The 57,671-nt window shown below is 52.8% G+C and carries 54 protein-coding genes and 3 tRNA genes (2 of these 57 only partly in view); 23 read left to right on the top strand and 34 right to left on the bottom strand.

What is annotated here, in order from left to right; translation table 11 throughout:
• Positions 1-539, bottom strand: partial view of an ABC transporter ATP-binding protein gene (locus F4555_RS10910; protein ID WP_004013298.1) — the 5' portion only. Its footprint begins 448 nt before the window's first position; 539 of the gene's 987 nt are visible here — the first part of the coding sequence; its start codon is at positions 537-539; the stop codon falls past the left edge of the window.
• Positions 540-696: 157 nt separating this feature from the next.
• Between F4555_RS10910 and F4555_RS10905 the strand changes: the two genes are divergently transcribed.
• On the top strand, positions 697-1,545 hold the full coding sequence (locus F4555_RS10905; RefSeq protein ID WP_115325624.1) for an undecaprenyl-diphosphate phosphatase: 849 nt from the start codon (positions 697-699) through the stop codon (positions 1,543-1,545).
• Positions 1,546-1,592: 47 nt separating this feature from the next.
• Positions 1,593-2,222: a MarC family protein gene (locus F4555_RS10900; RefSeq protein ID WP_004013300.1), complete on the top strand. Its 630-nt coding sequence runs from the start codon at positions 1,593-1,595 to the stop codon at positions 2,220-2,222.
• 233 nt (positions 2,223-2,455) lie between these two features.
• On the opposite strand, the gene F4555_RS10895 is transcribed toward F4555_RS10900, so the two are convergent.
• Positions 2,456-2,725 carry a hypothetical protein gene (locus F4555_RS10895; protein WP_004013301.1) on the bottom strand — a complete coding sequence of 90 codons (270 nt, stop codon included), beginning with the start codon at positions 2,723-2,725 and terminating at the stop codon, positions 2,456-2,458.
• A gap of 368 nt (positions 2,726-3,093) precedes the next feature.
• Between F4555_RS10895 and trpX the strand changes: the two genes are divergently transcribed.
• The 3 genes from trpX to F4555_RS10880 are packed head-to-tail and all read left to right on the top strand — an operon-like array spanning position 3,094 to position 5,993.
• Entirely contained in the window at positions 3,094-4,146 is a 1,053-nt protein-coding gene (trpX, locus tag F4555_RS10890) for a tryptophan ABC transporter substrate-binding protein (protein ID WP_004015866.1), read from the top strand.
• A gap of 52 nt (positions 4,147-4,198) precedes the next feature.
• Positions 4,199-5,119 carry an ABC transporter permease gene (locus F4555_RS10885; RefSeq protein ID WP_004013889.1) on the top strand — a complete coding sequence of 307 codons (921 nt, stop codon included), beginning with the start codon at positions 4,199-4,201 and terminating at the stop codon, positions 5,117-5,119.
• Between the two features lie 28 nt (positions 5,120-5,147).
• Positions 5,148-5,993, top strand: a complete 846-nt coding sequence (locus tag F4555_RS10880; RefSeq protein ID WP_115325625.1) for an ABC transporter ATP-binding protein — start codon at positions 5,148-5,150, stop codon at positions 5,991-5,993.
• A 74-nt stretch (positions 5,994-6,067) separates the two neighbouring features.
• Here F4555_RS10880 and F4555_RS10875 read toward each other — a convergent pair whose 3' ends face one another.
• Entirely contained in the window at positions 6,068-6,664 is a 597-nt protein-coding gene (locus F4555_RS10875) for an RcpC/CpaB family pilus assembly protein (protein ID WP_004015867.1), read from the bottom strand.
• 135 nt (positions 6,665-6,799) lie between these two features.
• On the bottom strand, positions 6,800-7,465 hold the full coding sequence (locus F4555_RS10870) for a 5-formyltetrahydrofolate cyclo-ligase (protein ID WP_004013306.1): 666 nt from the start codon (positions 7,463-7,465) through the stop codon (positions 6,800-6,802).
• A gap of 69 nt (positions 7,466-7,534) precedes the next feature.
• Here F4555_RS10870 and F4555_RS10865 point away from each other — a divergent pair, with 69 nt between their 5' ends.
• The 5 genes from F4555_RS10865 (at position 7,535) to F4555_RS10845 (ending at position 11,738) form a co-directional block, all read left to right on the top strand.
• A complete protein-coding gene (locus tag F4555_RS10865; RefSeq protein WP_115325627.1) occupies positions 7,535-8,458 on the top strand; it encodes a UTP--glucose-1-phosphate uridylyltransferase in 924 nt (307 codons plus the stop codon).
• Positions 8,458-9,648, top strand: a complete 1,191-nt coding sequence (locus F4555_RS10860; protein WP_115325628.1) for a molybdopterin molybdotransferase MoeA — start codon at positions 8,458-8,460, stop codon at positions 9,646-9,648. The genes F4555_RS10865 and F4555_RS10860 overlap by 1 nt, the downstream gene beginning before the upstream one ends.
• Before the next feature lie 5 nt (positions 9,649-9,653).
• Complete coding sequence (locus tag F4555_RS10855) at positions 9,654-10,343, top strand: GNAT family N-acetyltransferase (RefSeq protein ID WP_004013309.1); 690 nt, start codon at positions 9,654-9,656, stop codon at positions 10,341-10,343.
• 105 nt (positions 10,344-10,448) lie between these two features.
• Positions 10,449-11,525, top strand: a complete 1,077-nt coding sequence (locus F4555_RS10850; protein ID WP_255312832.1) for a hypothetical protein — start codon at positions 10,449-10,451, stop codon at positions 11,523-11,525.
• 140 nt (positions 11,526-11,665) lie between these two features.
• Positions 11,666-11,738 (top strand) — tRNA-Ala (locus F4555_RS10845).
• 80 nt (positions 11,739-11,818) lie between these two features.
• Here the strand turns inward: F4555_RS10845 and F4555_RS10840 are convergent.
• The 5 genes from F4555_RS10840 to F4555_RS10820 form a co-directional block, all read right to left on the bottom strand.
• Positions 11,819-12,019 carry a hypothetical protein gene (locus F4555_RS10840; RefSeq protein WP_115325629.1) on the bottom strand — a complete coding sequence of 67 codons (201 nt, stop codon included), beginning with the start codon at positions 12,017-12,019 and terminating at the stop codon, positions 11,819-11,821.
• 8 nt (positions 12,020-12,027) lie between these two features.
• Complete coding sequence (locus F4555_RS10835; RefSeq protein WP_115325631.1) at positions 12,028-16,218, bottom strand: PDDEXK-like endonuclease domain-containing protein; 4,191 nt, start codon at positions 16,216-16,218, stop codon at positions 12,028-12,030.
• 132 nt (positions 16,219-16,350) lie between these two features.
• Positions 16,351-16,426: transfer RNA gene (locus tag F4555_RS10830), tRNA-Arg, on the bottom strand.
• A 115-nt stretch (positions 16,427-16,541) separates the two neighbouring features.
• Positions 16,542-17,378 (bottom strand): C40 family peptidase, encoded by an 837-nt coding sequence (locus F4555_RS10825; protein ID WP_036383662.1) that lies wholly within the window; start codon positions 17,376-17,378, stop codon positions 16,542-16,544.
• A gap of 145 nt (positions 17,379-17,523) precedes the next feature.
• Positions 17,524-18,237 carry a metal-dependent transcriptional regulator gene (locus tag F4555_RS10820; protein WP_004013313.1) on the bottom strand — a complete coding sequence of 238 codons (714 nt, stop codon included), beginning with the start codon at positions 18,235-18,237 and terminating at the stop codon, positions 17,524-17,526.
• A 111-nt stretch (positions 18,238-18,348) separates the two neighbouring features.
• Here F4555_RS10820 and serC point away from each other — a divergent pair, with 111 nt between their 5' ends.
• On the top strand, positions 18,349-19,476 hold the full coding sequence (gene serC, locus F4555_RS10815; protein ID WP_115325633.1) for a phosphoserine transaminase: 1,128 nt from the start codon (positions 18,349-18,351) through the stop codon (positions 19,474-19,476).
• 69 nt (positions 19,477-19,545) lie between these two features.
• Here serC and F4555_RS10810 read toward each other — a convergent pair whose 3' ends face one another.
• Genes F4555_RS10810 through F4555_RS10800 form a run of 3 tightly spaced genes read right to left on the bottom strand, consistent with a single transcriptional unit; the run spans position 19,546 to position 22,234 of the window.
• Entirely contained in the window at positions 19,546-20,994 is a 1,449-nt protein-coding gene (locus F4555_RS10810) for an NCS2 family permease (RefSeq protein WP_115325635.1), read from the bottom strand.
• A gap of 45 nt (positions 20,995-21,039) precedes the next feature.
• The gene (locus F4555_RS10805; protein ID WP_004013318.1) at positions 21,040-21,813 is read right to left on the bottom strand and encodes a DUF3027 domain-containing protein; all 774 of its coding nucleotides are present in this window, start codon (positions 21,811-21,813) and stop codon (positions 21,040-21,042) included.
• A 43-nt stretch (positions 21,814-21,856) separates the two neighbouring features.
• Positions 21,857-22,234, bottom strand: a complete 378-nt coding sequence (locus F4555_RS10800; RefSeq protein WP_004013319.1) for a cold-shock protein — start codon at positions 22,232-22,234, stop codon at positions 21,857-21,859.
• A gap of 225 nt (positions 22,235-22,459) precedes the next feature.
• Here F4555_RS10800 and F4555_RS10795 point away from each other — a divergent pair, with 225 nt between their 5' ends.
• Together F4555_RS10795 and F4555_RS10790 are read left to right on the top strand one after the other, a co-directional pair.
• Positions 22,460-24,481: a TPM domain-containing protein gene (locus F4555_RS10795; RefSeq protein WP_260400006.1), complete on the top strand. Its 2,022-nt coding sequence runs from the start codon at positions 22,460-22,462 to the stop codon at positions 24,479-24,481.
• Between the two features lie 125 nt (positions 24,482-24,606).
• Positions 24,607-25,182: an NYN domain-containing protein gene (locus F4555_RS10790; RefSeq protein ID WP_115325636.1), complete on the top strand. Its 576-nt coding sequence runs from the start codon at positions 24,607-24,609 to the stop codon at positions 25,180-25,182.
• Positions 25,183-25,186: 4 nt separating this feature from the next.
• Here F4555_RS10790 and F4555_RS10785 read toward each other — a convergent pair whose 3' ends face one another.
• Together F4555_RS10785 and F4555_RS10780 are read right to left on the bottom strand one after the other, a co-directional pair.
• Entirely contained in the window at positions 25,187-26,056 is an 870-nt protein-coding gene (locus tag F4555_RS10785; RefSeq protein WP_004013899.1) for a type 1 glutamine amidotransferase, read from the bottom strand.
• Positions 26,053-27,477, bottom strand: coding sequence for a DUF1727 domain-containing protein (locus F4555_RS10780; RefSeq protein ID WP_115325637.1), 1,425 nt, complete (start codon positions 27,475-27,477; stop codon positions 26,053-26,055). The genes F4555_RS10785 and F4555_RS10780 overlap by 4 nt, the downstream gene beginning before the upstream one ends.
• A gap of 163 nt (positions 27,478-27,640) precedes the next feature.
• Between F4555_RS10780 and F4555_RS10775 the strand changes: the two genes are divergently transcribed.
• Entirely contained in the window at positions 27,641-28,795 is a 1,155-nt protein-coding gene (locus F4555_RS10775; protein WP_004015873.1) for an NAD(P)H-dependent glycerol-3-phosphate dehydrogenase, read from the top strand.
• On the opposite strand, the gene gluQRS is transcribed toward F4555_RS10775, so the two are convergent.
• Positions 28,734-29,717, bottom strand: coding sequence for a tRNA glutamyl-Q(34) synthetase GluQRS (gene gluQRS / locus F4555_RS10770; RefSeq protein ID WP_115325638.1), 984 nt, complete (start codon positions 29,715-29,717; stop codon positions 28,734-28,736). The genes F4555_RS10775 and gluQRS overlap by 62 nt on opposite strands.
• Positions 29,717-31,273 carry a lysine--tRNA ligase gene (gene lysS, locus F4555_RS10765; protein WP_004013326.1) on the bottom strand — a complete coding sequence of 519 codons (1,557 nt, stop codon included), beginning with the start codon at positions 31,271-31,273 and terminating at the stop codon, positions 29,717-29,719. The genes gluQRS and lysS overlap by 1 nt, the downstream gene beginning before the upstream one ends.
• A 109-nt stretch (positions 31,274-31,382) precedes the next feature.
• On the opposite strand from lysS, the gene F4555_RS10760 reads away from it, so the two are divergent.
• Positions 31,383-31,646, top strand: coding sequence for a hypothetical protein (locus tag F4555_RS10760; protein WP_211579619.1), 264 nt, complete (start codon positions 31,383-31,385; stop codon positions 31,644-31,646).
• Between the two features lie 217 nt (positions 31,647-31,863).
• On the opposite strand, the gene panD is transcribed toward F4555_RS10760, so the two are convergent.
• The 5 genes from panD to F4555_RS10735 form a co-directional block, all read right to left on the bottom strand.
• Positions 31,864-32,214 carry an aspartate 1-decarboxylase gene (gene panD / locus F4555_RS10755; RefSeq protein ID WP_004013328.1) on the bottom strand — a complete coding sequence of 117 codons (351 nt, stop codon included), beginning with the start codon at positions 32,212-32,214 and terminating at the stop codon, positions 31,864-31,866.
• 87 nt (positions 32,215-32,301) lie between these two features.
• The gene (gene panC, locus F4555_RS10750) at positions 32,302-33,141 is read right to left on the bottom strand and encodes a pantoate--beta-alanine ligase (protein WP_004013903.1); all 840 of its coding nucleotides are present in this window, start codon (positions 33,139-33,141) and stop codon (positions 32,302-32,304) included.
• Complete coding sequence (locus tag F4555_RS10745; RefSeq protein WP_115325639.1) at positions 33,119-34,885, bottom strand: PH domain-containing protein; 1,767 nt, start codon at positions 34,883-34,885, stop codon at positions 33,119-33,121. Before F4555_RS10745 ends, panC begins: the two co-directional genes overlap by 23 nt.
• The gene (locus tag F4555_RS10740; RefSeq protein ID WP_115325640.1) at positions 34,882-35,376 is read right to left on the bottom strand and encodes a PH domain-containing protein; all 495 of its coding nucleotides are present in this window, start codon (positions 35,374-35,376) and stop codon (positions 34,882-34,884) included. Before F4555_RS10740 ends, F4555_RS10745 begins: the two co-directional genes overlap by 4 nt.
• A gap of 20 nt (positions 35,377-35,396) precedes the next feature.
• Positions 35,397-36,413, bottom strand: coding sequence for a Rossmann-like and DUF2520 domain-containing protein (locus tag F4555_RS10735; RefSeq protein WP_115325641.1), 1,017 nt, complete (start codon positions 36,411-36,413; stop codon positions 35,397-35,399).
• Between the two features lie 230 nt (positions 36,414-36,643).
• Here F4555_RS10735 and F4555_RS10730 point away from each other — a divergent pair, with 230 nt between their 5' ends.
• From F4555_RS10730 to F4555_RS10715, 4 genes are all read left to right on the top strand, one after another.
• A complete protein-coding gene (locus F4555_RS10730) occupies positions 36,644-37,369 on the top strand; it encodes a response regulator transcription factor (protein WP_004013333.1) in 726 nt (241 codons plus the stop codon).
• Positions 37,370-37,435: 66 nt separating this feature from the next.
• Entirely contained in the window at positions 37,436-39,055 is a 1,620-nt protein-coding gene (locus F4555_RS10725; protein ID WP_231282639.1) for a sensor histidine kinase, read from the top strand.
• 123 nt (positions 39,056-39,178) lie between these two features.
• Positions 39,179-40,228 carry an HD domain-containing protein gene (locus tag F4555_RS10720; protein ID WP_115325643.1) on the top strand — a complete coding sequence of 350 codons (1,050 nt, stop codon included), beginning with the start codon at positions 39,179-39,181 and terminating at the stop codon, positions 40,226-40,228.
• A 141-nt stretch (positions 40,229-40,369) separates the two neighbouring features.
• Positions 40,370-40,660 (top strand): WXG100 family type VII secretion target, encoded by a 291-nt coding sequence (locus tag F4555_RS10715; RefSeq protein ID WP_004013336.1) that lies wholly within the window; start codon positions 40,370-40,372, stop codon positions 40,658-40,660.
• Positions 40,661-40,770: 110 nt separating this feature from the next.
• On the opposite strand, the gene F4555_RS10710 is transcribed toward F4555_RS10715, so the two are convergent.
• The 6 genes from F4555_RS10710 to F4555_RS10685 form a co-directional block, all read right to left on the bottom strand.
• Complete coding sequence (locus F4555_RS10710; protein WP_004013337.1) at positions 40,771-41,271, bottom strand: hypothetical protein; 501 nt, start codon at positions 41,269-41,271, stop codon at positions 40,771-40,773.
• 390 nt (positions 41,272-41,661) lie between these two features.
• A complete protein-coding gene (gene groL / locus F4555_RS10705; protein ID WP_004013338.1) occupies positions 41,662-43,287 on the bottom strand; it encodes a chaperonin GroEL in 1,626 nt (541 codons plus the stop codon).
• A gap of 185 nt (positions 43,288-43,472) precedes the next feature.
• Positions 43,473-44,135 carry a LytR C-terminal domain-containing protein gene (locus F4555_RS10700; protein ID WP_115325645.1) on the bottom strand — a complete coding sequence of 221 codons (663 nt, stop codon included), beginning with the start codon at positions 44,133-44,135 and terminating at the stop codon, positions 43,473-43,475.
• A gap of 69 nt (positions 44,136-44,204) precedes the next feature.
• Positions 44,205-44,906, bottom strand: coding sequence for a uracil-DNA glycosylase (locus F4555_RS10695; protein ID WP_115325646.1), 702 nt, complete (start codon positions 44,904-44,906; stop codon positions 44,205-44,207).
• 42 nt (positions 44,907-44,948) lie between these two features.
• A tRNA-Thr gene (locus F4555_RS10690) sits at positions 44,949-45,021 on the bottom strand.
• A 110-nt stretch (positions 45,022-45,131) separates the two neighbouring features.
• Positions 45,132-46,706, bottom strand: a complete 1,575-nt coding sequence (locus tag F4555_RS10685; RefSeq protein WP_115326104.1) for a serine/threonine protein kinase — start codon at positions 46,704-46,706, stop codon at positions 45,132-45,134.
• A 189-nt stretch (positions 46,707-46,895) separates the two neighbouring features.
• On the opposite strand from F4555_RS10685, the gene F4555_RS10680 reads away from it, so the two are divergent.
• A complete protein-coding gene (locus F4555_RS10680; RefSeq protein WP_004013344.1) occupies positions 46,896-48,014 on the top strand; it encodes an ABC transporter ATP-binding protein in 1,119 nt (372 codons plus the stop codon).
• 126 nt (positions 48,015-48,140) lie between these two features.
• Positions 48,141-49,361 (top strand): DUF4032 domain-containing protein, encoded by a 1,221-nt coding sequence (locus tag F4555_RS10675; protein ID WP_004013910.1) that lies wholly within the window; start codon positions 48,141-48,143, stop codon positions 49,359-49,361.
• Positions 49,362-49,371: 10 nt separating this feature from the next.
• On the opposite strand, the gene F4555_RS10670 is transcribed toward F4555_RS10675, so the two are convergent.
• On the bottom strand, positions 49,372-50,238 hold the full coding sequence (locus F4555_RS10670) for an exodeoxyribonuclease III (RefSeq protein ID WP_115325648.1): 867 nt from the start codon (positions 50,236-50,238) through the stop codon (positions 49,372-49,374).
• Between the two features lie 27 nt (positions 50,239-50,265).
• A complete protein-coding gene (locus F4555_RS10665; RefSeq protein WP_004013347.1) occupies positions 50,266-51,204 on the bottom strand; it encodes an HAD-IIA family hydrolase in 939 nt (312 codons plus the stop codon).
• A gap of 65 nt (positions 51,205-51,269) precedes the next feature.
• Between F4555_RS10665 and F4555_RS10660 the strand changes: the two genes are divergently transcribed.
• Positions 51,270-52,139 carry an SDR family NAD(P)-dependent oxidoreductase gene (locus F4555_RS10660; RefSeq protein WP_004013348.1) on the top strand — a complete coding sequence of 290 codons (870 nt, stop codon included), beginning with the start codon at positions 51,270-51,272 and terminating at the stop codon, positions 52,137-52,139.
• A 136-nt stretch (positions 52,140-52,275) separates the two neighbouring features.
• Here F4555_RS10660 and fbaA read toward each other — a convergent pair whose 3' ends face one another.
• Both fbaA and pyrE read right to left on the bottom strand, forming a co-directional pair.
• Positions 52,276-53,301, bottom strand: coding sequence for a class II fructose-bisphosphate aldolase (fbaA, locus tag F4555_RS10655; protein ID WP_004013349.1), 1,026 nt, complete (start codon positions 53,299-53,301; stop codon positions 52,276-52,278).
• 138 nt (positions 53,302-53,439) lie between these two features.
• Positions 53,440-54,009 carry an orotate phosphoribosyltransferase gene (gene pyrE, locus F4555_RS10650; protein WP_004013351.1) on the bottom strand — a complete coding sequence of 190 codons (570 nt, stop codon included), beginning with the start codon at positions 54,007-54,009 and terminating at the stop codon, positions 53,440-53,442.
• A 22-nt stretch (positions 54,010-54,031) separates the two neighbouring features.
• On the opposite strand from pyrE, the gene F4555_RS10645 reads away from it, so the two are divergent.
• Positions 54,032-54,700: a TrmH family RNA methyltransferase gene (locus F4555_RS10645; protein WP_004013912.1), complete on the top strand. Its 669-nt coding sequence runs from the start codon at positions 54,032-54,034 to the stop codon at positions 54,698-54,700.
• Positions 54,701-54,713: 13 nt separating this feature from the next.
• Here the strand turns inward: F4555_RS10645 and F4555_RS10640 are convergent, their stop codons facing one another.
• The 3 genes from F4555_RS10640 to clpB all read right to left on the bottom strand — a co-directional run.
• Positions 54,714-55,679 (bottom strand): serine hydrolase domain-containing protein, encoded by a 966-nt coding sequence (locus tag F4555_RS10640; protein WP_004013913.1) that lies wholly within the window; start codon positions 55,677-55,679, stop codon positions 54,714-54,716.
• Between the two features lie 106 nt (positions 55,680-55,785).
• Positions 55,786-56,439 (bottom strand): TetR/AcrR family transcriptional regulator, encoded by a 654-nt coding sequence (locus tag F4555_RS10635; RefSeq protein WP_004013354.1) that lies wholly within the window; start codon positions 56,437-56,439, stop codon positions 55,786-55,788.
• A 145-nt stretch (positions 56,440-56,584) separates the two neighbouring features.
• Positions 56,585-57,671: the 3' portion of an ATP-dependent chaperone ClpB gene (gene clpB, locus F4555_RS10630; protein WP_004013355.1), read on the bottom strand. Its footprint extends 1,610 nt past the window's final position; only the last 1,087 of its 2,697 coding nucleotides appear in the window; the start codon falls outside the window, past its right edge; the stop codon is at positions 56,585-56,587.

The following is a 57,671-nucleotide window of genomic DNA, read 5'->3' as shown; positions in this document are numbered from 1 at the left end:
TCGCGCAACACGCCGCTCATGATGTCTACGGCCAAGGGATCTAGCCCGGAGAACGGCTCGTCCAGAATCAAAGCCTGGGGATTACTGGCCAACGCCGCCGCCAACTGTACTCGTTGCTGGTTGCCCAAGGACAGTTTTTCCAACACGTCCTTTTCGCGCTCGCGCACTCCCAAACAATCCATCCAGTAATGCGCAGCTTTAGCCGCCTGCGGTTTACTAAGCCCATGCAGGCGCGCAAAGTAAACCAACTGCTCGCCGACCTTCATCTTGGGATACAGGCCACGTTCCTCGGGCATATAGCCAATATGGGTTCGCGCCGTGTCGTCTACCGGGGCGTCGTTAAACAGCGCCTGACCTTTATCCGCTTTGGTAATCCCCATAATGATGCGCATGGTGGTGGTTTTGCCTGCCCCATTGGCACCCACAAAACCCATCAACACCCCAGGGCTTACTTTGAAACTCACAGATTTGAGTACCTCGCGTTCCCCAAATGTTTTATAGAGGTCAATAACTTCTAGGGAGTTTCCCTGTTCAGGCATATACTCCTCCTTCCGTCGAGCACAGATTTTTCCCTCAGTCTACCAGCGCCCCCCTGTTTGCCACGTGAAAACACTAGCGATGGTTTTTCGCGTGAATTCCTGGCATAGCAGACACCCAAAGTACATCCCAAAACCTGATGACGTGTAGGATAAACGCATGACGTGGTGGGAAGCGCTTTTACTCGGTGTGGTTGAGGGGATTACGGAGTTTTTGCCGATTTCTTCGACTGGACACCTCACGATGGCCGAATTTTTCCTCGGAAAAGACATAGCGGATGTTGGGGTGGTAGCTTTCACGGCGGTAATCCAAATCGGCGCGATTTTGGCGGCAGTAGTTTATTTTTGGAGCGACATTTGGCGCATCGCTAAGGCGTGGCTCTCTGGACTGGTCAGTAAAGAAAAGCGCCTCACCCCCGATTACCACTTTGGTTGGGCGATTATTCTGGGTTCTATTCCGATTGCGGTGGTGGGATTGGCACTCAAGGACTTCATCGAAACTGGGCTGCGCTCCATGTGGTTCGTGGCCGGCGGTTTGGTGCTCTGGTCGGTGGTGCTTTTTGGGGCAGATCGTTTTTCCGCCAAAAGTCACGTGGGCATGAGTCGCGATTCGGCCACGACCATCCCCCAGGCATTCATTATTGGCCTGGTGCAATGTTTTTCGCTGATTCCGGGAGTTTCCCGTTCTGGAGCCACGATTTCTGCCGGACTGTTCCTGGGTTTTGACCGGGTGAAAGCCACGCGTTTGTCTTTCTTCCTGGGGATTCCTGCCCTGGTAGCGGCCGGTGCCTTGGAAGGCATCTCTAATTTTGGAACGATTGGTAAAACTGTTGGCTGGGGTTCAACCGCGATTGGAATGATTGTTTCATTCGTGGTGGGTTACCTTTCGATTGCCTGGCTGCTGAAATTTGTCTCTAAACATTCTTTCAACGCCTTCATTATCTACCGCCTGGTGGTGGGCGGACTTATCGCCTGTTGCCTCCTAGCAGGTATAATCCCAGCCGTGTAGCCTTTATCAGTAATCACTGTGTCTACGATTCAAGAAAGGGATTTACTTTGACTGCGGCGTTGAGCCTGTTTATTTCTGCTTTTGCCACCCTGTTCGTCATTATTGATCCGCCGGGAAACCTGCCGGTGTTCATGTCGCTGACAGCGCATCTGGACGAAAAACAGCGTCGCCGCACCGCCTGGGAAGCCAATGCCTTGGCCTTTGTAATCCTGTTGGTTTTTGGGTTTTTTGGTTTCAAGCTTTTTGGGATTCTGGGGATTACCCCAGCGGCACTGCAAATCTCTGGGGGGCTGTTGCTGCTTTTGGTGGCTTTGCAGCTGCTCACGGGCGAGGAGTCAAAGCCGAATAACGAAAAAGGCGAGTTCAATATTGCGGCGGTGCCGCTGGGGACACCACTTTTGGCGGGTCCGGGCGCAATTGTGGCTTTGATGGTACAGATGGATTCTGCCCATCACGAACCGCTGTTGATGATAGGGGTGGCTGGTGCCGTGTTCCTGGTTTTGGTGTGTTCGTGGGTAGCGATGTTTTTTGCTACCCCGATTTTGCGGGTTTTGGGTGGTTCCGGCGTGGCGGTTTTGACGCGTCTTTCGGGCATGTTGCTCGCGGCGATTGCCACCCAGTTGATGATTACCGGGGTGGTTACGGTTTTGGGTAACGTGGTGGCCGCCCGTCCATGAGCTGCTTCCCGTGTCCCAGTTCAGTCGCCTTTTCGCTGTTTTGCTTCGGGTTCATGAGGTGCCAATTTCAGGTGCTCGCCCCGTCGGTTATCTTCGCTTTTTCGGATTTCATGAAGTGCCATTTTGGCGCGCCCGTATCTTAAATCTTGGGGGTCTGCCCTTGGCAGACCCCCAAGATTTAAATAAAGCTTTGCGCCGCTCTCGCGGCGCAAAGCTAAACAGACTAAATCGTCTTACGCGGCCTTGTGGTAAGTCAGGCACTCTCCGTCTTTTCCGCCAACCTTTACCGCTTCTGCCTGGCATTCCAGGTTTTCGTTAAAGGTGCAGTCAGCCTTTTGGCAAGCACCTACGGCACCAGCTACAGAACGTCCCCCAATTTGGGGTAGCGCGATGAACGTGGTGCATCCTTTGACTCCCATGTTCATAGCGATGGCTTGGCAGCCATCGTGATTATAGGAGCAGTCCAACAAAGCACAGTTGCTAACAACAGGTTGAGTAGTCATTTGAATATCCTTTCAAGTTGCGATTGCGGCTTACGTAATTAAGTTTGCGCACTTTAGTAAGCCTCGTAAAGACCACCACAAGATAATCGCGTAATCCCAGGTCAAGCCGGCTTTAATTTACTTTAGGATTAGCTAAACTTACTGTTTCAAAACCTTATAGAGGTGTTTTTAAAATAATCACCTTGCCTTATTGGTATTGGTTATACAACCCTTATTAATCACATAGACTTCCCACTCTTTCGCCCTAACCTCGCATTAATATCATTATATGGACGTTTTTATCTCGTATACTAAGCAAGAGCTGGTCGTGGGGGTTTTCCTTCGACTAGAGTGCTTTTCACAAGCAAAACCTAGAAAGGAAAACAACCATGAAAACTAAGAAAATCTCTCTGTTCGGAGCCATCCTCGTCGGATGCCTCCTGGTATTTGTCCTGTGCCTACCGCTGTTAAGTACCATGAAGCACTCCACGACCGCCCAGGCAGCGGGTACCACCAGCCCCGATACCAAGAATGCCTCGGGCAAAATCATCCAGATTGGCCTGCTACAACTCATGAGTCACCCCTCCTTGGACGATATTCGCCAAGGCATCTACGATGGCCTGGCCAACCGGGGATACAAGGACGGGGAAAACATCAAGATTGACTATCAAAACGGCCAGGGTGACCAAACCCTACTCAAGACCATTTCTGACCAGTTCGTAGCTGACAAAAAGGACTACCTGGTTGGAATCACCACCACAGGTGCCCAGGCCTTGGCTAACTCTGCTCAAAACTCCATCCCCCTGATTTTCTCGGCCGCCTCTGACCCCAAAGGCAGCGGCTTGGTCAAAGACAACGACAAACCAGGAGTGAATGTCACCGGGGTGGCCGATCACAATCCCGTCGAAGAACAGCTGAAATTCCTCAAACAAGTTCTACCCAACGCCAAACGCCTGGGAATAATTTATTCCTCTTCCTCCCAAAACATGGCGGAACTCCTGGGCGAGGTTCGCACCTTGGCTCCCAAATACGACTTGACTCTCAAAGAGGCCACCATCACCACCACCAATGAACTCGCCCAAGTAGCCGAACAGCTCGCCGAGGATGTAGATGTGGTCTTCGCCCCTAATGACAACACCATCGCTTCGGCAATGCCCACCCTCGCCTCGGCCTGCAATGCCCACAAGGTTCCGGTTATCCCCGCAGTAGATCGCATGGTTGCCGAAGGCGGACTGGCCACGGTGGGACTCAACCAGCGTCAGTTCGGTTTAGACACCGCCAATATTGTGGCCGACCTGATTGAAGGTAAAAAAGCCGCAGACTACCCCGTCGTGTTCACCAATAAGCTGGAAACCGTTATTAACTCTAAGGTAGCCACGGAACTGGGCATCAAGATTCCTCAAGACATTATGGCGAAAGCCAAGGATGCCTCTAAAGAATAGCTACGCCTAGACTGCGGCTAACACCTCATGAAACGAAACCGAAAGAAACAACATGGATATTATCTTGAGCGCATTATCCCAAGGCGCGATTTGGACCGTAATGGGAATGGGAGTTTATATCACCTTCCGTATCCTCAACGAACCCGACTTGACCACCGAAGCCTCCTTCACGCTGGGGGCTGCGGTGGGAGCGCCGCTGCTAATCCTGGGGGTAAACCCGCTGCTGGCTTTACTGGTAGTAATGCTGGTGGGGGCTGCGGCCGGCGCCATCACTGCCTTGATGATTACGAAAGCCAAAATCAACTCACTTTTGGCCGGAATTATCACCATGACCGGGCTGTATTCCATAAATCTGGGTTTCATGGGAAGAGCAAATCTCTCGGTGGCGGGACTGTCCTCGCTGAAAACCTGGCTGGGAAACTTGGGGCTGCCGCGCAACGTAGACACCTTGGTTTTAGGGCTCATTGTAATCGGAATCTTGGTGGGATTGTTGAGCTTCTTTTTCCGCACCGATATGGGGCAAGCCCTGATTGCGACTGGCGATAATCCCACAATGGCCAAGTCCCTGGGAATTTCTACCGCCGAGATGACGATGCTGGGATACATGCTGGGTAACGCCTTGATTGCCTTGAGCGGCTACTTGGTGGCTTCCGATAATGGCTATGCCGATATTTCGATGGGCATTGGTTCGATTGTGATAGGACTAGCAGCTATCATTATCGGCGAAGTCGTGATTCCCAATGTGTCCTTGCCGGTGCGACTGTTGACAATTTTCTTCGGTTCGGTGGTCTATCGGCTGTTGTTGGCGGTGGTGTTACGTTTCAACTTTGACCCCAATAACTTCAAGTTATTCTCGGCTGTGATTCTGGGACTGTGCCTGTCGATTCCGACTTTGCAAAGGTATTTTTTCCAGCGTCAGATTCGCCGTGGGTTGTCCCGGAAAACTGCGGCGTCACAAGGAACGGATTCATGAGGTGCCATTCGGAAAAAGGAGAGAAAATATGCAAACTGCACCAGATTCTGGATCGAAGATCCCGGCCAGAAATGGAACGAGCGGTACAAAAACCGTGTTGCGTTTGGAACAGGTGGAAAAATCCTTCCACCAACGTACCGCTGACGCCTACCGCACTTTGCGCGGGGTAAACCTAGAGGTCTCTGCAGGGGATTTCATTACTATCGTCGGGGGAAACGGAGCCGGAAAATCCACTTTGCTCAATGTGATTGCGGGTTCTATTTTGGCGGATTCTGGGCGGGTCAAGATTGATGAAACTGACGTAACCCGACTGCCGGAAGAAGATCGCGCCGCCATGATTGGCCGAGTTTTCCAAGATCCGAAGCAGGGCACTGCTCCACGCATGACCGTGGCGGAAAACCTGTTGCTCGCCTCTAAACGCGGCGAACCACGCGGCTTCAAAATCGCGATGAACGAAAGCAAACGCCAAGAGTTTCGCCAATTATTGGCTCCCTTGAAACTGGGACTAGAAGACCGCCTCGACACCGAAATCGGGGTGCTATCCGGGGGACAGCGTCAATCCGTGGCACTGATTATGGCCACCTTGAAAAACCCCCGGTTGCTGTTGCTCGATGAGCATACGGCTGCCCTGGATCCAAAAACCGCGCACAAGATTTTAGACTACACCGCAAACGTGGTGGCCGAACACAGGCTGACAGCAATCATGATTACCCATCACCTAAAGGATGCCTTGAACTTTGGTAACCGGATGTTGGTGATGAATCACGGGGAAATTGCCCACGACTTTGATGCCGCCGCCAAATCGCGGATGACCGATGCGCAACTCTACACCATGGTGGGTGAACTCGAGGATTTAGACCGACCTGAAGTCTAAATCCTCGCCCCGGGTGTTGTCCCCCCAGAGGCCTGGGGGGGACAACACCCGTTTCGGCCAGCCCCTCATGAACCCTAGCCTCGCAACACGAAAGACAAGTCATGGGAAGACTTCGCCGCCACCACCTTGCGCGCTGCTTCTTCACTGGCCCCCAAATAGACGATTGCCTTGGAACTCGTGGCTCCTAGCAGACTGTCTTTGGCAGCCTCCATTCCTAAAACTCGCACATTAGTGGCCAACAGCTGATTGTCCACACTCGGGCTGGAACTCCAGATTTCTACGATTTGCCCGGTCTTCGAAAACCCGGCCACCGCCGGGTCTTCCACCGAGAGAGCAAAGGCAACTTCTCCGGGTGCCAAATCAGCCAAAGAGTTTTCCAACAATAAACCCGGTGCCACAACTGTACCTGGTTCTAGAGCCACGGCAGCCTTTTTCCCGGCAACTTCACCGGCCTGCACAAAGTAATGCTGAGGTAAAGCACCTGGATCAAGCCGACGTTCGCGCAAATCTTTGGGATTAATTTCGCATCCCGCACAAATCGGGACACGCGCCACTAAGGCTCTAGTCCCAGCAGGACGGGGCAAAAATATAGTCGCACCCACCACTAGTGCTAACGCAGCCGAAGCCGCCGCCAGGGGAAAGCGCCAATTCCAAAATCGTTTAAATCTCATACCTTCAGGCTACGAACGCCCCTCACTGGCACCTAATGAAGCCGCCACGCCCTGTGAATTACGACCCAAACGACAGCCTGTGGAAAAACCTACAAACGTGCATCTACCTGAGATTTTACGGCAATTCCAGCAAAGTTAACCGGTTTGAGTCGGCAAAATACCCTCGGTTTGGAACGAAGAGTCAGCCAGTTCGAACGCGAAGTCCGGGGTCACCACCCCAGTCACGGGATAGTCGTATTTATTGGTTGGTAAAACAATGTTATCCAGCAGTTCATTGCTGTACAGCAGCGCGAAAACAGGAGTACCGGTCTTGACATAGGGCAAGGCGCGATCATACCAGCCGCCTCCTTGTCCCAAACGATTGCCTTCCCGATCCACTGCCAGCGCCGGGGTAAACACGAATTCAGCCGCAGCCAGCACCGAGGAATCCAGGGCATCCCCGGAGGGCTCCTTGGGACGATTAGGGGACAAATCCGCTAAATCTTCCTTACCTCGATAATAGCTCCAGTCACGGTTGAGCCTCGGCCCCAACTTCGGAATCAGGATGTTTTTACCTTGTTGATATAGTTCTTCGACCAAATCCAAGGTGGGAGGCTCGGTTCGCACCGAAATGTAGCAGGCCACCGTCTGGAAATCAGCGGCCAGCTCCAGGGCTCGAGCCTTGATACTCCTACCCGCATCCTCGATTTGCGAAGGGTTAAGCCGATTACGAGAGATACGAATTATCCCCCTCAACTGCTGTTTTGCGTCCTCCGGTTCTTGACCACGCAGGTCTGGAAGACGAAGCTCCGTTGCAATCACTTAACCATTGTGCCCTATTTTCGATCCGTTTGTCAGGATTTACTTCAACAATACATTTAGGCTTGAGCTATGAAACAAAAGGTTGCCTCTGCTGTCATCCCTGCCGCAGGCCGCGGAAATCGGATGTATCCACTGACAAAATCAATCCCGAAGGAACTGCTACCCCTGGTAGATCGCCCCGTTATTCTCACCGTCATGGAAGAGGGAGTTCGGGCTGGAATCGAACAGTTCCACGTAGTGACTTCCCCCCAGAAACCAGCTTTACGCGAGTTTTTCAGTCCAGAACCAGAAGAGAATCCATGCCCACGCATAGAGTTTCCCCAAGTGAACTTTGTAGTGCAAGAACAGGCTCGCGGCTTGGGACACGCCGTGCTCCAGGCGAAAGAAGCCATTGGAAATATGCCTTTTGTGGTGCAGCTGCCCGACGATATTTTCCACGAAGAAGACCCGCTGTTACAAACCATGCTGCGGGTACATGAGCATACTTCGGGCTGTGTAGTGGCGCTTATGGAAGTCAGCCTGGAGGAAGTCGGGGCGTATTCCACCACTGCCGCGCAACGTGAAACCTTCACTGCGGAAGTAACCGGGAACCACAAGGTATTCCGATTGTCCCGGATTGTCGAAAAACCCACCCCGGAACAAGTACAATCCCCCTATGCAATTATGGGTCGCTATGTGCTGAGTCCTCAGATTTTCGAAGTATTGGAACGCACTCCCCCTGGCCGCAATGACGAAATTCAACTCACCGATGCACTGGCCGTCCTAGCGGATACGCCCCCGGAGCTGGGTGGGGGTGTTTGGGGCGTGGTGTCTCGGGGACGTCATTTTGACACTGGCAATATGAGAGGATACCTTCGTGCTCAAGCCGAGCTTTCCTTGGAACACAAGTTCCTGGGTACCGATTTGCAGGAACGCTTGCGCCACCTACTTTGCCAGGGTGAGGGAAACACCACCTCATCTCTTGAAACTACGGAAGGGGAAGGAAACAACTGATGCGCTCGGTAGGGGAGCATCTTAACCTGTGTTTACTGGCCGCCGACCCGCTCCCGGGATTGGCCGTACCATTGGAAGATGCCGTTGACTGTGTTTTAGCCCGCGATATTGTCTCGGATTCGTTTTTACCAGATACTAGCCGCGCAGGAATTGACGGCTACGCTATTGCTAGTGCTACCGTAGGAGCCCCCCCCTATACTCTGCCGGTAACGGCTGAAATTCTGGCCGGAGACACTACCTGGACTCAGCTGGTTTCCGCCACTGCCATCAGGATTGCTTCCGGGGCACCCATCCCCCCCGGAGCCGACACCTTGGTGCCTCTCGAGGCCAGTGATATGGGTCTTTCAGAGGTAGAAATCCGTCAGTCCTACCCCCAAGGTTCCTTTGTGATTCCCCAAGGAATAGACGTGTCACCCGACGCGGTATTGCTAGATGCTGGACAACGACTCGATGCCAAGAAAATCGCTCTGTTAGCTGCCCTGGGATTAAGCCACGTGTGGGTACATCCTCGAGTACGAGTGGTGGTGATTGCGGTAGGTGATGAACTGGTAGAACCCGGGGTAAGTCGAGAGCCGGGTCAGATAAATGACGCTAACGGGCATTCTCTCGCAGCCGCTTGCCAGGAATGCGATGCAAAAACATTTCGAGTTTTGGTCGGGGATGACCGGGGCAAGCTGCGCGAAACCATCGAAGATCAGCTGGTTCGTGCCGATGTTATCTTAACCACCGGCGGCTTGTCCTATGGAACCGCAGATACGGTAAAGGATGTGTTGACTTCCTTGGGTGAAATGCGTTTTGACAATGTAGCGATTGCCCCCGGAAGGCAGCTCGGAGTCGGCAAAATTGGAGAAGTCCCGGTGTATTGTTTGCCGGGTAATCCCGTAGCCGCCCAGGTAGCCTTTGAAACCTTTATCCGCCCGGTTTTACGCAAAATGGCGGGTCGATCCGTACTGTACCGCACCTCCGTACCAGCCACCATGACTCAAGGCTGGACATCTCCAGCGGGAAGGCGCGAGTTCGTCCCCATTGCTTTGACGGGGAATCCGGGACACTATCGGGGGGAGGTTCTCGGCCGGCATCCTCAAGCCAGGCTAGCAGCTTTGGCTCGTTCCAATGCTTTCGCGGTGGTTCCCGAGGACGTAACTCAGGTAGAACCCGACACCATGCTGCACTGCATGGTTTTACAATAAACGGTGTGGCTTTGTTTAGCGAGTGGATTGACAAAAAGATGCGTAAAACGCGAAAACGACGCTATTACCCGGGAGCCTCTTCGCGGGTGTCTATACAGCAGCTAGATTTGCACACCCGCAGTTTGTCCGCCGCATGGGATTGGCTGGAACTTCGCTCTTTGAAAGGCCAGGATTTCTATGCTGTAGAACGCCTTCGTGCCAGTAATCACGCCTGGTTGGCACCGTGGGAATCGAATGCTCCTCCGGGCATGGCTCCAGCCATCACCGTGGAAGAATACATTGCCTCGATGGCGAAAAACGCCCGGGAAGGACTGGGACTGTGCTTTGCGATTCTGCCCGAAGGACATTTAGCGGGACAGGTTTCAGTTGGCAGCGTCCAGCGCGGTGCCAGCCAGAGCGCAGCGGTGGGGTACTGGGTGGCCTCGAGTTTTGCAGGTAAAGGTTTGGCGCCATTGGCAGTGGCTACAGTACTGGACTGGTGCCTGAGCGAGTATGGCTTGCACCGCGTAGAGATTAATATTCGCCCGGAAAACGCTCCGTCTCTACGGGTGGCAGAAAAACTTGGAATACGCGAGGAGGGACTGCGGCAACGTTATCTCTATATCAACGGAGCCTGGTCGGATCATCGCTGCTTTGCGGTGACTTTAGAGGAATGGCAACCTGACTATTTCATCTCCCAGTTGTTGCCAAAGTGAATGCTGTGACTGTCGTTATCTAGTGGGACTGGGTCTGGTGACAAAGAAAACCCGTCCTCGGAGTGGCATCGCTGTTTTGCACCAAACGGTCGCTATTTTTAGGGTGTGAGTATCTCTGCTTGGATTCTAATTGGGTTGACTTTTGTAGTTACCGTGGTGCTGTTGCCCCAAGTTGCGAAGTCTCGACGCATGATGGGTCAGTCTCGCAACAATGACCGTTTCTCCGAGGGTGTGCGGGTGTTGGACGTGACGGACACTCCCAATGCCGACCGTTCAGTAGAAGTCGCAATTTATCGCAGAGATAACTCTAAAACTGACAGTAAACCCGCAACCCGCCCTATTAAAACCGCCCAAGATTTGCGACGCTACACAAACCTCAAAGCACAACGTGCTGCAGCCGCTTCCGCGCGCGCCAATTCGGCTCGCCTGCGAGCAATTCTGTTGGCGCTACTGCTTTTGGTGGGTATTTTGGTTTCCAGCTTCGCAGCTTTTGGTTTCCTCGCCTGGTGGGTACTGACTGGTCCAGTCGGCGGAGTCCTGTTGACCTTGGCGTGGGGCACTGTTTCGGCGAAAAACGGACGTAAAGAAGATTTACAGTTCATTGCGGATATTCGGGAAGTCGAACGTCGTCTGGAAAAGAGCCCGACCGGCCGTGCAGCGTTGATTTCCGGACGCAACCGTGACAATAACCACTGGGCAAAGGTAGCTCAGGAATCCCTACGTAACGCTTCGGAGGGAACTTTGTCAGATGCTTTACTGCGCACCAAGAAACACACCATTCCTGAACTAGTGGTTCAGACCAAGAGCCTTGACCAGTCGGTACAAAGTATCGAAGAGGTAGCCCGTGAAAACAAAACCATCACGCAGGAATCCCAAAACAGTAAACTGAGCCCGAAGGCGGACGCTGAAACGACTGCCCGGCCGCTGGTCGATTCCCCTCGTGATAGCAAAAAGTGGGAACTGGTGGGAATTCCAGCCCCTACCTATACCTTGCAATCCGATGCCCAGCACCGTGAAGTGGTGATAAGCGCCGCAGCTACCGATTCGGACTGGGAAGAGGCAGCGGTACCGATGCGTCCGAAATCGGCACGAGTCCTCCCAGCTGACACAGCCCTGTCCAGCGAGGAAATCCAGGGTGGCGCGATTAATCTGCAAAATATTCTAGATCGCCGCCGCGCCTGAAAACCTAGCCGCAACCGCGCTTGGACACCCGACACCCATTGAAATTTTGGTGATTCTTCACTGATGAGAGCCATTTTCTCGACACGCCCAAGTCCGGATTGGCATTCAGGCTTAGTTTTGAGATAGAATCAATGTCGCTTGGGGCATTGGCGCAGTTGGTAGCGCGCATCGTTCGCAATGATGAGGTCAGGGGTTCGAATCCCCTATGCTCCACCGGACAGATAAAATCGCAGGTCGGAGGATATTCAGGGTTGCGAAATTGGGGATAAAACAGCCCATGATGTCTCCAAGTTTTACAGTCTCCCGAAATGCGGGGGCAGGTTTTCAATGGTTCGCTTGTCATTAGATGAATCAACTTCAGTTGGGGTCTCGGGAGATGGTTCCATAGCGCTAAATCCAGCCGGAGCGAAAGGGTCGGTTTTCCCACGATCCTGTGGGGCGATAAACGTTACACGTCGGTGGTGGCGTGCACGAGTGGGTACAATATGCTCCATTCGGACACCTACAATGCGGCACTGCGACGCTGCACTACGCGGCGCAACACCGCGTCAACCTGCGCCCCACGCTTAGCCAGGTTTAAAGCTTCACGCAGCTCCTTGACCTGTTCATCCTCACTGCGTTCTATCTCGTCGGAACAAATCCATTCCAATAGTTCGTCTAGCTGGTCATCTCCGTAGGCTGCCAGAGGTAAGCCTTTAGCAATAGGAGGACGAACTCCACGCTTCTTAGCAACTAGCTGCAGCTTGGCTTTACCTTTCTTACTTCCCGCAGAATCCTTTGAGTCCCTTCCCTCTTTTTGGATTCCCTTCGGGCTTTTGCCCGTTTTCTTTTTTGATTTTTCTTTAGGTTCTTGGGCTTCCGCCTCGCTGCTGGGAACAGGTTTAGCCGCAAGCGAATCTTTTTCTTCCTCGGGCTCGGTTTCAAACTGTGGAGTAGCGATAATCGGAATCGACAGCTGGCCTTTACGCTCATTTAACGCTTGCGATAGGGTATTGAACACGCGTTGTGCCTGGGCTTGAGGATCGGCAAATACCTCGTTGGTGTAACAAGTTACTACCTTCCACCCAGCGGCCTCTAGCCTAGCCGGCCACAGCCTTTCACGTCGCCGCAATGAAGGCTCTTGCACATAGGTGTCATCGTCGCTCAGCACTGCCACTAGCAACTCTGAGGGTAAATCGGCATGGCCAATTGCAAGCGGAATCTGTATGCCGTGCGGCAGCCCGAAACGGGGCACTACGGTTAACCCTTGCCGCCACAACCTTTCCGCTAAATCTACTAGTAGCCGATCGGGCTCGGCTTTGAATGATTCTGGTGTGGTAAGCGCGCGCGCCATCCCTTCGGGATTTCCGGCTGAGGCCAAAAGTTCTATCAGCATTTTCCCTCCAGGACTCTTGACTTTCTTGGCATCAACTTCTTCGGCTGCGAAGGCCGACACAATCTCGAGTTTTTGTCGCACCACCTCCAGGCTACCCACCACATGAGCCACCCCCGAGGCACCCGATACCGGACCAAAGTTTAGTTGCACTCGTCCTTGGGGTGTCTTAGACATCCCCAGACACAAAATCACCACGTCACGACGCAAACCCGCCGCTTGGGAAGAATCCACTACCACAAAGGGCTCCACTGCAGGCCGCCCGTGGGGATGAGAGAAATACGCCTGGGCTTGAGAGATTTTTACGCGAGCATCTGCCAGAGCCTTACGGATTTTTCCAACTGCGGCCGGGTTGAAACACACCACGGCTAGGCTGAGCTGTGGACGGTTCAGGGCATGGTCTAGACATAGTTCCACGACCCGGTGTATCTCGGGACGTGAAATCACCAGGGTATGATCGCGAGACAATGGGGCTTTCGCTTCGGCTACCAGGTGCAGGTTCACTAAAGAGGCAGGTCTTGGTGAGGGGACGGGTATAACTGCGTTTTCGTATCCATGAGTTGCGAGGAAAGCCGCAACCTGTTCCGGAATCTCGCCCAAATCGGATTTCAGAGCAACCGTGGGTAAAATTTTGGCCGCAGTTTGGGTGAAACCCGGCCAGACCCTCCGCGCGTCCCCGCAAACTACAATCTGACGTGCCCGCGCTATCAGCGGCATCACCTGAGGAACACTCAAATAGTCAAGGTGATCTAAAACTAGTAAATCGATAGTATTTGTGCCATAGAGCTGGCCAGCAATAAAGGGCGACACTGCCCAGATTGGGCGCAAGGCTTTGACTAGCGGAGCCAAACGACTGTAATCCCCCAGCTCCCTGGCGCTAGCGGAGTCAAGCACCGAATGCAGTTTTTGTTCTAGTTGTGGGTCACTACTCAGTGCCTGTTTAGTGTGCAGGGAAATAGCGCGCGCCACTGGATAGAACAAAGACTCAATTTGAGCTAAATCCAGGGAGCGGAGTCGAGATACCATGTCGTGGAGAGCAGCACCGTCTACGGCTGCGAGAATCGGGTCGCTCTTCAGGATTTCGGTCAAGATTGAGGACCACCAAGCTAAATCTAGTTCCTGCATAGCTAAATCTGGAGCTACCTTGCGGTTTCGCAAGTCATCCAACAAAGGCTCTAGCCCCATCTGTTGCATTTCCTTTAGCAGCTGCACTTGAGAGGGCATTTGTTGCGCCTGGCTACTGGTGGCATTCAAAGAATGCAACAAAGCTTCTAATTCGGCAAAAGGCAAGGCTGTGGGAACCCGTCCAGAGACACCATCGGCCTGGGTAAGGATGGGTTCCAAAGCATTAAGTTGCGAAAAAACTTCCTCCGATAGCTCTTTTGCTATTGGCAAATCTTCGGGAACTCGCGGCCAAGCACCCGGCAGGGCGTGTCGGCGCCACAAATCTCGATAGCTTTGTACCTTTACCAGCTCGTGGTGGAAACCACGCGGCGTGGTTTTAGAGCGAGCCAAATCACGTGCCTGTTTAACCAAGATTCTGCGTTCTTTCCATTTCATCGGCAAAGAACGTTCTTGACGCCAGCGTTTACTGGCAGTGGCAATCACCATATCTGCAGCAGACTTTTCAAAAACCTCTGGTTTGAATACCTCAAGGACTCGCGCCACTCCTTCGAGCATCCCGAGCTGTTCCTTCCAGACATTAAGCGTTCCGGGAAGTACCAGTCCTGTTTGCTCAGATACCTGGTTTTGGTATCGACGCAAGGCAGGCAGCGTTTCAGTGGCCAGAATGCGGATTCTTGAAATCGCATCTTGGGCATCAGCCTCGGTAGATAGCACCACGCTGCGCCATGGAGAATACTCCAACTGGGGATCCAACAATCCCGTTTCTTGAGCTCGCTGCAACAAAACCCGCGCCAACTCGCGCCCTTGTTGGTCGCGCATTAGGGGAGTTCCCAACTCCAGTTTCACCTTAGTTCGAGGCCCTGGCTTAACGCTGGTTAAATCTGCCAGGGCTTGCAAGGCCTGATAAGCCGAGACCTGCCAGGGTTGTCGAGACATGTGCAAACGCCTGGTGTAGTTTTGAAGTTTTTCTCTGGTGTCGCGTAATTTAGTGTGCGCCACGCTTAGCTCTTCTAAGGGCACCGGCGCCATCGGCTCGTTTTGGTTCGGGGTAGCTAAAAGCTGGTCGCGTAAACTTGCTCGCCACTCTTTGGAACCCGTGAGATCGAGAATAAAATCTCCCAAGTTGGCTTGTTTCAGTCCGTTCAAGACTGTCTTACCGATACGACGCACCCCAGGCACATAGCAGATTTGTCTGCCTGAAGCTGCTGCGTCTGCCACCACTGCTTCCACTGTGGCGGCACCGGGGGCGCCGGGAGGAACATCCATAAACAAGGATCTGCCCGATGCCGCAATCTCTATCACCCGTGCCTGGGAAACATCGAGATCACCTATTCCGCGTTCGTAGTCTGGGTCACGGTCTTCTGGCGAGGTCTCTGCCGGGGGAGACAGCAGTTCTTCCTTGGCGCTCATATCACCGGCAAAGGCTCTTACCAAGGGATTTTCCAAGGCAATAGACGAAATCTTGTTCCAATCACTAGCTAGGATTGCCCCCGAAACCCCTAGATTCGCTACCAGCAAATTTTCCTTTAAATCAAAACTAGGAATGTGGTTTAAACCTAATTCTCTAAGCGTTTGCAAGGCTTGGCGAAAATCAAAATCAGTGCGAGTATCCAGCTCTAAGACCTGATGGGAATCAAGGGTGATGTTCCTGTCGGCAAATGCCTTTTCGAAGACGGGATTGACAATAACTTCTCCACCCATCACCAGGGTGAAATCTGAACCGGTGGCTTCAAGCTCCAAAGGACGCAGTAACACCGGCAAATTGAAGTGCTGCAACCGGAAATGAGATAAATCGGGTCGCAATCCTCTTTCTTCATCTCTAAAGGGTGGTAGCTGCGTCCATGAGGCCACCCCCATCACCAAGTAGGTGGGATACAGTCCATAACGAGCCAGTGACTGTTGTTTCTCGGTATCAATTCGAGACAACACCGAACGCGCTGATCCTAAGTCTAGAGGATCTCTGAACAAGGCAGACAGCTTCGTAGGTCTGCCTCCGTAGAGCTGGGCGATACCGGCGGGATGGGAACCAGTTAAATCCAGCAAGTTATCTAGGGAGTCAAGGTTTCGCAACGCACTACCCCCCGGCGCTTGGTTAGCCTCTGTAGACCACTGCTCGATTCGAGAGGCTACCGAATCTATTCGTACCGGTTCCAGCGCCTCTGTCTCGCAATCGGCATTACTCGCTTCGTTCTCCACAAGTCCACGATACTGACTACAGGCCTGAAAGTCGCGTTACCACGCCAAAGAGGTACCGTTTCAGAGTAAAGAGAAACCATTCTAGGGCACCACTAAATCGGGGATGCACGGGAGCCCGATTCTAAGTCGCAATGGTGCCCCCGAGCCGATTCGAACGGCCGACCTACCGCTTAGGAGGCGGTTGCTCTATCCCCTGAGCTACGAGGGCCAACAGCACCAATCTTAATGAGTGCATCCACATTTCGAAAAACCGAAAGTCAGAATCTATCTAGGATGCAAATATGAAAGCGGAGGGGCAGCAAACCCCTCCAGCAAAATCCAGGTTATTTCCCTACACGAACGTAACTAGGAGATCCGTAAACATTCACAACTTCCACTCGCTCACCGGGACGCGGGGAGTGTATCATTTTACCTTCACCGAGATAGATGCCCACATGCCCACCGTAGTAGACGATGTCCCCCGCACCAGCTTCACCTGCGGAAACCTTTGAACCAGAAGCACCTTGTCCCCAGGAGGTACGAGGCAGTGAGATTCCCGCCTGACGATAAACATAACCGACAAAACCAGAGCAGTCGAAACCACTAGGAGTGGTACCCCCATAAACGTAGGGAACCCCCTGGTAGCGCAATGCAATATCGGCAATGGAACCGCCAGCGATATTAGTGGGGATGGAAGCAGCCACCCCGCTTTGCCCCGCCCAGGCTCCCGTGTTGGTGCCCTGCGATACTGTGGCTGCTTGACGAGCCACTGATTTGCGTACAGTATCCCTGCCGCCCTGATTCTCCGCAGTGTTACTTTGAGCCTGAGGCGCTTCGGGTTCAGCCTGTTGCTGAACCGGAATCTCTACCTGCCCCTCGACCCAGTTAGCATTTTCGGGCACGTTAATCTCGGGATTAGCGGCCACTGCCAAGCGCGCTTGGGCTACCGCATCCCCCACCTGGGTCGCCACCGGTGCCGCAGCCTGCGGGGCAGTTTCCTGAGCCTCCGGAGAAGCTATAGCAGTTCCCGCCCAGACAGTCCCAAGAGCCAGACCGGTGGTGGCTGCCACCATCAGCCCTTTCTTTCCATCTACCGCAGATAGGGTGTCTTTCAGAGTATCAAAAGCTGTAACCGGCTTGGTGGCAGCGCGATGCCGCGCCCGAGAAGTCGTACTTGCCAACGAATGTCTCCTTCGTAATCCTTCAGATTTGACTCCGCAGTTTCATCCTCGCCGCGAAGGTGCTTCTAGCGTACTACAAGAAAAACAAAAAGTCACATTTGGATAACAATTTCTCGGTTTCGAGACCCAAACGTTACAGATTTTACTAAAGCTTTACAAAGAAGTGCTTGAAGTGAAGCTCGGGAATTTCCACGGACTTCTCATTGCCATCTGTAGTCTCACCTGCGGATATGTTTAGGGCAATTCCTAGGCGTTCCAAGCTATCAAAGCTGAAAGATACCTTGGAACCAGGTAACATTTTGGCAGCAGCAAGTTTGAACAAAAACCCGGGAACTGCCTGGGAAGGCTCCCCAATTCGCAAAATCGTGGCTTCACCACCCCGAGGATTCTTACGGAAAAAAGTTTCGAGAGACACCCCACCGTCAATGGCTTTCACACTCTTGCCGGCTTGGGGTTTTTCCGGAATAGGATTTCCATACGGATCAGTCTGTGGGTTGTTAAGCAACGGTATCAGCAGCGCCTCCACCTGTTCACTCATTACGTGCTCCCAACGGCAAGCTTCTTCATGTGCCAATTCCCACTGCAAACCGATTACATCAGTAAGCAGTCGCTCGGCAAGGCGATGTTTACGAACCACCTCGGTGGCAGAAGATACCCCCTTTTTAGTCAAAGCAATGCGGCGGTCTTCTTCGAGCGCTACGTAACCGTCACGCTCCATCCGCGCTACGGTTTGGGATACGGTAGGACCCGAGTGCCCCAAACGTTCTACAATGCGTGCTCGCATCGGCGGAACCCCGTCTTCCAACATCTCGTAGATGGATTTCAAGTACATTTCTGTCGTATCCACTAGTTCACTCATGGGTAACTCCGTAGCCTGGGTCGGGTATCACCACCAATTTACCAAAAAAACTAGCACTCTGCCCCGCTATCAAAACCCGAACCCAGCAGTCTTTCATGGCATAATCAAAACGTGAGCAATATCGAAAATCTCAAAATTCCCCATAAACTACTGCCTCAAGATGGCCGCTTTGGCTGCGGACCATCCCTGATAAGATCCCAACAGCTCCAGGAATTAGAACATTCCCAGTTGATGGGCACCTCACACCGCCAGACTCCAGTGAAGGATTTAGTCAAGGCTTGTCAACATCAACTAGCCGAACTTTTTTCGCTGCCGACAGACTACGAGGTAGTGCTGGGAAACGGAGGTGCCACCACGTTTTGGGGGATAGCTACCTGTTGTCTGGTGCAAAACCGGGCGGCTCACGCCGTATTTGGAGAATTTGGCAACAAATTTGCCATCGAAACCACAGCAGCTCCCTTTTTACAAGAACCTCGACTCACCTCGGCCACTCCAGGAGACTCAATATTGCCGGATGTAGCCACTGATGTCGATGTTTATGCCTGGCCGCAACAAGAAACATCTACGGGAGCAGTAGCTCCAGTAACTCGCCTAGGTGACTCAAAACAGCTGGTTTTGGTGGATGCGACTTCCATTGCCGGTGCAGTGCCGGTCGACATCTCACAAACCGATGCTTATTACTTTTCACTCCAAAAAGCCCTGGGAGCTGATGGCGGCCTGTGGTTCGCGTTCCTTTCCCCGGCGGCAGTGGCTCGCGCTGCCAAAATCACCGCAAACCCAGAAGAAAACCGCTGGATTCCCGCTATTTTGAACCTGGAAAAAGCTATCAACAATTCACGTAAAAACCAGACCCTGAACACCCCAGCGATTGCAACCCTGGAGTTGCTGCACTCTCAGTTATGTTGGATTCAAGACAAGCTCGGGGGACTGCAAGGAGCTGAAAAGCGGGTGCGTGAATCCTCCGAGGCGATTCAAACTTGGGTCAAATCCAAGAGCTTCGCCACGTCTTTCGTTGCTGACCCGGAAAAACGTTCTCCAGTGGTTTCTACCATTGATTTTTCGGATGATATTGACACGACTATACTCATCAAAACGCTACGAAACAATGGAATTGTAGATGTGAATCCCTATCGTTCTTTGGGGCGAAACCAGCTGCGTATCGGCACCTTCCCCGCCACTAATCCGGATGACACCAGGGCACTACTAGCCTGTTTGGATTACATCATCGACAGGCTTTAGACCCGAAAAGGTGCTTGCCCGAATCTCGACATACGCGCCGAGATTCGGGCAAGCACCTCATGAAGCCGTCTAAGATAACAATGCCTGGATGGGGCCGAGACAAAAGTAGATTACGAACAAAATCGAAACAATCCACATCAACGGCGAAATTTCCCGAATCTTGCCACGCGCCAGTTTCACCACCAGGAAAGTCACAAAACCAACCCCGATACCCACCGAAATCGAATATGCAAATGGCATAAAGATAATGGTCATAAAGGAAGGAATCGCGACTTCTAGGTTCTTCCAGTTAATCTCTGTCACCTGTACCATCATCAGGAAACCAACAAACACCAATGCGGTAGAAGCCGCTTCGGAGGGAATAATTTCCACCAAGGGAGCCAGGAAAATCGATACCAGGAACAACACTCCGGTAACCACAGCGGCAAAACCAGTGCGGGCGCCTTCCCCCACCCCAGTAGAGGACTCCACATAGGAAGTGTTCGAGGACACTCCACCCAAGCCACCGGCAATAGCCGCCAACGAGTCAACAATCAAAATCGCCTTGGTACGAGGGGGATTACCTTCTTTATCCAAAAGATTCCCCGCTTCGCCGATTGCGACCATAGTACCCATGGTGTCAAAGAAATCCGCCAACATCAGCGAGAAAATCACCAAGAGAGCCGCCACTGGTCCCATTTTCCCGAACGCCCCGAAAAAGTCGATTTGCCCCAGGGAACCGAAACTAGGCAGATGCCAAGAATCAACGCTCAACTGTGGCACAGTCTGTCCCCAACCGGTAGGAACCTTGTCGGATTTCACTTCGAGTTTGGCAAACAACTGCACGATTACAGCCAATACAGTGGAGCTCATGATGCCAATCAAGATGGATCCCTTTATTCGCGCGGCATAGAGCACCACAGTGAGAAAAAACCCAAAGACGAAAACCAAGGCCGGCCAACCCATTAGCGAACCGTTGATGCCCAAGCCCACTACCGTACCGCCTTGGGGACGGATTATCCCGCCGTTAATCAGTCCAATAAACGCAATGAACAGCCCAATCCCAACCGAAATAGCGGTTTTCATCTGGCGAGGCACCGCACGAAACACGGCTTCACGAAAGCCGGTGAGCACCAATACGGTGATAACCACGCCTTCCCAGAAAATCAATCCCATAGCTTCTTGAAAGCTCAGACCGGAACCAAGCACCAGGGTAAAGGCCACCATAGCATTTAACCCCAGCCCAGCAGCCAAAGCCATAGGATAATTCGCCACCACCCCCATCAGGATAGTCATAATCCCCGCAATCAAGGCGGTTCCGGCTGCGATATCGGGCATCGCAATAGACCCACCTTTGGACAGGGCGTGAGACAAGATAATCGGGTTCAACACCAGGATGTAAGCCATCGCAAAGAAAGTTACAAACCCGCCACGAACCTCGCGGCCGAAGGTAGAACCACGTTTAGAAATTTCAAAAAAACTGTCGATTTTGCCGCTAAGAGTATTCGGGGCGGCACCCGTTATTACATTACTACTCACGACTAATAAGCTAACGTTTCCGACTAGTGGTTGGCAAACCCCGGATTAAAGGTCTTCTATCAAAAGGGATTTATCGTCAAGAAAAATCCCACCCACCGGCAAAGAACTAGGGGTCATGTCGGTGTCTGTTTCGGAATGTGCTCCGCACGTGTGGTTCATCGCCACCACACGCCCATCATCGGGACTCCAAGCATTGGCACACAACCCGAAAACAAGACGCAACGAGCCATCAACTTTCCACAAATACCCACAGGTGGAACAGGGGTTTTCGGGAAGATTGCCGTTCCGGTCAAGTTCGGTGCGGGAATGTAAATCATGGAGCCAACGTTTGGCCGCCGCATCTCGTCCCGCTCGGTTAATGACACGCTTTCGTCCCAAGCCTAACTCCCACAAGGCGAGCTCATCCGCGTCTTCCCCGCTGGCTTCGTATCCTTGATCAAGAAACGGGTCATCGGGATTGTAAGGAGTGGCATCTTTACGACCCAAATCCCCCGGTTGCAAGCGTTGCGCCCAGGGAGTCCAGGCTGGTGCCAACAAGGCGTCTTCGCCAGGCAGTAAATCGGTTTCGCACACGGTTCCCAAACGGGCGTGCGGAACTCTCGCCAGAGTTGCCGCCCACGTCCAGCCACGGTATCCGAATTTCAGGCATTGAAAAAAGTGGGTGACCACCCGCTCGCCGGCAGATTCAACCCGAAGGTGTTCCCCAATTTCTTCGGCCTTGGCGATATCTGACAAAGCCTCCCGGGCGAAGTCAACCTGTTTAGCCAGTACACTATCGGGCTGTGCCGTGGTGTTTTCCAATACTTTCTTACTTACCACGAATCCCCCAAAATCCTTGGTTTCTTTACTTATCGTAGCTCGTTTAGGCTTCGAATGACTGGGCTACTACTTTTAGAATCTTTGCGATTCTCTTGCCATTATCCGGATAGTGCCCCTGACGCAGCCGGGTAGAGGCATCTTCGAGCAACCTGATGAGATCCTCCACAATAACCACCATATCTCCCGGTTTTTTTCGCTGTGCTTTGGCTAGAGAAGGAATCTCCTCGAGTATGGTCACGTTCATGGCTTGTGCTCCACGTTTACCGTCTATCACAGAGTACTCAACTCTCGTTCCGGCTTTGGGCTCGGTGACACCAGGGGGCAGAGCGGAGGCATGTAAAAATACTTCAATCCCATCCGACCCAGTGATAAAGCCGAACCCCTTGTCCGCGTCGTACCACTTTACCTTTCCGTTTGGCACTGCTTACTCCTTATTGACCACAGGTCTTGCCTGGTCCTCGCTAAAACTCCACGATAATCAAGTCTGCGCTCATCAATTCCAAAATAGCGCGCCTAACCAGTCTAATATCAAGACGGCGCTAAGATAAAGTTAGTCATACAGGTTGGAATTTTCCAGCCTGAAACAAGTAACGGAGAAACTTCATTGAAACGAATACATGCCCTAGCTGCCGGTTTGACCCTTATCATGGCAAGTTTCACCGGCACCACCAGCGCTTTAGCCTTGACCGCACGTCCTTCCGATTTTGACGCTGCTCCACTTGCTTCCTGTGAAACTGTGACCTCGACACAGTCGCTGGCTAGCATGACCGGCACAGCAGGCAATACCATCCTACCCGCTGCTAATCCCCTGGATCTTTCCGAATCTCAGATATATGACCCGATGGATGTACTGAAGGACGGCATTTACCAGGTGAAATCCTCGGTGGAATCCCTGAAAACCCACGGTCTGAAACTTTATGTCGCCGTCCTCGACGACTACTCAGGACTCACGCCGGATGAATGGAATACTCGCACCGCCGAGCTCACCAGTAATGAACCAGACACTTACTATCTGTCTCTCAACATGGCTGACAAACAGTTCTCGGCCACGGCCACCAGCGGTTCAAAACTCAATAGTGCTCAGATTGATGAACTGGCTAAGAACGCGGCGGCTCCACAGTTTTCTACCGGTGAGTTTGCCTCGGGTATCAGCTCTTTTGCTCAGCAACTGTTGATGCGTTCTACTGCTACTCCCACTAATCCTGCCGAAACTGCCACGCGAGAGGCTGTTCAGTCTTCGACGAACCGATGGCTAATTGTTGTTTTGCTAGCCTCTATGGTGGTAGCCGTGTTTTTGGCGGTAGCGCTGTATCGACGTGCTTCTACAGCTCCGCACAAACGCACCAAGGTTGATTTTGACTCAGTGGAGCAAGCTGACCGTGACGAAGAACACGAGGCTGTGGATAAATGTCCCCCGACCGCAAATGCTCCCATCGAAGGGGCTGTCGCGAACCAGCGCCTCATGAAAGTGACACCTCCAGTCGCCGTTGCCACCGATAGAGACATGTCAACCAATGTGGATTCCGATGCGGGTATATCTGATTCCCAAGAGGAAGTTAACTATACCATGGTTTTGAACCAGATTTCTGAACTGGCAGTGCTGTCTTGGGGCGCGCAAGAGGACTTGCGTATCGTCGAGTTGCTGCTGGGTGCGTCGGTTGCGGCTCCTTTTGCGGATTCATTAGGCGCCACCCAAAATCGTGCCGCTGCTTTACTGGCCGAGCTGGCCAGAACAGATGGTGCCATCAGCACTCCACGCAGCCAGGAAATAACTGAAGAAATCGCGAAATTACGCCAAGATATCACTCTTGAAGTTTCACAGTACGCCAAGCAATGCCACCCAGTTGGAGCTATAAAGTCAGACCTGAACCGGTTGGCATCTCTTTGGAACCAAATCCGCAAGGAGATAGTTGGGGCGCAAAGCGCGCAGCAAATCCTCAATGAGTCCTACCTTTCTGCCCCTATCGCGCATTCCCGCGCCAATCTATCCCAGGCAACTAAATTGCTCAAAGCATCCTATAAGGGGATTCTCTCTGGGCAGGAAAGTATCAAGCAGGGCGATGAGCAGACAGCTTCTCGCTATGCTCGCGGGGCGCAACGAGCCATAGTACAAGCCAAACTCGCGGCGGATAATATTTTGAAACTACAGGATTACCTCGGGTGGGTTAGTGACGAGCTCAGTACTTTGAAAGTCAACTTGAGTCTGGATGTGGATAGTATCCGCAGCCAAGACAGCAATGCCTCTGGCCCAGAAATCGCCATGGCGGAACGTGCCTTGAATAATGCGAATGCCGCCTTAATGGGAAAGGCTGATTCTATCGAAGCACTGGTGAAGCTGCGCAGCGCTCAGGCAAGTCTTTACTATGCCTATGCACAGCAAGCGGAAATCGAATCCAAGTTTAGAGAGTTGCCGGCGGACTTTGATTCGAGCCTCCAGCATACCAAGCAGTTGCGTTCCCTGTTGGAAACTGATTTGCGATTGCGGCGCAAGAATCTGGAGCCCAGGATGCTGGTGGATTTGGCACGCTGTGACCAGTTGCTGGCGCAAATCCAGCTGAAGCAACACCAGGATTCCACCATAGCCATGTCAATGTTGAACACATGCACCGAGATGCTGGTGCAAGTTCAAAACGATTTACCCGCTGGTTTCCAAGCCAAGATTGGTTAACGTTGCGGCGGATATGTTGTATTTCCACTGGAAAACCCACTTATCAGACAAGTAAACTTGCCAGAGTTGTTTAAATCCGTATAAATTGAACAAAAACTCTATGTATAGGTTGAAAATAATCCAGCATGAAACTACAAATACCCGAAGAAGAAATTACCTATTTACTGGTTGATGGCGAGAACATCGACGCAACCCTAGGCTTGAGCGTGTTACAAAGACGTCCCGATCCCGACGAACGTCCTCGCTGGGATCGGGTTCGAGACTACGTAGCAGAAAACAACGCCGGTGAAACCAAGGCACTGTTTTTTCTCAACGCCACCGCACACATGCCCATGACCTTTGTCCAGGCACTCTTAGCTATGAACTATCTTCCCATTCCGCTGTCTTCCGAAGGAACCGAGCAGGTGGTGGACGTTGGCATCCAGCGCACCCTGGATGCTATTGCCGCCAGGGGTGAAGGTAATATTGTTTTGGTTTCTCACGATGGCGACTTTGAACCGCAACTACAGACTTTGTTACGTAACGGGCACCGGGTGGCCGTGGTGGGGTTCGACGAATTCCTAAGTGGTGAGCTGCGTTCTCTTGAGGAACAGGGCTTAAAAATTATTGACCTAGAACGCGAGATTCACGCTTTTAACGCTCCACTGCCACGCATCCAGGTAATTAACCTCGACAACTATAATCCGGCAGCCTTTATCTGAGGCGCTATTTAAGTCCCGCCGCTGCCAAGCGTTCTTGGCGCAAACGTCGCACCCCGGGGATTTCCTCCATTGACGGCAAATCTGGAATACTTGTTCCAAACGCGCGTGCCAGCAGTAAATCAGCCAGTTGCGGATTACGTGCCAGACAGGGTCCGTGCATATAGGTAGCAATAATCGATCCTTGTACCGCACCTTCGATAGGTTTACCATCCTGGAAAGCCCGGTATCCGTCGGGAATTTCCACCGTGAGTCCATGTTCGGGACTAGTTCGCGCTTCCCGGCTGATACCGTCATCAAGCTCTGGCGCCACACCGGGTTGGCCATTACCTACCCCGGCTTGCACGAAACCCAAAGGCTGCGCCTGAGAACCTAAAACGGTTGATCCTCCATGATTTTCGAATCCTGTTAAAGCCTCACTCAGGCTCACTCCTAAATCAAGCTCTCGCGCCGAGGTTACCAGCTCTCCGATAGCACGTGCTCCTTGCGGAAGAGTCACCGCATCCAGGATTCCTACCCCGGGGCTACGTTCACCGCGAGAATCTGTATACCAGTCCCCCAGGATTTGAAAGGCTGCGCAGATAGCCAAAACTGGACACCCATTTTGTACCGCTCGGTAAAGTCCTTTTTCCTGTTGAAGCCGACGTGAGGCAATAGTTTGCGCCACATCTTCGCCTCCACCCAAGGTATAAATATCCAGGCTGTCTGGAATAGACTCTGTAACCCCAATACGCTGAATTTCAGCTGGGACACCGCGTAATTCACTGCGCCTCGCCAATACCACCGCATTGCCCCCATCACCGTAGGTACCCAACACTTCCGGCAGGAGCACCCCGATACGCAAGGTTGAGGTTTTAAAGACATCAGGAAGGCTCATGGCATCCATCCTTTCGCCCGAAAATCAGCACAGGCATCTCGAAAAGCCGTATAGTTGAGCAACATGTCTACGGCTCCAGGTTCCACCTTTTCCAAAGCATCTTCTGGCCGAGATGCCCAGATGGTTTCCAACCCTGCATAGTTGAGACGCACCTGCAAATCCGCTGCCCGTTCCCCGGTTGCGATAACGGCTTTGCCCTGTAAACGTTCAAAATCTACATCCCAGAGCCAGGATAAATCTATGCCGTCGGCACGCTGCCCGTTTATTCCTACAATCAGCCGGGCATCTGGGTTCAACATCGTCAGAGATTCCATCCACCCGGCGGGGTTCTTGGCCAGTAATATCCGAACTTTACGCCCCTTGATATCGAGCTGGGCATAGCGTCCAGCCACGTTTTGCACCTTCGAAATACCCTGTGCTGCCTCGGATGCATCTGCGCCTAACGCCAAGGCAGCCACCAAAGCCTGTAGCGCATTGCTGCGATTGGCTCGACCTGGAAGATTGACGCTGAACTCGGTCTCGGTATGTGACTGGATATTTATGGCGCAGAGCTTATCGCCGGCGGCGAAACTGTCTGCACGCCAAATCCAACGGGGTCTCGGTCGGGCGAAAACCTCGGGGTTTGCTTCAAGTTTCCGACTATCACCTAATGACAGTAAAGTATTTATAGGCACGGATTGCCAGTACACCAAAGTGTCACTACCCGAAGCAAGCGGTTCCACGCCATCAGCTAATTCTCTGCCCTCTGTCCCAGCTGTTTCTGTGCCCAATTTTGGCGGGGATGAAGTGTAGATAATCGCCCCACCGGTGCGCGGCGAAGTCAGGGAATCCCCGCTCCAACCTTTACCGGCGGCTACCCACACCGGCTGCGACGCATCCCAAGCCGCCGAGGTCATGAGGGGGTCATCCACATTTACCACCACTTGCGCCTGGGGATTTTCGTTTACGGCCTGACGGATTTTGCGTTCTATTACTGCTATTTCCCCCACCCGATCCAGCTGGTCTCGAGACAGATTTAGTAAGACAATCACCGCCGGCTTAGTGGCTTGTGCCACGGTTTGCAAGTGCATTTCGTCAACTTCTAAAACGGCAAGCGGAGCTTGGGGGCAACGTATCAAGGCGTTTAGAATCCCCGCCGTCATATTGTCCCCGCCCTGATTAGAGGCTACTTCGGATTGGGTTTTTAAGGCTTGAAACAGCATCCGAGTGGTAGTAGTTTTCCCGTTGGTGCCGGTAATCAGCGCGATACGTTTACCGCGAGCCAAGTGTTCCAGCAACCTCGGGGCAACCCGCATCGCAACCTCCCCTCCTATCATCCCACCGCTGCCATGCCCAGTAAGGCGTGAAGCTCTGGCCGCGAAACGTCCCAGGAAGATAGCGAAATGGTCGCGCGCGCTCAAGGCAACAGTGTGATGCAGCATAAGGGAAATCCTACCGCTAAACACACGCTACTTTCCGATAATTCCCAGCCCGCCACCAAAATTTGTATCGTTCGATACAAAATACGGCGGAATCGTTGTTTATCCTGTTAAACATCCTGGATACCTGGCCGATATACCGGACAGAAAGCGCTAGAGTGTAGATATGGCAAAAATAGCAGTTATCGGCGCTTCCGCGATGGGTTCGGCACTGTGTCGTCCGTTGATAGACACGGGTTGGGACGTTTCCCTGTGGGGAACCGAGTTTGATGATGCGGTTCTGGATACTTATGCGGCTGGCAAACCGCATCCCGCGACTAAAGCCCCCCTGGCGCCGCATGTAAAAACTTTTCGGTCACGTCAGCTTGAGGCCGCGATACGCGGATCAGAAGTGCTGGCTATTTGTGTGGCTTCGGTCGGTCTTCCGGCTATTACCAAACGTCTCGCGCCCTATTTTGACCGGGTGCGGGCTGTGTGGCTGACTACAAAGGGTTTCGTGGAAACCTCGGAGGGGCAGATTTTACTGTTAGCCGAAGCGATGTCAAAGATTGCTGCGGCCGAAGGCGCGACGTTACCGCCGGTGTTGTCTATCGGCGGACCGGTGATTGCTCGGCAGTGCGCACTTTCTGAACCTACAGCCACCGTATTTGCCTGCGATGATTTGGGGGCGGCAGTACATTATGCCCGAGCGGTACGCACTGATTATTACCGTGCCTTTCCCACCGATGATGTGGCGGGAATCGAGGTGCTGGCTCCTTTGAAGAATGTCTATGCGATTGCCTTGGGGGTGACGGAGGGTGTCCAAGAGGCCACGGGTGCCCCTCAGTCCAATTTGCGTGCGGCGGTTTTCGCTCAAGCGCTTCGCGAAATGTCCCTGGTGTGTGAAGCCATGGGGGGACGCAAAGAAACCGCTATCGGCCTGGCCGGGGTGGGAGATTTAGAGGTCACGGGGGTTTCGGGACGCAATAAATTTTTTGGAATGCGCTTGGGGCGCGGTGAGCATCCCCGGGATGCCGAGGCTCAAATGCGGGCAGCAGGGCATACGGTCGAGGGTGTTCCCACCACGCCTTTGGCGTTGAAACTAGTGGAACAACGGGTTCCCGATTTATTGGAACAGCTCCCATTGCTCCAGGCGGTGGCTGCCGCAGTAGCCGGCGAGGTGGATATCCGAACTGTGTTGGTTAACGCGGCTCTGCCGGCTTATCCGGCCGAGGAACAGATAAAAGCATATGCCGGAACTTGGAGTCGAGAGTGGAAGCCTACCGGTTCGCATTTACCGTGGAGAATTTCACGAATTTTCCGTCGTTTCCACCGAAAATGACGGGTTCATGAGGTGCCATTCGTGGATTCCAGGAATGTACCGCCTGTTCCAGTATTTCTGGAATCGAGTAATCCCGCCAGCGGGAATTAGCGGCTTCTTCCCAGCCTAGACTGGATAAAATCCGCAGTAGCACCCCTCGATTGTCCCAACCTTGGGCGCACAATTCCGGCAGTGTTACTGCACCATCCCGTTTAGCGAGACGCTGGCCATTTCCGTTCAACACCAACGGTATGTGCGCGTATCGGGGTGCTGCGCCGCCCAGGGTTTCCGTTAGCCAGGCCTGAACAGGTGCCGAGGAGAACAAATCCATTCCCCGCACCACCTGGTCAACGCCCTGCTCCATATCGTCAACCACCACAGCCAGTTGATAGGCCCAGTCCCCATCACTGCGACGCAACACATAATCGTGGAGCATCCCGGTGATGGTACCCAGCAAATCGTCTTGTACCTGGAACTCGACCCCCTCAGGAGCACGCAACCGCAAAGCTGGCTGACGACCTTTTTGTGCCAATTCCCGCCGTTTCGTAGTTCGCACAGCTTGCGGCAAATCCCTGCAGATTCCTGGGTATATTCCCGGTTTTCCGTGCGGAGCGCTAGCCGCAGCTGCGATATCCGACCGGGAACAGTAGCACTCGTACACCAAGCCTTTTTGTATCAGTCGTTCCAAAGCGGTCTCGTAAAGTGTGTGGCGTTCCGACTGGTATACCACTGGTAATTCGGATTCCAATCCCAGTGCCCGCAAATCTTGTAATCCTGCCGCAGCGTATTCAGAACGCGAACGACCAGTGTCGATATCCTCGACACGAACCAGGAATTGCCGGGAAGTAGTTTGGGCAAAAAGATACGCCGCTACGGCGGTGCGGAGGTTCCCGAAATGCATCCGCCCGCTGGGACTGGGAGCGAATCTGCCGGCTCCAGGCATCAGATTGGTTTAACCAGAGGGAAGGTGATGGTTTCACGGATTCCTAGCCCGGTCAGGGTCATAAGCAACCGGTCGAGCCCCATGCCCATGCCACCAGCTGGTGGCATACCGTGTTCCATAGCCACCAGAAAGTCCTCGTCTAACTGCATGGCTTCGGGATCCCCTTTGGCAGCGTCAAGGGACTGTGCTTCGAATCTTGCTCGCTGAATTACTGGGTCGTTTAGTTCCGAGTACCCGGTGGCCACTTCGAAGCCGCGAATAATCAAATCCCATTTTTGCACCTGGCCAGGCTTCTCGGGGTGTCCCTTGACCAACGGAGAGGTGTCTTCGGGGAAATCCGCCACAAAGGTAGGCTCCCAGATTTGATCTCCGACCAGGGTTTCCCACAGCATTTCGACAATCTTACCAGTCACATGGTAGTCCTCCACTTCGATGTCATGTTCTCCTGCGATTTTCACCAGAGCATCACGTGGAGTATTGACATCAATTTGCTGTCCCAAAGCCTCCGATAAAGAACCGTATAAATCCATCCACCGCCAAGTCCCGGACAAGTCAAATTTCTGCCCCTCATTGAGGGTCACTACTTCGGTACCATAAACTTCACGGGCGCAGCGTTGAATCATTTCGCGAGTTAAATCCGCTATTTGGTGGTAATCCCCGTAGGCACAGTAGGCTTCCATCATTGTAAACTCTGGTGAATGCGAGGAATCCGCGCCTTCGTTGCGGAAGTTACGATTAATCTCAAAAACCCTGTCAATTCCCCCGATCAGGCATCGTTTCAAGAACAGCTCCGGGGCGATACGCAAATATAGTTGCATATCATAGGCATTCATATGGGTTTCAAAGGGTCTGGCTGCTGCCCCACCGTGAATCACTTGCAGCATCGGGGTTTCTACTTCGATATACCCGCATTCATCGAGGTAACGCCGCAAGGACTGCACCACCCTAGCACGATTTCGCACCATGTCTCGGGCGGCAGGGCGGGTAATCATATCTAGGTAACGCTGGCGTATCCGAGTGTCTTCCGACAGGGTGACTTCCTCTCCTTTGTCGTTGGTATAGGTTTTCGGCAAGGGACGCAAAGATTTGCATGTCAGCTGCCATTTATCAACAAAAATGGACAGTTCACCACGTTTGGAGCTAATCACTCTCCCGTGAACATAGAGGTGATCACCAAGGTCTACATCTGTTTTGTACGCCGCAAGAGAATCGGATCCGATTTCCCCTTGAGATATCATGATTTGAATGGTGTTCCCGTTGCCTTCCTGCAAGGTAGCGAAAGCGAGTTTGCCCGAGGAGCGCATTAGCCGTACCCGACCAGCCACTCCTACCAGGTCATCGGTCTCTTCGCCGGCCTCGAGATTCGGGTATTTTTCACGAATCTCGGTGATGGTTGTGGTGATATCTACATGAACCGGATAGGGTGTGTTGCCAGCTCCGAGCATCCGGGCGCGTTTTTCGGCGCGTATCCGCATCTGCTCGGGAGCATCATCACCAGGTTCCGGGTTTGCGCTCGCCATTGTTTCTTTGTTCACAGTTTGATTATTAGCCACCATCCCAGTCTAATCCATCTTTCTCGCCCTAAAAACCCTTTACACGGTTGAAGACGTGGGTAAAATCCTTTTAAAGCACCCGCATCCCGGCAAGGCACTAGCAGAGGAAAAAATGCATTTAGATAAAACGGACACAGACACGTTCCTGGCGCGTTTGCTTGAAGCCAGGCAGAACTTAGACGAGATTTTCGCCATGGTTGACCGCCACCCGGATGCTGCTACCCTAATCACAAAGTTGAACAGTTGTTCCAAGCAGCTGGATCGAGCCAGTTTCGCCCTGATGGTGTCCAGTTTGCAAGGAACTGCGGGTGCCTCCGAGACGGAAAAGACCGAAAACATCAGACATTTGGAACACTTGTTCTTGAATCTGGACTAAGTCCTGGCCTTATCTGCCTCGAGGGTTTCCCGCGATTTTCCACAAGTTTTTCGGCGCTAACGAGGGACAGGCTTTCATCTTCCCGTGTGCGCCATTGATACTTCTTTGCTTGTGTCTGGTTTCGGATATCCCCCAGGTTCTGGGGTGGGGCAAACCGTCTTCAGTTTGTGCTTAAATCCGTTTGGGCTACACACCCATTCTACGAATTAACAGCAAACTAGCAAGGATGATTTTCATTATCTACATGAACTACGCACGGCTCGAAACTGCGCGCGGTTTCGTCGTCCAAGGTGGCGTAGGCAATGATGATTACGAGATCTCCAGGTTGTATCAGTCTGGCGGCCGCCCCGTTCATCTGGATTGTGCCGCTGCCACGTTTTCCAGCCAGCGTGTATGTAGTCAGTCGAGTGCCATTATTGATGTCCACCACATCCACTCGCTCTCCAGGCAAAATATCAGCGCGCTCCAAAAGTTCCTCGTCTACAGTAATAGACCCCACATAATTAATGTCGGCATCGGTTACCGTGGCACGGTGAATTTTCCCGCTCATCATGGTGCGCATCCGCATGTTTCCCCCTTGTTTCGCGTTTATAGGTTACGGCAGGGCTCCGTTTTCACAAAAGTACGGATTCATGAGGTGCCAGCCCCTGTTGTCTTACATCCACAAATCCACATTATCTATCAATCTGGTGTTCCCAACCTTGGCAGCAAGAGCCAAGGTGGCTTTCCCGTGATAGCCCGCCTGTGTAATCGGCACATATCCCTCGGAGTCTACCAAAGCCACATAGTCCACTTCAATGCCCGGAACTGCGGCTAGCCGCTCATGAACCGCGCTTGCCAGAGCCTGTGAGCCGTATTCCTCGGCGTTTTCCACACCCCACTGTAGGCTACGCGACAGTTCCAAGGCAGTCTCGCGTTGTGCGGTGGACAGATACCGGTTGCGCGAGCTCATGGCTAAGCCGTCTTCTTCGCGACAGATTTCCACCGGCACAATTTGTACCGAAAAGTCCAAATCCTTCACCATCTGAGTGACGATTGCCAACTGCTGGGCATCTTTCCTGCCAAAACAGGCAATATCTGGGCGGGTCAGGTGGAACATTTTCCCGACCACCAACAGTACGCCAGCAAAGTGAGTGGGACGGGTTTTTCCTTCCAGAATCTTCGCGGCCGGTCCTGGATCAAAGCGCACTTGCGCCTCGCCTTCGGGGTACATTACCTCAGGAGTAGGGGCAAACAACGCATCCACGCCTTCTTGACGGAGTTTTTCAGCGTCGCTTTCCAGGTCGCGCGGGTAAGTTTCAAAGTCCTCACCCGGGGCAAACTGGGTGGGATTCACAAACACGGTAACTAAGACCGTGTCAGCAAAGTCCTGGGCGGCTCGCACCAGCTCCAGGTGCCCTTCATGTAATGCTCCCATGGTCATAACTAGACCAAGCGTTCCAGATACAGTCTCGCGCCAAGCTGCAAGTTCCTCACGCGTTTTCAGTATTTGCATTGGTTTTCGTCTCCTCAGATTGTTTGGTAAAGGCACTGACAATGCGTTTCATCCACTCCGCAGGCGGTTCTTTCTCCCGAGCCATATCCGCATGACGTACCTGCAATTCCCACAATCGCTCGGCCTGGGATTCTTCGAGATGATACACCCAAGTGGGAACCACACCTGGCACCAGGTGCAGATGCACATTCGCTAGCTTTAGATACCGTTCCAGCGGTCCTTGGTCGATTGCTACCGATTGCATCCGGGAATGTGGCACGAAAGAAACCCGGTGGGTAATTCGCCCATCACGAATCATTATCATCGTGGTGGTCACCATGGCTGCCTTGCGATTCCAGGTAATCCAGTCCAACCAGCGGTCACGACGCGGAGGCACAAACATACCCGGTGCCGCCCCAGAACCGTACATCATGGTTTCCAAAAGGTCTGTACCAGCTGTTCCAATTTCTTGTCCATCAAGGTCAGTAACCACCCCCAGGTTCCGCTCCATCATCCACAAAGCCTGCAAGGCCTGTTGGCGAGTTCCCACCGGCAGTAACACATGAGAGCTGGTGTTTTTCTTGGCCTGGTCATTGCCTTGATAACCCGCCATAGTCAGTTCTACCTTCCACCAGTCTTTGCCACGCCACAGGAAAGGCTGTTCGAGTACTACGGCGTGAACTCGCCCAGGGGGAATGGTTTGGGCATCATGAGTGGTCAGTCCGTGTCGCAAGCGAATTCCATCTGGCGACATGGCCGCAGTAAAGTTCCATCCTTTGTTTAAATCTCTGATAATCGAGCCAACCACCCCGGATAGCACCACCACTACCCCGACAATCATTGCTGGAGTAGCGATAAGGGCGGCGGTGAGGTTCTCTTCTTTCCCGGACAGATAAACCATCAGAGCCGGCCAGATTGGTCCAAGAATAAATACCGCAACCAATCCGATATACACCCAGGTGCTGATGGATCGCAGTCTAGATTCAATCAGCATACCGGTGGGAATCTCGTAAAGGGGCACCTCTGGAGCCTGCATGGCAGCAGCGGGTAAATCCCCCACAATGCCCGAGGATGCCACCTCCAAGGCTTTCACATCACCAGTTGCGGAATTAGCGGATTGCGTCTTTAAACCGGCAGCTTTGGCCAGCACTTCGGCGCGCAAATCTTGACATTGCGAAACTTTCAAATACGCTATGTCTATCTCGGATCCCGAGGCTCCCGCCGAATCCACGTGTAGTTTCGCCAAACCCAACAATCGTGGCAGCAGGGGTGCTATCACATCCACTGCTTGGATGCGATTCAAACGCATATGGCGTTCTTTCTTAGAAATCAAGCCCTTACGGAACAATACCGCTTGGTCGGTAATAGCGTATTTGGTAACCCGCCACTCCAGGTAGCTATAGAGCACTACTAGCACTAAAACCAGGATTATGCCCCCCACGAAAAGCAGAAAAGGCCATACAAGCTGTCCAGTATGTCCAACATACTTCAGCATTTCCCAAATATCTTTGTCCTGTAACTGGCTACCTAACGCTAAAAATAAAGCTGCGATGATAGCCCAGGAATCCGCTAACGGGGTAAAAGGATGCACCCGCTTCCAATCCGCATCCCGAACAAGATTTGCCTCAGATGCAGCGACCCTAACATCCAAAGGCACCTCTGTACCTTCTGGTACAGAATGCTGCGCGGAACCCGCCTCCAAAACGGGTTTATCGTTGGGGGAATCAGGTGAAATACCGCTGTTAAGGGAAATACTCTCACTCATAATCCCGCCCGCAATGCTTCGCCACGTTCGGTCAAAATCACACGAACTCGATCGGCTTCCTCTCGCGGCAACCCTGGAATAGAAGCATCGGATTCTGCGGACGCTGTTTTCAAGCTCACATCAGCAATCCTAAACATCCGATCTATGGGACCTTGGGTCACATCCACAAATTGCATTCGCCCATAGGGAACCGCCCACATTTTCTTGAACATGATGCCCCGGCGAATATAAAGATCTTTTTCCCCTTCAGCATAGCCCCAGGCACGCACTTGGCGTGGAATCAACCACATCCGCCATATCAACAACACAGCAGGAACGGCTTCCGCAGTATAGATTAAAGGTTGGTGTGGAAAAAAAGCCCCTAACGCGATAGCGATAGCGATAGCAATAACGGCAATCCAAATAAACAACACTATGTAGCGAGCACTAATAGATTTCAGCGAAATCGGCTTGAATTTCACCCCAGCAGGGTTAAATATATCTGCGTCCATAGCTCCATCTTAGCTACTATTTACCTTTCTTGCCTGGCAGGAGCACAATTCCCTAGAATGCCTTCAATTTGTTTGTATTGCAACTCGTTTATCCCCCCACGATTCAATATCCGCGCGGCAGTGGCTGCAGCCAGGGCACGGTAAGTACTGGGTAAATCGGCAAGGTCATCTCGGGGCAAGGCCGGGTCTAAATCTTCGGAATCGCGCCATTGCCCGTTTTCTAAAGCCCGCAGATGTTTGGCTATGGTGGGGGCATCCCCGCGGCTGATGGGGCCGGACAGTCCTGCTTCCCCTTCTTGTAACGCTCGTTCCAAAGCTGCTTTCATGAGAGGCTGCGCGAAACTAGCCGAATCTTCAATTCCCGCCACTTGAAGTACCCGAAGCGTTTGCGTTACCAAGGTGACCAGGTGATTCGCCCCATGCGCCAGGGCAGCATGATAAAGCGGGCGGGCTCCATCCGCCAACACTCGTGGGATTCCCCCAATATCCAACACTAAAGCCTGAGCTACCGGCAGCAACGCTAAGGGTGCGTTTACCGCCCAGAAGCATCCATGCAGGCGAGCTAGATCCAAGGATGTTCCCGAGAATGTTTGCGCTGGGTGTAAAGCCAAAGGAATGGCTCCGGATTCCGCAGCCGGAGATAGAACCTCTAAGCCAAAGGCGCCAGCAGTGTGAGCCACCAGCTGTCCGGTACGAAAAACCCCCTGCGAAGCGAGGTTTTCGACCAAATCCGCCAACTCAGTATCTCGCACCGTAAACACCAGCAAATCCACTTGGGCGCAAAGTTCCTGGGGTGAAACAAATTGCACCCCTGGCAGCATGGCCGCCGCGCGTTCTCGGGAACCTGCGGAACGCGCGGTAACCCCCACCAGATTATGCCCCGCCTGTTTCCAGGCAGCCGCCAATACTGGTCCCACCGCGCCCATCCCGATAACTCCGAAATTTAGGGTAGCGCTGTGAGTAATCGGCACCGATATCGGGGGCGCGATTGCTGCCATCGGGGTCTGGGCACACTCGGGTTCAAAATCTTGGTTCATAACCCAAATGCTAAACCCTCGAAACCTCGTGGGGTAATCTCACTTCGAGACGGAGTCCCGTTAGCACCTCATGAACCCAAAGCACCCGAAACTGCCTCCAGATTCAACCATTACCCACCATTTGCTACTAGGATTGACTTAAGCGCTTTGCCCGTTTTTGTACCCAGCGATAGAGTATCCTGAGGGGGGTGCGAAACCGAAGTTCAAAGCAAAGCTACCGAGTTAGAGGGATGGTTATGGAACCTGCAGTGACTGAAGCACGTCTTCTCGTTGTTGACGATGAACCAAATATTCGTGATCTTTTGGCATCATCGCTCCGATTCGCCGGATATGAAGTGTTTAGCGCCGGAGATGGCACCGAAGCCTTGCGTTTAGCCACCACTGAGAAACCCGATTTGGTGATTCTTGATGTAATGCTGCCTGATATGGACGGCTTTACGGTCACCCGAAAACTTCGCGCCGCCGGGATTGATATGCCAATCCTGTTCCTGACCGCTAAAGACGACATGCGCGACAAGGTAGAGGGACTGCAGGCCGGCGGAGACGACTACGTCACCAAACCTTTCGGGCTGGAAGAAGTTGTGGCGCGTATCAACGCGATTTTGCGTCGCACCAAACACGGTTCTTCAGAGCAGCCACTGCTGCGGGTAGCAGATTTGGAGCTGGATGACAATCTCTACGAGGTGCATCGCAACGGAAAACTCATTGATTTGTCCCCCACCGAATTTAAGCTGCTGCGTTATTTGATGGTCAACGAGGGACGTGTAGTATCCAAATCCCAGATTCTCGACCATGTGTGGGAATACGATTGGGAAGGCGATGCGGCGATTGTGGAATCATACATTTCCTATCTGCGGCGCAAACTAGATGTGCCTGATGAACACGGGAATATTCCCCCATCGCTGATTCAAACCCGTCGCGGAGTGGGCTATCTGCTGCGCGATCCCAACGAATAGAATCGTTCGCAATCACCCATGGTTACGAAAATGTTTTGACCTTCTAACAGCGCAAAGGGGCAGCCAGTGCGAGCACCGACTAAAACGTGGAATTCTCTGGCTTTGACGACCAGATTAACGGTGCTGTTTGCCCTCTCTATGCTGATTGCCCTAGCCACTGGTGGAATTGTCACCATCGTGTCTCTCAGTACCTATCTGACGAATCAGCAAGATGCCCAACTCTCGGCGGCGGCGCGGGTGCTTGGCCCCAATGCGGCTAATCTCGAAGACTACTCACAACTATACAAAATGCTGCCCAATGACTATTACGTCTATGTGCATTTCATGAAGAGCTTTAACAAACCTGACCGTGAGTTTGTCACCGACACCACCAAACGTGAGGCGGGGGTGCCTACTTTCAGCTCCCTGCCTACCGAAAAAGATATTCCCGCTATCGCCACTTCTTCTTCCCTGATAATGCCAGGTACCACCGTACCTTCAACTAAGGAGGGGCAAAACTGGCGGATTCTTTCTATCATGCTGACCCAAAATAAAAAGGTTGCAGGGGCAGTGACGGTAGGGCTGTCGATGGCTCCACAAAAGAACATGATTCAGGCTTTGACCATTACCGTGATGATTTCCACCCTGATTATCGCCATGGTTGGCACATTTTTGAGCAACATTTTAGTAGGACGGGCGTTTAGACCTCTGCATCAGATAGAAAGCGTGGCGAATAAAATCGCGGCGGGGGATTTGAGCAAACGTATCCCTCCGGCTCCTACCACCACCGAAGTGGGTTCCCTCTCAAACTCACTAAACATCATGCTTTCGCACTTGGAACAGGCGTTCTCAGCTGTGGAGCTCTCCGAACGAAAAATGCGCCGTTTTGTTTCGGATGCGTCTCATGAACTGCGCACTCCCACCGCCGCTATCAGAGGCTACGCAGAGTTATACCGGATGGGTGGGGTGGAGCCGGAACGGCAAGCCGAAGTCATGGCTCGAATCGAGTCAGAGGCTACCCGCATGGGAAACATGGTACAAGATTTACTGACTTTAGCACGTCTAGACGAACGCCGTCCCATGGTATTTGAACGCACCGATTTGACTGCGATTGCACGCAATGCACTTTCCGACCAGACGGTGATTGATCCCGAACGCCCCGTGGCGCTGTTGAATTTAGGTAACGAAAGTATCGAAGATGTGCTACCGGTGTACGCGGTGGTTGATTCAGAAAAAATTTCTCAGGTAATTGCGAATCTGTTGTCCAATGTACGTCAGCACACACCACCGCGTACCGCCGTGGAAATTGCGGTTGGCTACCGCATGTGGCCCGATGAAATGGGACGTAACCTACGGGTCTCGGAGGCTTCTAAGATTCCGGCTTATCAACGCTGTGCCGTTATTGAAGTTCGTGACCATGGTTTAGGGGTAGATCCGGAGAATGCCGAGAAAGTATTCGAGCGTTTTTTCCGCGCCGATGCTTCGAGGGTTCGCACCACGGGCGGTACCGGTTTGGGCTTAGCCATTGTCTCGGGAATCGTTTCGGCACATAACGGCACGGTGGCGATGCTGACCACCCCGGGTGGTGGGGCTACCGTCCGCATCAAGCTGCCCTGTCAGGCACCTCATGTACCAGCGGAAAGCACCATGCATACCCGGTCAAAACCAACCCCACCCCCGCCACCGCCCCCACCACCAAATACCTAAATGAAGGTATTTGGGGCTAAGTTACCCCGAAACTTTGATTCAAGATATACTGGCGTGGTTGCCAGGGATGTCCGAATGGGCAATCACTAACGGCTTACAAAGGAAAGATGGGGTGTCGAGGGTATGACTGAGACAGTTCCTCAGTGGCTCATTTCTGGTTTTGCCCGGTCTAGTTCCAATTTGGGTGCCACCGCCAGTCGTGAAGATCTAGAGGCTTTGGCCACACAGTTGGCTCAGGTTTGGTCTGCACCAGAGCGCTGTTATCACAACCTCACCCATTTGAAAGACACCCTGGAAAATGTTGAGTTCTTGGCCGAGCAGGCGCGCGATATTGAAGCCTTGCGGCTAGCCGCGTGGTTTCACGGTGCTATCTTTGATGTTTCCCCAGACGCGATAGCACAAGGACTAGGTGGCATTGATATTCTCGCTTCCGCCCGTTTTGCTGCCGAAAAATTAGAATCAGTAGGTATGCCCCGTGAGACTGTGGCCAAGGTTGTAGCCTTGATTGAAAGCCTCTATCAGCACAAATCCAATGAAGATATTGATGCCCAAGTGCTATCCGATGCTGATTTAGCAGTTTTAGCCGCTGATCCCGAAGATTATCTGGATTATTTGCGCTTAATTCGCCAGGAGTATCACGCTTATTCTGATGCCGAGTTCCGCCAGACGCGCCTGAGCATCATCGTAAGCCTCCTGGCACGCCCGCAACTGTTCTATACGCACATGGCTAGTACTTGGGAAGAACCGGCACGAGAAAACATACGAGCCGAGCAGGAACGTCTCCTAAAGGCTGGGGGGCTGCCGGCGGAATCCCCCCAGACTCACCAGCCTGGTGATTTTTCGGAGGATTCCGAGGTATCCTCCAAAAAAATATCCATACCCGCCGAAGGGAGGAAGAGTGCTGTAGGATTTCAAGCCCCTGTGGTTACCCAACCAGCAGCCACCCCGGCAACCGACACGACGGCGGAGCCAGCAACCAGATTGACACAAGCTCTGACGCCAAGCCCAACAGACTCCACTGATACGGAAGAAGTGAATCCCTTGGCTCCCATAGACGATGCTGATTTGGGGTCCAGCTTGGAAAACGTCGAAGAGATTATGGACACCATGGTTATTAAAGCCTTAAAACCCGAGGAAAGTTTATTAAAGCCCATGTCAGACCCGAAAAAGTAAGTTTTCCACAAGAAATTGTTTTCGCCCTGTTTCCACAGGGTGAATTTTTTTTACTAGGCCATGCGGCCAGTTTTCTCTAGTCTGGGTATCAGAAAGCCAATACGGCTTTCATCCTAAAAAACCTACGTAAAGGAGAAGAATATGCAGTTACAAGTCGATAGCGAAGCCGTCTCGATGGCATCGAGCCAAACCCAGGCTTGCGCGGAAGAAGTTCGGAACCAGGTTTCAGCGATGATGGCGAATCTGGTGAATTTGCAATCCACCTGGACCGGCACGGCATCAGCCGCTTTCGAGTCATTGGCGCAGCAATGGCGAGCCACTCAAACCGTAGTTGAGGATAATCTGCGCCAGATTGGTTTACAACTAGCTACTGCTTCCCAAACCTATGCACAAGCCGAATCCCAAGCAGCCTCACTTTTTGCGGTTTCCTAAGAATTAACCGTGTTCAATACCTCCATAATTCTAATGAGCGGAAGGCCTTTGCCTTCCGCTCATTAGAATTATCTCAGCTATTGGATGCTCCTCAAAAGAGGGAAACGTTTCTAGCGAGAGAAACCGAGGTCTATCTTTTTGCCGGTAATCAAAGAAATAGCCCAGGCGGCTCCAAGACCAGCGCCCACACACAGCCCCATGATTAGAAGGAACGAAACCACACCAGGAACCGACTGAATCGGGGATGCCACAAAAGCTCGGGGAGAATTAGGGTTGATTTTCGACACGTCACCTTTAGGGGCGGCCTGCGGGGCTTGCGGCATAACTCCGGACTTAGCAACTGGACGGCTCTGCCCGACAACTTCCGGCCCGGCAGGAACAGACAAGTCATTACCCAGGTTTTGGTTGTTTTCGCCAGCCGCCAAGGAAGCACCCTGAGCGCGAACCTGTGGACCATCGGTCAGGGTATCAAGCTGCACAAATTCAACCGAGGAACCAGACTTGCCCGGAACCGATTCGGGTGAGGGAGCCTGGGCGGCCGCACCGGCTAGAGGAACCATAAATCCGCTCAGCACTAGCGCCATTGCTGCACCAATCAGTCGTTTCATCATATCCTGCCTTAACTCTAAGCCTTCATTCAGGTTTCCTGGCGACTAGTTCACCATTTTTCCCTGTAGATGTGAAGGTCTGCGGTTTTTCCTGACAGATACTATTGTATCCTTAGTTTTATTTTTCGGGAAGCACTCAGGCTTTATTAGGTTTTTTTCGATATTTTTTGGGTAAAACCCCAGGTTTCCAACGTTAAACAATCAGGTTTTGTCCTAACATTCAAGGTCTCAAACGCATTGTGATACCCAAAAACTTGGATTAAATCGCCAAGAGGTGCCCCGCGATTCGCTGGGAAGGTCTAACCCGAATCTTGCCCTAGATACTTTGGGCGGGACGGCCTAAGCCGTCCCGCCCAAAGTATCTAGCTATCGGTCACCGACCGGAGTAGTGGTCTAGTACATCCCACCCATGTCGTCACCACCAGCCGCCGGCGCTGGAGCCGGAGGTTCTGGTTTGTCCACAACCACGGCTTCGGTGGTCAGGAACAAACCTGCGATAGAAGCGGCGTTTTGCAAAGCAGAACGGGTTACCTTCACCGGGTCAGCCACCTTAGCAGCCAGAAGGTCTTCATACACACCAGTGGCAGCATTCAGCCCCTGTCCCTTAGGCAGGTTACGAACTTTCTCGGCCACAACCCCACCTTCAAGACCCGCATTGGTAGCAATTTGCTTCAACGGAGCTTCGACCGCAACTTCAACGATACTGGCACCGGTGGCTTCGTCACCCTCGAGCTTCAAGGTGCTAAAGGCTTCCTTGGCGGCTTGAATCAAAGCCACCCCACCACCGGGAACCAGGCCTTCTTCCTTAGCAGCTTTGGCATTACGCACCGCATCCTCGATGCGTTGCTTACGCTCTTTGAGTTCCACCTCGGTGGCTGCACCAGACTTGATAACCGCTACCCCACCGGCAAGTTTCGCCAGACGTTCCTGGAGTTTTTCACGGTCATAGTCAGAGTCCGTCTTTTCAATCTCCGCACGAATCTGCTTGATGCGCGCCGCCAAGAGCTCCTTATCTCCCCCGCCATCAACAACAGTGGTGTCATCCTTGGTGACAACCACCTTACGGGCGGTACCGAGTACTTCGATACCCACATTTTCTAACTTCAAACCGACGTCTTCGGAAACAACCTGACCGCCAGTCAAAATCGCCATGTCTTGCAGCATAGCCTTGCGACGATCCCCAAAACCCGGTGCTTTGACAGCCACGGCCTTCAAGGCACCACGAATTCGGTTGACTACTAGAGTGGCTAATGCCTCGCCGTCAACATCCTCGGCCACAATCGCCAATGGCTTTCCGGCCTGCATAATCTTTTCCAACAACGGCACCAAGTCCTTGATGGTGGAAATCTTGTGGTCTACCAACAGAATGTAGGCATCTTCCAGAACGGCTTCTTGACGATCAGCGTCGGTAACAAAGTACGGGGAAATGTAGCCCCGGTCAAAACGCATCCCTTCGGTGACTTCGAGGTTCAAACCGAAAGTATTGGATTCTTCAACGGTGATAACGCCTTCCTCGCCTACCTTTTCCATGGCCTCGGCAATCATTTCGCCGATAGCCTCGTTAGCGGCAGAAATCGAGGCGGTAGCCGCAATCTGATCCTTGGTGTTGACCTCAACCGCATCAGCAATCAGCCGTTCCACCACCGCATCCACAGCCTTTTCAATACCGTGGCGCAAAGCAATCGGATTGGCTCCGGCAGCGACGTTACGCAATCCTTCTTTCACGATAGCCTGTGCCAAAACAGTTGCGGTGGTGGTGCCGTCACCAGCCACATCATCAGTCTTTTTAGCAACTTCCTTGACCAGTTCCGCCCCAATCTTTTCGTAGGGATCAGCCAGGTCTATTTCCTTGGCGATTGATACACCGTCGTTTGTAATCGTGGGTGCACCCCACTTTTTCTCCAACACCACATTGCGACCCTTGGGCCCCAAAGTAACTTTCACCGTGTCAGCCAGCAAGTCCAGGCCGCGCTCCATGCCGCGACGAGCCTCTTCCTGAAAGGCAATCATCTTTGCCATTTAGTTTTACCTCCGCTTGAGTAAGTATTGCGGTGATGGGGAACGCCCGCGACGGACGGCTTGACCATACCAGTTCCTGTCTCTGGTGCAGACTTACCTCGTTCACCATCTTTTTTGTCACTCGCCTTATCCGAGTGCTAACTCAATATTTGCACTCTAGACTCGAGAGTGCAAGTTTTACAGATTCAAAGCTTCTCGACCAACACGATTTGCACCCCACTGATTCCTTGCTGCTGCACCAGCATGTCGATTTGCAGCATCTGTTGAATCTCTTTGGCTTGAGCTTCGTGGTTGGCCGAGTAGTAGATGGTGTTTTGTTTGGGTTTGGTTCCCGTAAAGTTGCTGGCAGTCACCGTGGCGTATCCTTTAGCCACAATTTTGGCTTTAACTCCTGCGGCTAAACCATTAATCCCAGAAGCATTAAACACCTCCACCGAGCTGGATTTGTCAACACTACCCCCTTCTGTCTCTTGCGGGGCAGCATTCGAGCTGTCCGCCGAAGTACCCGTGGTTTCGGGGGTCGTGGGGCTTTCGCTAGTAGAGGGACTTTCCGGGGCGGCCGGGCTTTCGTCTCCGGCTTCCGATTCATGAGGTGTTTGCGTAGCCTCAGGCGAAACACTTTGATTTGCGGGCTGACTAGCTTTCGAGGATACGTCGGCGGTGCTGGTATCCGCCGGATGGGAGTTTATCAACAGTAACATGACCCAGGCCAGTAACGGGGCGACAATAACTGCAATAACGAAGGGTAAAAACCCGTGCCACCAGGGCTGACCGGGTCGGTGTGCCCCTTGCGGCAGCCGTTTACCAATCCGGTCGAATTCGTCCTCGGGATACTGCGCTTCACTCACAGTTTTAAAGGTAGCTAATCAGAATGGGATTTGCTATGTGCCACGCCTAAATGTATTAAACACGCCGAATTAGGCCAGATGCCAGTCCACAGGAGTGGCTCCCAAGCTTTGGAGTAGCTGATTGGCTCGGCTAAAGGGTCTCGAACCGAAAAAACCTCTAGCAGCGGAAAGTGGCGAGGGATGCACGGATTCAATAACCGGAATCTGGGGCATGAATTGCTTGGTAGAACGTGCATCATTCCCCCACAGGATAGCCACCAAAGCTTTATCTTTCCGACTGGCCAGGGCTCGAATCGCGAACTCTGTGATGACTTCCCAGCCTTTGCCCCGGTGGGAACCGGCCGCCCCGGGTTGCACGCTGAGGCAACGATTGAGTAGCATCACTCCCTGATTCGCCCAGGGAGTTAAATCCCCTGAATTGGGCGGTTTAAAGCCAAGGTCACTTTCGAGTTCCTTAAAGATGTTTTGTAAGGATCGCGGGATTTCTGTACCTGGAGTTACCGAAAAGGCGAGACCCATAGCGTGCCCCGGGGTGGGATAGGGGTCTTGCCCCACAATCAGTACTTTCACTGCAGACATCGGCCGGGTAAATGCGTTGAATATTTGCTTTCCCGGAGGCAAATACCCACGCCCAGTTGCGTTTTGCGCTCGAAGGAAATCTCCCATGGCGTGAATCTGGGATTCTACTGGCCGCATCACCTTGGCCCAATCAGGTGCCATGATATTTTCCAAGCCACTCATGGTTCCATCCTTATTTCTGGGTTTAATCATCCGAAGAAACACCGAAAACCGACTCGGTATCCGTTGGAACGGAGCCACTTAACAGACTCGAACTGTTGACCGTCCGCTTACAAGGCGGGTGCTCTACCAACTGAGCTAAAGTGGCGGTTGCTTTCATAGCGATTTTCTCACATCTTGGGATATAAACCAAAGTTTGCATTCATCGAGGCCTGACACGGTTCGAAATCCCCATTATATTGCCAACATCTCACTATTTCAGGCTCGGACGACGACGAAAAACGCGGCAGATAAAAGTACTACCCCGACCAAAAACCGGGTTCCCCACTGTGGAAAAAACCTCCGCAGTACGATACGTGCCCCGGTTCTGGCGGGGGCAGAGCTCGGCAGCCACCAGGTTAAAGCGCCCCCTATCGCCAGCATCCCTAGTCGTAAGACCATAGTTTGTGGAATACTTAGTCCAGAAAAACCAAGAATCGCGGTGTTAATTCCAGGAAAGTGGGGGAATAATCCGGTTTTGATTGCAAGGCTACCACCCAAGAAAAATCCGATAACAAATGCACTTGGCAGAGCAGTAAACAGCCCTTTAACCAACGCTGTAGGTACAGAAAAGAGTTTATGTTTCGCACGTGTTTGCCAGCCCGCAGCCGCGAACAGCCACAAAATTAGCGGTGCCGCCACCCCGGCAATGAGTTCTTCGCGGGTTCCCAAAAGAGCCCAGGAAACAATCCCTGCTAGCACCAAGAAAGGCAGTCTTCTTGGAGTGAAAACCGACAAGGTCTCGGAATCTTCATTTTCTAATGGGGACTCTGACTCCAGCAGGGGGATTAACTTCGAATCAGGAGCGGTTTCCTCTTCTTCACCACGCTCAGGGGAAGCCTCTAGTTGCCAGGAAAGTTCTGTGCTTGACGGAATCGGACTTATTTCTACGGCGGGGGTTAATACAGTTGTGGGAGACTCTATATTGTACCGCTCGGTACAACCACCCTTATCTTGCAACGAAATTTGCAGCGGAACAGCTAACGCTTTCAGAATTGCATTAAAGTCAGCGCTCCGGGACTCTTGGGGAGCTAATGCATCCCTAAAGACGGTTGCTAAATCTACATCAAGCGTTTCAACAGCCGGATTACCAGCTAGAACCCTGGAAATCTGCACAGTTTGAGATTCTGCCCCAAAGGGTGGTTTCCCAGTGAGAGCAAATAGTAAAGTGGCTCCTAATGACCACCAGTCATCAACGTAACTTGGCGGATTACCACAAATAACCTCGGGAGAAATAAACCCCGGGGTACCAACCACCAAACCCGTTTGTGTCAGATGCGCCTCCCCGGTAGCAAAGGCAATCCCGAAGTCAATCAAAATTGGACCATTCGTTCCAAGAATTACATTGGCCGGTTTAATATCCCGATGACACACTCCTCGGGCATGAACCGCTTGCAAAGTTTTTGCCAGCAATGTGCCCAATTCATAGACATCTTCGCGTCGCCACGCCCCGCCTCGGCGCACATCTTCTTCCAGGGTGGAACCGGCAATGTATTCGGTTACTAAAAACGCTGCCACGTCCGAGTCAATTTCTAGATCCAACACGTGCGCCACTCCCGGCACATCGAGTTTGGTTAAAGCCGCCGCCTCGGCACGCAGTCGCTGCCGACCGGGTAATTCATCCTCATGACGGCGTTCCCCCAGGAAAATATCAGGGGACAAAAGTTTCAAAGCCACCTGATTACCCTCGATATTACGCGCCAAATAGACAGTGGCGGAAGCCCCTTTCCCGAGGGGTCTTTCCAGCACATATCCACCAACATCTTGTCCTAACAGGTGGCGGGAATCGGTCATAGTTTCAGAATACCGAAAGAAATCGGGCAAACACGAGATAAAAACTTAGCTACGCTCTGGATTTTCTGGCATACTATTTGGTGTCGATAACTTCGACGGTAGGGCAATGGAGCCGTTTCCGCCCCTTAGGCTACTACCTTTTACTCGGAACGTCCGGCACGTACCTGCCGGTGAAAGGATGAATTTGATATGGCTACTGTTACTTTTGATAAGGCCACCCGTATCTATCCAGGGTCTACTGTTCCCGCAGTTGATGCTCTAGATTTAGAGATTAAGGACGGGGAGTTTCTGGTTCTGGTGGGGCCTTCGGGCTGCGGGAAATCCACCTCGCTGCGGATGCTGGCTGGTTTGGAAGAGGTCAACTCCGGTCGGATATTAATTGGCGATAAAGATGTCACGGATGTGCAACCCAAAGATCGGGACATTGCTATGGTGTTCCAAAACTACGCTTTGTACCCGCATATGACAGTTCGCGACAATATGGGCTTTGCCCTCAAAATTGCCGGCACTCCCAAGGACGAGATTAATCGCCGAGTCGAGGAAGCTGCGAAGACCTTGGACTTGACGCAGTATCTAGATCGCAAACCAAAGGCACTTTCCGGTGGGCAACGTCAGCGCGTGGCCATGGGACGAGCCATTGTTCGTAAACCGCAAGTATTCTTGATGGACGAACCCCTGTCGAACCTGGATGCCAAGCTGCGTGTCCAAACCCGCACTCAGGTTGCCTCGCTGCAACGTAGCCTGGGGGTCACTACACTCTATGTGACCCACGACCAGACCGAGGCTTTGACGATGGGCGACCGTATCGCAGTGCTAAAAGACGGCATCCTCCAACAGGCAGGAACCCCCGATGAAATGTACCAGGTTCCGGCTAACGAATTCGTAGCCGGCTTCATTGGTTCCCCCTCCATGAACCTACGCAAGTTCAGAGTCGAGGGCGAGGTAGCTAAACTCTTTGGAGCCACGCTAACGATTTCCCCAGCACAGCGTTCCGCCATGGTGGATGCGGATAACGGTGAGGTTACCATCGGATTCCGCCCCGAAGACCTGTCCATAACCACCGAAGAAGGCCCGGGAGTTATGCCAGTGATTGTTGATGTTACCGAGGAACTGGGATCCGACGCTTATGTTTATGGGCACTTCCAGGGCGACGAAGCCGGAACCTCGGGTTCAGTTACGGATGACCACCTAGTGGTTCGGGTTCCCCCGCGTACCGCCCCCAAGCCAGGCAGCGTGTTAAATGTAAAGATTAACCCCGGACACCAGCACGTTTTCAGTGCTTCCACCGGGATGCGTTTGCCGGAATAGTCAGGTTAATTACTCCTTGCCGAGTTAGTCGGTCGGAGACGGGTAACCGTCTCCGACCGACTAACTCGGGGCTAGTAATGCTGTATGTAATTAGCATTTGAGAGAAAAATAGATAAGAATTTGAACGTGTCTGCACTATCTATTACCGCTGCTACTACCGAGCCGGATTTATTCGATTTACCGTGGAATCTGCCACTGAAAGAGTGGTCCGAGCCTTTTATCGCCTCCCTTCCTCACGGAATTTCTCGCCACGTGGTGCGTTTCGTGAACCTGGGAGAACGTATTTTGGCAGTCAAGGAAATCTCTGCCGAGGTGGCGCAACGAGAATACGCCCTGTTGCGGGATTTAGTCCGCCTCGAGCAGCCCACCGTTCACCCTTTAGCAGTTGTCACCAACCGCACCAGCGATTCCGGCGAAGAACTCAACAGTGCCTTAATCACTGAACATCTGCCTTTTTCTCTACCCTACCGAGCTTTGTTCACTTCATTGATGCGGCCCGAAACCGCTACGCGTCTGATTGACTCCTTGGCGGTACTTTTGGTACGCCTCCACCTGGCAGGATTCTTTTGGGGCGACGTATCCTTGTCCAACACCCTATTTCGTCGGGACGCCGGAGCCTTTGCCGGATATCTGGTGGATGCAGAAACCGGAGAGCTACATCCCGAAGGCTTGTCCTTTGGACAACGGTCTTATGATATTGATTTGGCACGCACGAATATTATCGGGGAACTGATGGATCTCCAGGCGGGTGGGGTTTTGGACGAAGATGCTGATGCCATTGAAATCGGAAATCTTATTCAAGACCGCTATGACGCTCTGTGGAACGAACTGACGTCGGAAGAAGCCATTTCCGCTTCGGAGCGCTGGCGGGTAGAAGACCGGATTCGCCGTTTGAACAACCTGGGTTTCGACGTGGGCGAGCTGCGAATGAAGGCTGATGAAACCGGTGGTACTTCGAGGTTATTGATTAAACCGAAGGTGGTGGATTCTGGACACTATCACCGCCAGGTGATGCGCCTAACTGGCCTGGATGTACAAGAAAATCAGGGACGACGCATGATTAACGACATGCAAACCTACCGAGCCTTAAATAATCTCAATGACGCCCCACTGGAATTGGTAGCACATCGTTGGCTCACCGAGGTTTTTGAACCGATTGTGGCCGCGCTTCCCCCGGAATTACAGGCTAAGCTGGAACCCGCTCAAATTTTTCATGAGGTGCTAGAACACCGCTGGTTCCTCTCGGAAAATGCCAAACGAGAGATTCCGATGAAAGAGGCTATTGACTCTTATATTCGCAAGATTTTGCCTTCGAAACCTGATGAGGCAGCACTCTTGGGAGCCTAGACTCTCAGACTTATAGTTCTAATACCACCGGGACGTGATCGGAGGGTTTTTCCCCGTCGCGCTCCTCTCGGCCAATAAAAGCTCCCGTAATCTTGTCCGCCAAATTTGGGGTAGCCAGGGCGAAGTCTATTTTCATACCCTGATTGCGCCGCCACCTAGCTTTTTGATAATCCCAGTATGTCCATCCCGGCGCGAACTGTCGGGTCACTTCCACTAAGCCCCCGCAATTTGTACTGTCTGTTCCAATACGGGAAATTGCAGTTTCATCCAGGCTGACAGCCTGTGCCAGAGTATCGGATTGGAGCAGCCGCGCAAAAGCCTCGCGTTCTGGAACGGAAACATGGGTTGCTCCCACGAATTCCTGAATATCCCAGACATCCTCGTCGCAAGGGGCAATATTAAAATCCCCCATGAACAGACCTAAAGCTGTGGGGTTAGCAGCTAACAGAGTGTGCGCATGAGAACGCAGAGCCTCTAACCACGCCAGTTTATAAGCAAAATGGGGATTATCTATTTCCCTGCCGTTGGGCACGTAGAGTGACCAGCACTCGATTCCCGCCACGCGAACCCCCAAGGCTCTCGGTTCAACTACCGGCGGTTTGCCAAAAGGTGGCTGGGGAATTTTCCCGCTAAATTCAGTGCCTAAAACCTGTGCGTCCAAATCGGCGCGCACTGCTATAGCCACCCCATTCCACTGGTTCAAGCCATTAACGAAAACTTGATACCCACTAGCCAAGAAAGCCTCAACGGGAAACTGACTAACTCGACACTTGATTTCTTGCATGGCAAGGACATCAACGTTTGAGCGGCACAAAAATTCCAACACCCGGGGCAAGCGGCTTCGGATAGAGTTAATGTTCCAAGTGGAAATACGCACCGTTTTCCCTTTATCTAAAGGTCACACTCAAACCCGTTCGATAATATCCGCTATGGAGGGCATGACTTCATTGGGGCGGTACGAGAAATCCGAAATTTGTTCGGCCTTAGTAGAACCCGTCAGCACTAGGAAGGTATGCAGTCCGGATTCGACCCCAGCAAGCATATCCGTATCCATGCGGTCACCAATCATCGCGGTTTCCTCGGAGTGAGCCCCAATTCTGTTTAATCCAGTGCGAAACATAACCGGATTAGGCTTACCGATAAAGTACGGCTTCTTTCCGGTGGCGGCAGTTATCATCGCGGCTATCGCCCCGGTAGCGGGAATCGGACCGTCCGCTGTCGGTCCGGTGGTATCCGGATTGGTGGCAATAAACTTCGCACCCTTGCTAATCAGCTGCACCGCCGTGGCAATCTGGTCAAAAGAATAGGAGCGGGTTTCTCCTAATACTACGTATTCGGGATCCGTCGAAGTCATAACATAGCCAGCCTGGTACAAAGCCGTAGTCAGCCCAGCTTCTCCCACCACGTAGGCAGTAGATTTCGGGGATTGGGTCTTTAAAAAAGAGGCCGTGGCCAAGGCTGAAGTCCAGATACGTTCCTCGGGAACCTCCAACCCGGAAGCCGCCAAACGCGCTGAAAGATCACGTGGGGTAAAAATCGAGTTATTTGTCAGTACAAGGTATTCACGCTCTTTATCCCGCAAGGTTTGTAAAAACTCCGCAGCACCGGGGATGGCTTGCTCCTCATGAACCAGAACCCCATCCATATCAGTAAGCCAGTACTTGAGCTCTTTAACTGGCGGATTAATCTCCTGTTCACGTTGTTGCTTGGTGCCAAAAGTGGCATCCATCATGGCTTCTAGCTGGTCGGTAATTTTGGTTTTCAAAGCGAACTTCCCCCCTGATAATCGTTGGGGATTTCCCAACGCCACAAATCCTCGCCGACACACCAGCGAGAACAACATTGGCCTACGACGTACTGTTCATTTTAAGGTTAAAGGACAAAACCTGAAAACACAAAGGATACGATATGAAGTGGGCACTAATCACCGGGGCTTCCAGCGGCTTAGGGGAAGAATTTGCTTGGCAACTGGCCGCCGAACCCCTTAACCTGGTTCTGGTAGCCAGACGAGCACATCGTCTCGAAGCCCTGGCCGGGAAAATCCGCGCCACCCTCGGGGTGAAAGTCGAAGTTTTAACGGCAGACCTAAGCACTGCGGCAGGACAAAATACGGTAATTAGGCGTCTGCATGACGAATCGCGCCCCGTTGCCGTGTTGGTTAACAATGCGGGCTTCGGACTCGGACAAACATTTGTGTCCGGAGATTGGACACAGGAAGAAAAGGCTTTAGAGCTGATGGGACGTGTCGTGGCTCGATTAAGCTGGGAAGGGGCACGCGCGATGCTACGCCGAGTTTCCCGAGTGGCGCCTCATGAACCCCACAGAAAAAACCCCACACTGTACCGAGCGGTACACTTTTTACGCTGTGGAGTCCCCGTTTCCCAGCCACACGGTGGTGGAGTAATAATCAATGTGTCCTCTGCGACCGCCTACACCGCTATGGGAACCTATGCGGCACTAAAGACCTGGGTGCGGTTTTTCTCGGAATCCCTAAGCACCGAATTGCGTGGCTCCGGCGTGTCCGTCACCGCCGTAGCCCCGGGGCTGATGCACACCGAGTTTCATGAAGCGGCGGGGATGAACGTCGGGGTATGGCCAAAAATTAGTTTCGTCGACCCCTCTCTAGTGGTACAAGAAACTATTGAGGCGGCGCGTCGTCGCCGAGCCTTGGTCACCCCGACTATTCGGTACAAAATTGTATTAGCGGCCTCTCGTTTCGCACCCCGCTGGTTGATGCGTCGGTACTTTGGTTCACATTTTTTCAACCGGGCACTGTGAAATAGGTTGTTTTGCACTGCGCTGTGAATCCGATTGATTCGGTCGCACAAACTGGATTTTGAACCGGTTGGTACAAAGCTAAAAGCGTTGGGGAAGCCCTTACGGACTCCCCCAACGCTCAGTTCTAAGGCTGGAATTACTTCATCATAGTGCCATCGGATCCAAGACGCTGGCAGGCTTCAACCACGCGGGCAGCCATCCCAGCTTCGGCGGCCTTGCCCCAAGCACGCGGGTCGTATTGCTTCTTGATACCAACCTCGCCGTCAACCTTAAGTACGCCCTCGTAATTCTTGTACATCCAGTCAGCAACTGGACGAGTGTAGGCATACTGGGTATCGGTGTCGACGTTCATCTTAATTACACCGTTGGCGACGGCGGTGGCGATTTCCTCGGCAGTAGAGCCGGAACCACCGTGCATCACCAGGTCGAAGGGGCGGTCACCCGCCTTGAAGTGCGCCCCGACTTCCTGCTGGATGGTGCCCAACAGTTCCGGGCGCAGCTTCACATGACCCGGCTTGTACACGCCGTGGACATTCCCGAAAGTCAAGGCGGTAAGGTAGTGACCTTTTTCGCCCAGACCCAGAGCCTCTACCGTCTTGATGCCGTCTGCAGTGGTGGTGTAAAGCTTTTCGTTGATTTCGCCAACCACACCGTCTTCTTCACCACCAACAACACCGATTTCAACTTCTAGGACGGTATTGGCAGCCACAGCCTTCGGCAACAAGCGCTTGGCGACTTCCAGGTTCCGATCCAGCGGGATAGAAGAACCATCGAACATGTGGGACTGGAAGAATGGCAAGCGGCCAGCTTTAACTTCCTCAATTTCGAGGTCAATCAAAGCTTCTGTCCACGAGGCCAGTTTGTCTTCAGTGCAGTGGTCGGTGTGCAGCGCTACCGTTACGGGGTAGTTCTTGGCAACTTCCTTGGCATAGGCAACCATAGCCAGGGAACCAGCGACACGGTCTTTAATACTGGAACCAGACCAGTACTCCGCTCCGCCAACCGACACTTGGATGATGCCATCGGACTCAGCGTCAGAGAAACCGCGCAAAGCTGCTGTCAAGGTCTGCGAAGAGGTGACATTGATAGCGGGATAGGCGAACTTGTTCTCCTTGGCGCGCTTGAGCATTTCCTTGTAAACATCTGGGGTTGCAATAGGCACAGTAAAACTCCTTCTTTTTGTTGTCGATATGACCCTTATATTCTTTCACTTTTCTCCATTTTTTTCGCCTTGATGGCCGGAGAAAATCAGTTGTTCGCAAATTCGCGTATCGTCGAGTCGCAAATGTAAACCCCGGTTCTAGGACAGACCCAAATCCGCTAGGTGTAAGGCCGCAAAATACGGATAACCAGCTTCCTCAATGCGCTGCTGAGCTCCGGTGTCGCGATCCACAATCACGGCCACGGCCACCACTTTAGCTCCCGCAGCTTCCAGGGCATTCGCAGCCTGGAGCGGCGAGCCCCCGGTGGTCGAGGTGTCTTCCAACACCACCACGCGCTTGCCCGCCACCTCGGGGCCTTCGATTTGGCGTTTCATCCCGTGGTCTTTGGCAACTTTCCGCACTACGAAAGCGTCAAGGTCTAGCCCCCGGGCGGCCGCCGCGTGCAGCATGGCGCTAGCCACCGGGTCGGCTCCCATTGTCAGTCCCCCCACCGCGTCTATCTCGGAGATGGGGAAGCCGTTTTCTTCGAGTAAATCAATCATGACATGTCCAATTAGCGGGGCGGCTTCGTGGTGTAGGGTGGCGCGGCGCATATCCACATAGAAATCGGCTTCCCTCCCGGAGGCCAGGGTGACTTTGCCGTGCACCACGGACAGGGTTTTTACCAATTCGGTTAGTCTTGACAGTTGCGGGTCGTTGTTTTTCACATTCCTAGCATAGAGTGAATGCGTGCAAGAAACGAACTATTCTGATGAAGAATCTGAGGTTGGGGTGGGACCGTGGCCGACCGATCAGCCACTGCCCATGGGGGATTGTTATGACGCGGCTTTACTGAGAGAAGGTGACCGGCGCAATGTTCCCGACCGGTTTCGCTATTGGAGCAATGCGGCTATCACCGCCCAGTTGGATTGGGAGTTAAACCCACATCCCGAGGATTTATCCGCACCCTGCCTGGAGATAGCCGTAGAAAATATCGGGCATGACTTCAATATCGGCTCGATTATCCGCACCGCTAACGGTTTGGGGGTGCGCCAGGTGCATATTTTAGGGCGGAGGCGTTTTAATCGTCGCGGTGCGATGGTTACCGACCGCTATCTGCATCTGCAATTTCATGAGGTGCCAGCCGCTTTGGCGACCTACGCTGCTGAAAAAGCCTTGACTATTGTGGGGATGGATAACCTTCCTGGCGCCGAAAACTTGGAGAGCTGCGAGCTGCCCCGGCGCTGCTTGATGATTTTCGGGGAAGAGTCCTCGGGTATCACCCCCGCGACTCAAGAGATTTTGGACCGTTTGATACAAATTGCCCAGTATGGTTCCACCCGTTCTTTGAACGTGGGGCACGCGGCCGCTATCTCGATGTGGGCGTGGGTGCGAGCCTATCCCCGCCGACTCCCCTAGGCCTTGGCGGAGCCTAGCCTTGGGCACTAAGCGCCAAGTGGCGCATCTGGGTGTTTAACTGTGGCCATAGCGACTTGTGGATGGAACCGAAGTTTTGGCCTCCTAAAAAAACGCCGGCCACCCCCGCGCCAAGGTCAACCCAGATAAAGGAACCCGATTGTCCAAAGTGTCCAAAGACCTCGGAAGGAAACTCTGGGGGCAGGTAGTGCGGGGTTTTATGTCCGTGAATCTCGACCCCGGTTCCCCACAGATTGTCGCGGTGGTGTCCATATCCGGGCAGCATGCCGCGCAAACCTGGGCGTACTGGGCGGGCGAAGCCCGCGATATCACTGGAGCTCAGCGGAGTTCTGGTAGAGTTGAGCAGCTCGGCGGCTAATTTAGCCAAATCGTTTATCGGGCTGGTGGCTCCCCAGGCGGGTGAACCCACCAGTTTTGTATCACTCATTCCAAGAGGGTGGAGGATTGTTCGCGCCACCCACTGTGTCCACGGCATAGCGAGTTTCGTGGCGGCGAAACTCGCCGCCACTTCAAAACCGTAGTTGGAGTAAATCCGTTTCGTAAAAGGGGCGATGGTTGCTGCTTGTGGACTGGTAATTCCGAGCCGCACTCCCAGCTGATTCTTGGAGTCTTGAACCCCGTCGGGATGTGGATTGTCAAAAGGCAGTCCCGAGCAGTGCGCCAGTAAATCCCGCAAGGTGACCCCCGGCGGAGCCGGAGAGGGAACTGAAGTATCCAAGGGCAGAATCTGGCCGTCCAGCTGCGGCAAGGACTGTACCCAAAACGCCGTTGACACCAAGACCTTGGTCACCGACATCCATTTGAATGACTGTTCCAGATCCGCGCGGCTGGAGCCACCAGTCCACACATAGATATCCCCGCTGCCCTGTCGGGATAGCACCGCCAACGCATAGGGGAAAGGCACCTCGTGACGCAGCGGGATATGCTCGGGGGACAGTTCCCCGAAAGCCACCGTATTCACGCGGTTTCCTTTCCTGTTCAAGCGAACTCTATCGACCCCAGCCGGATTCGGTCTAGCTCCGCGACCACAGCTGGACTTAACTAAAACTCGATGGAATTCAACTAGGTTAGCGCAGCCACCCGGCCTCGCGGTAGCGACCCAGGCTCTCTTGAGTGGCTCCCGGAGTGAACATGCTCAGATAGAACTGCGCCATCTGCCCGGGACAGTTCTTTTCATGTGTATAGAGCCATTGGCTCAAAATCCCATCAAACAGCGACATTTGGAGCACCGCTATATCACGGGCTTTCAAGGCGGTATGTGCAAGCCCTTGTGCCTGCAGCTCAGTCCAGGCTTGCGTCAAAAGAGTGCGGAACTTCCGGTTGCGCTCCTCGTAGTGATCATGAGCGGGATGCAACTCTGAAGAGGCCTCAGCCAACAGCATACATTCGGCTTCGATGATGGTCGCGTTGGTCGCCACATTCGACAAAACCTCTAGCAACGTATCGAGCAAGGCCATGGCATCAAGCTGCGCGAGTTTCCGAAAGTCAAAACCCATTTCTTTCTCGTAGCGATCAACTACACTCATCAACAGGATTTCTTTGGATGGGAAGTGATAGATAACCCCCGGATGTGAAATCCCCACGCTTCGAGCGATATCACGCAAGGACATACCGTGATAACCAACTTCTCCCAGCAAATCCACCGCCGCATCGAGAATCGCTTCACGCCGTGCTAACCCAGAGGCATAGGAGCCTCGTGTACGCCTATCACTAGAGGGCATTTCATCTCCAAATACTCAAAGAATAATTCTATTTTCTCTGTTTCCCAGAAACATCTAGGAAGTACACCTCATCCTGCATATAAATATAACTGGCATATGGCCTAGACACGGCATTTTGCTCTTAGAATTTGTAAATATCAGTCCATTAATCAGCTTTTACTCTTAGCTGCAGCCGGTACTGTTCGTTCATCGGCCCGGTTAGTTCACTGAGATCCCCGACTTCCACAAGTTCCCCGGCAGTGAAATCAGGAGCCTCCACCACTACAGTGGCACCACGTTTCACCTCTCCGGATAGCAGCTTTTCCGCCAGCTGATCGCCTATTTCGCGTTGAATCAAGCGGCGCAACGGCCTCGCCCCATAGGTGGGGTCGTAGCCAGTTAACGCCAACCAAGAACGCGCCGAAGGCTCCACCTCAAGGGATAGTTGGTTTTCCTTCAAACGTTGCGCCATCTTGGCGATTTGAATATCCACGATTCTTTCCAAATCCTCGGTAGAAAGGGCGTCAAAGAGGATGGTTTCATCTAGCCGATTCAAAAACTCCGGTTTAAATGCCGCCCGCACCAAATCCAACACCTGTTTTTGTACCTCACGGCGATCAGCTGTCGGATCGGTGAGGAACTGGGAGCCAAGATTAGAGGTCAACACCAAAATGACATTGCGGAAGTCCACGGTGCGTCCCTGTCCGTCGGTGAGGCGACCATCATCAAGGACTTGCAGCAAAATATCGTAGACATCGGGGTGTGCCTTTTCTACCTCGTCCAAAAGAATCACGCTATAAGGGCGACGCCGCACCGCCTCGGTAAGTTGCCCGCCCTCCTCGTAACCTACATATCCCGGGGGCGCCCCGATCAATCTTGCCACAGAGTGCTTCTCGCCGTACTCACTCATGTCTATACGAGTCAAGGCACGTTCGTCATCGAAGAGGAATTCCGCTAAGGCTTTAGCAAGTTCAGTTTTCCCGACCCCCGTGGGACCAAGGAACAAGAATGATCCGGTAGGACGATTGGGGTCGGCCACTCCGGCACGCGCCCGACGTACCGCATTGGACACGGCTCGCACCGCGTTTTTTTGACCGACCAGTCTTTTACCCAAGTAGTCCTCCATATGCAGCAGCTTTTCAGATTCGCCGCGCAGCAATTTCCCCACGGGAATCCCGGTCCATGAAGCCACTACCTCGGCTATCTCGGCGGCATCTACCTTTTCGGCTATCATCGGGGTGGTTTCGGTTTCG

It is taken from the genome of Mobiluncus mulieris (assembly GCF_014204735.1).
Taxonomy (GTDB): Bacteria; Actinomycetota; Actinomycetes; order Actinomycetales; family Actinomycetaceae; genus Mobiluncus; species Mobiluncus mulieris.
Note: the sequence above shows the minus strand (reverse complement) of the source record. Positions and strands in the feature narration are given on the sequence as shown.

Coding starts and splice junctions, on each gene's coding strand:
- F4555_RS10715 (WP_004013336.1), top strand. CDS start 40,370: ATGCAGTTACAAGTCGATAGCGAAGCCGTCTCGATGGCATCGAGCCAA.
- F4555_RS10735 (WP_115325641.1), bottom strand. CDS start 36,413: ATGAACCAAGATTTTGAACCCGAGTGTGCCCAGACCCCGATGGCAGCA.
- F4555_RS10760 (WP_211579619.1), top strand. CDS start 31,383: ATGCATTTAGATAAAACGGACACAGACACGTTCCTGGCGCGTTTGCTT.
- F4555_RS10680 (WP_004013344.1), top strand. CDS start 46,896: ATGGCTACTGTTACTTTTGATAAGGCCACCCGTATCTATCCAGGGTCT.
- F4555_RS10740 (WP_115325640.1), bottom strand. CDS start 35,376: ATGGACGCAGATATATTTAACCCTGCTGGGGTGAAATTCAAGCCGATT.
- F4555_RS10775 (WP_004015873.1), top strand. CDS start 27,641: ATGGCAAAAATAGCAGTTATCGGCGCTTCCGCGATGGGTTCGGCACTG.
- F4555_RS10820 (WP_004013313.1), bottom strand. CDS start 18,237: ATGAGTGAACTAGTGGATACGACAGAAATGTACTTGAAATCCATCTAC.
- F4555_RS10860 (WP_115325628.1), top strand. CDS start 8,458: ATGCGCTCGGTAGGGGAGCATCTTAACCTGTGTTTACTGGCCGCCGAC.
- gluQRS (WP_115325638.1), bottom strand. CDS start 29,717: ATGCCTGGAGCCGGCAGATTCGCTCCCAGTCCCAGCGGGCGGATGCAT.
- panD (WP_004013328.1), bottom strand. CDS start 32,214: ATGCGGATGCGCACCATGATGAGCGGGAAAATTCACCGTGCCACGGTA.
- F4555_RS10685 (WP_115326104.1), bottom strand. CDS start 46,706: ATGACCGATTCCCGCCACCTGTTAGGACAAGATGTTGGTGGATATGTG.
- F4555_RS10875 (WP_004015867.1), bottom strand. CDS start 6,664: ATGAGATTTAAACGATTTTGGAATTGGCGCTTTCCCCTGGCGGCGGCT.
- F4555_RS10880 (WP_115325625.1), top strand. CDS start 5,148: ATGCAAACTGCACCAGATTCTGGATCGAAGATCCCGGCCAGAAATGGA.
- panC (WP_004013903.1), bottom strand. CDS start 33,141: ATGCAAATACTGAAAACGCGTGAGGAACTTGCAGCTTGGCGCGAGACT.
- F4555_RS10745 (WP_115325639.1), bottom strand. CDS start 34,885: ATGAGTGAGAGTATTTCCCTTAACAGCGGTATTTCACCTGATTCCCCC.
- F4555_RS10730 (WP_004013333.1), top strand. CDS start 36,644: ATGGTTATGGAACCTGCAGTGACTGAAGCACGTCTTCTCGTTGTTGAC.
- F4555_RS10710 (WP_004013337.1), bottom strand. CDS start 41,271: ATGATGAAACGACTGATTGGTGCAGCAATGGCGCTAGTGCTGAGCGGA.
- F4555_RS10885 (WP_004013889.1), top strand. CDS start 4,199: ATGGATATTATCTTGAGCGCATTATCCCAAGGCGCGATTTGGACCGTA.
- F4555_RS10795 (WP_260400006.1), top strand. CDS start 22,460: ATGGCAAGTTTCACCGGCACCACCAGCGCTTTAGCCTTGACCGCACGT.
- F4555_RS10665 (WP_004013347.1), bottom strand. CDS start 51,204: ATGTTGTTCTCGCTGGTGTGTCGGCGAGGATTTGTGGCGTTGGGAAAT.
- F4555_RS10695 (WP_115325646.1), bottom strand. CDS start 44,906: ATGATTAAACCCAGAAATAAGGATGGAACCATGAGTGGCTTGGAAAAT.
- F4555_RS10785 (WP_004013899.1), bottom strand. CDS start 26,056: ATGAGCCTTCCTGATGTCTTTAAAACCTCAACCTTGCGTATCGGGGTG.
- F4555_RS10865 (WP_115325627.1), top strand. CDS start 7,535: ATGAAACAAAAGGTTGCCTCTGCTGTCATCCCTGCCGCAGGCCGCGGA.
- F4555_RS10720 (WP_115325643.1), top strand. CDS start 39,179: ATGACTGAGACAGTTCCTCAGTGGCTCATTTCTGGTTTTGCCCGGTCT.
- F4555_RS10790 (WP_115325636.1), top strand. CDS start 24,607: ATGAAACTACAAATACCCGAAGAAGAAATTACCTATTTACTGGTTGAT.
- F4555_RS10895 (WP_004013301.1), bottom strand. CDS start 2,725: ATGACTACTCAACCTGTTGTTAGCAACTGTGCTTTGTTGGACTGCTCC.
- F4555_RS10660 (WP_004013348.1), top strand. CDS start 51,270: ATGAAGTGGGCACTAATCACCGGGGCTTCCAGCGGCTTAGGGGAAGAA.
- trpX (WP_004015866.1), top strand. CDS start 3,094: ATGAAAACTAAGAAAATCTCTCTGTTCGGAGCCATCCTCGTCGGATGC.
- groL (WP_004013338.1), bottom strand. CDS start 43,287: ATGGCAAAGATGATTGCCTTTCAGGAAGAGGCTCGTCGCGGCATGGAG.
- F4555_RS10905 (WP_115325624.1), top strand. CDS start 697: ATGACGTGGTGGGAAGCGCTTTTACTCGGTGTGGTTGAGGGGATTACG.
- F4555_RS10780 (WP_115325637.1), bottom strand. CDS start 27,477: ATGCTGCATCACACTGTTGCCTTGAGCGCGCGCGACCATTTCGCTATC.
- F4555_RS10840 (WP_115325629.1), bottom strand. CDS start 12,019: ATGGAGCATATTGTACCCACTCGTGCACGCCACCACCGACGTGTAACG.
- F4555_RS10635 (WP_004013354.1), bottom strand. CDS start 56,439: ATGCCCTCTAGTGATAGGCGTACACGAGGCTCCTATGCCTCTGGGTTA.
- lysS (WP_004013326.1), bottom strand. CDS start 31,273: ATGGTGGCTAATAATCAAACTGTGAACAAAGAAACAATGGCGAGCGCA.